Annotated in this window: 42 protein-coding genes and 1 riboswitch (1 of these 43 running past the window's edge); of the genes, 35 read left to right on the top strand and 7 right to left on the bottom strand. The window is 46.1% G+C overall.

The genetic code is table 11. The features are described from left to right. The 12 genes from G9U52_RS08330 to G9U52_RS08275 all read left to right on the top strand — a co-directional run. Positions 1-2,224: the 3' portion of a helix-turn-helix domain-containing protein gene (locus G9U52_RS08330; protein ID WP_166148334.1), read on the top strand. The gene continues 29 nt to the left of window position 1, outside the view; 2,224 of the gene's 2,253 nt are visible here — the last part of the coding sequence; the start codon falls outside the window, past its left edge; the stop codon is at positions 2,222-2,224. A 187-nt stretch (positions 2,225-2,411) separates the two neighbouring features. Then, positions 2,412-3,974, top strand: a complete 1,563-nt coding sequence (locus G9U52_RS08325) for an extracellular solute-binding protein (protein ID WP_166148332.1) — start codon at positions 2,412-2,414, stop codon at positions 3,972-3,974. Positions 3,975-4,172: 198 nt separating this feature from the next. Further along, positions 4,173-5,135, top strand: coding sequence for an ABC transporter permease (locus tag G9U52_RS08320; RefSeq protein ID WP_243767228.1), 963 nt, complete (start codon positions 4,173-4,175; stop codon positions 5,133-5,135). A 16-nt stretch (positions 5,136-5,151) separates the two neighbouring features. Continuing rightward, on the top strand, positions 5,152-6,021 hold the full coding sequence (locus G9U52_RS08315) for a carbohydrate ABC transporter permease (protein ID WP_207952858.1): 870 nt from the start codon (positions 5,152-5,154) through the stop codon (positions 6,019-6,021). A gap of 9 nt (positions 6,022-6,030) precedes the next feature. Further along, a complete protein-coding gene (locus G9U52_RS08310; RefSeq protein WP_166148330.1) occupies positions 6,031-8,286 on the top strand; it encodes a glycosyl hydrolase family 95 catalytic domain-containing protein in 2,256 nt (751 codons plus the stop codon). Between the two features lie 83 nt (positions 8,287-8,369). Beyond that, positions 8,370-10,484 carry a TIM-barrel domain-containing protein gene (locus G9U52_RS08305; protein WP_243767227.1) on the top strand — a complete coding sequence of 705 codons (2,115 nt, stop codon included), beginning with the start codon at positions 8,370-8,372 and terminating at the stop codon, positions 10,482-10,484. A 147-nt stretch (positions 10,485-10,631) separates the two neighbouring features. Further along, the gene (locus tag G9U52_RS08300) at positions 10,632-12,434 is read left to right on the top strand and encodes a sensor histidine kinase (protein WP_311764845.1); all 1,803 of its coding nucleotides are present in this window, start codon (positions 10,632-10,634) and stop codon (positions 12,432-12,434) included. Positions 12,435-12,436: 2 nt separating this feature from the next. Then, on the top strand, positions 12,437-13,537 hold the full coding sequence (locus G9U52_RS08295; RefSeq protein WP_166148325.1) for a response regulator: 1,101 nt from the start codon (positions 12,437-12,439) through the stop codon (positions 13,535-13,537). Positions 13,538-13,676: 139 nt separating this feature from the next. Then, a complete protein-coding gene (locus tag G9U52_RS08290) occupies positions 13,677-15,347 on the top strand; it encodes an extracellular solute-binding protein (protein WP_166148322.1) in 1,671 nt (556 codons plus the stop codon). Positions 15,348-15,472: 125 nt separating this feature from the next. Further along, positions 15,473-16,444 carry an ABC transporter permease gene (locus G9U52_RS08285; protein ID WP_243767226.1) on the top strand — a complete coding sequence of 324 codons (972 nt, stop codon included), beginning with the start codon at positions 15,473-15,475 and terminating at the stop codon, positions 16,442-16,444. Between the two features lie 18 nt (positions 16,445-16,462). Then, positions 16,463-17,359, top strand: coding sequence for a carbohydrate ABC transporter permease (locus tag G9U52_RS08280; protein ID WP_166148320.1), 897 nt, complete (start codon positions 16,463-16,465; stop codon positions 17,357-17,359). A 42-nt stretch (positions 17,360-17,401) separates the two neighbouring features. Continuing rightward, the gene (locus tag G9U52_RS08275; RefSeq protein ID WP_166148318.1) at positions 17,402-19,234 is read left to right on the top strand and encodes a glycoside hydrolase family 97 protein; all 1,833 of its coding nucleotides are present in this window, start codon (positions 17,402-17,404) and stop codon (positions 19,232-19,234) included. 179 nt (positions 19,235-19,413) lie between these two features. On the opposite strand, the gene G9U52_RS08270 is transcribed toward G9U52_RS08275, so the two are convergent. Continuing rightward, positions 19,414-20,409, bottom strand: coding sequence for a Gfo/Idh/MocA family protein (locus tag G9U52_RS08270; RefSeq protein ID WP_166148316.1), 996 nt, complete (start codon positions 20,407-20,409; stop codon positions 19,414-19,416). A gap of 253 nt (positions 20,410-20,662) precedes the next feature. Continuing rightward, positions 20,663-20,707, top strand: a riboswitch (PreQ1 riboswitch). 93 nt (positions 20,708-20,800) lie between these two features. Between G9U52_RS08270 and queC the strand changes: the two genes are divergently transcribed. From queC to G9U52_RS08180, 18 genes are all read left to right on the top strand, one after another. Then, on the top strand, positions 20,801-21,463 hold the full coding sequence (gene queC / locus G9U52_RS08265) for a 7-cyano-7-deazaguanine synthase QueC (protein WP_166148314.1): 663 nt from the start codon (positions 20,801-20,803) through the stop codon (positions 21,461-21,463). Beyond that, a complete protein-coding gene (locus G9U52_RS08260; RefSeq protein WP_166148312.1) occupies positions 21,463-21,906 on the top strand; it encodes a 6-pyruvoyl trahydropterin synthase family protein in 444 nt (147 codons plus the stop codon). Before queC ends, G9U52_RS08260 begins: the two co-directional genes overlap by 1 nt. Continuing rightward, positions 21,896-22,624, top strand: a complete 729-nt coding sequence (queE, locus tag G9U52_RS08255) for a 7-carboxy-7-deazaguanine synthase QueE (RefSeq protein WP_166148309.1) — start codon at positions 21,896-21,898, stop codon at positions 22,622-22,624. The genes G9U52_RS08260 and queE overlap by 11 nt, the downstream gene beginning before the upstream one ends. 216 nt (positions 22,625-22,840) lie before the next feature. After that, a complete protein-coding gene (locus G9U52_RS08250) occupies positions 22,841-24,211 on the top strand; it encodes an LLM class flavin-dependent oxidoreductase (protein WP_166148307.1) in 1,371 nt (456 codons plus the stop codon). A 76-nt stretch (positions 24,212-24,287) separates the two neighbouring features. Next, positions 24,288-25,634 (top strand): LLM class flavin-dependent oxidoreductase, encoded by a 1,347-nt coding sequence (locus tag G9U52_RS08245; RefSeq protein WP_166148305.1) that lies wholly within the window; start codon positions 24,288-24,290, stop codon positions 25,632-25,634. Between the two features lie 358 nt (positions 25,635-25,992). Then, positions 25,993-27,330 (top strand): LLM class flavin-dependent oxidoreductase, encoded by a 1,338-nt coding sequence (locus G9U52_RS08240; protein ID WP_166148303.1) that lies wholly within the window; start codon positions 25,993-25,995, stop codon positions 27,328-27,330. 171 nt (positions 27,331-27,501) lie between these two features. Beyond that, complete coding sequence (locus G9U52_RS08235; RefSeq protein ID WP_166148301.1) at positions 27,502-28,701, top strand: LLM class flavin-dependent oxidoreductase; 1,200 nt, start codon at positions 27,502-27,504, stop codon at positions 28,699-28,701. 26 nt (positions 28,702-28,727) lie between these two features. After that, entirely contained in the window at positions 28,728-29,765 is a 1,038-nt protein-coding gene (locus G9U52_RS08230) for an aldo/keto reductase (RefSeq protein WP_166149399.1), read from the top strand. Positions 29,766-29,816: 51 nt separating this feature from the next. Then, positions 29,817-30,923: an ABC transporter ATP-binding protein gene (locus G9U52_RS08225; RefSeq protein WP_166148299.1), complete on the top strand. Its 1,107-nt coding sequence runs from the start codon at positions 29,817-29,819 to the stop codon at positions 30,921-30,923. A gap of 33 nt (positions 30,924-30,956) precedes the next feature. Further along, positions 30,957-33,968 carry an extracellular solute-binding protein gene (locus tag G9U52_RS08220; RefSeq protein ID WP_243767225.1) on the top strand — a complete coding sequence of 1,004 codons (3,012 nt, stop codon included), beginning with the start codon at positions 30,957-30,959 and terminating at the stop codon, positions 33,966-33,968. Beyond that, positions 33,958-34,947 (top strand): carbohydrate ABC transporter permease, encoded by a 990-nt coding sequence (locus G9U52_RS08215; RefSeq protein WP_166148296.1) that lies wholly within the window; start codon positions 33,958-33,960, stop codon positions 34,945-34,947. Before G9U52_RS08220 ends, G9U52_RS08215 begins: the two co-directional genes overlap by 11 nt. A gap of 26 nt (positions 34,948-34,973) precedes the next feature. Beyond that, entirely contained in the window at positions 34,974-35,876 is a 903-nt protein-coding gene (locus tag G9U52_RS08210) for a carbohydrate ABC transporter permease (RefSeq protein WP_207952896.1), read from the top strand. 25 nt (positions 35,877-35,901) lie between these two features. After that, positions 35,902-38,043 (top strand): YIP1 family protein, encoded by a 2,142-nt coding sequence (locus G9U52_RS08205; RefSeq protein ID WP_166148292.1) that lies wholly within the window; start codon positions 35,902-35,904, stop codon positions 38,041-38,043. Then, positions 38,040-40,334 carry a DUF5696 domain-containing protein gene (locus G9U52_RS08200; RefSeq protein ID WP_166148290.1) on the top strand — a complete coding sequence of 765 codons (2,295 nt, stop codon included), beginning with the start codon at positions 38,040-38,042 and terminating at the stop codon, positions 40,332-40,334. The genes G9U52_RS08205 and G9U52_RS08200 overlap by 4 nt, the downstream gene beginning before the upstream one ends. Further along, positions 40,331-41,197, top strand: coding sequence for a carbohydrate ABC transporter permease (locus G9U52_RS08195; protein ID WP_166148287.1), 867 nt, complete (start codon positions 40,331-40,333; stop codon positions 41,195-41,197). Before G9U52_RS08200 ends, G9U52_RS08195 begins: the two co-directional genes overlap by 4 nt. A 22-nt stretch (positions 41,198-41,219) precedes the next feature. Further along, positions 41,220-42,188 carry a carbohydrate ABC transporter permease gene (locus G9U52_RS08190; RefSeq protein WP_166148285.1) on the top strand — a complete coding sequence of 323 codons (969 nt, stop codon included), beginning with the start codon at positions 41,220-41,222 and terminating at the stop codon, positions 42,186-42,188. Positions 42,189-42,304: 116 nt separating this feature from the next. Continuing rightward, positions 42,305-43,651 (top strand): ABC transporter substrate-binding protein, encoded by a 1,347-nt coding sequence (locus G9U52_RS08185; RefSeq protein ID WP_166148282.1) that lies wholly within the window; start codon positions 42,305-42,307, stop codon positions 43,649-43,651. 71 nt (positions 43,652-43,722) lie between these two features. Further along, entirely contained in the window at positions 43,723-45,042 is a 1,320-nt protein-coding gene (locus tag G9U52_RS08180) for an LLM class flavin-dependent oxidoreductase (protein WP_166148280.1), read from the top strand. 70 nt (positions 45,043-45,112) lie between these two features. On the opposite strand, the gene G9U52_RS08175 is transcribed toward G9U52_RS08180, so the two are convergent. Both G9U52_RS08175 and nfsA read right to left on the bottom strand, forming a co-directional pair. Then, positions 45,113-46,264, bottom strand: coding sequence for an NAD(P)-binding domain-containing protein (locus G9U52_RS08175; RefSeq protein WP_166148278.1), 1,152 nt, complete (start codon positions 46,262-46,264; stop codon positions 45,113-45,115). A 43-nt stretch (positions 46,265-46,307) separates the two neighbouring features. Then, on the bottom strand, positions 46,308-47,045 hold the full coding sequence (nfsA, locus tag G9U52_RS08170; protein ID WP_166148276.1) for an oxygen-insensitive NADPH nitroreductase: 738 nt from the start codon (positions 47,043-47,045) through the stop codon (positions 46,308-46,310). Between the two features lie 225 nt (positions 47,046-47,270). On the opposite strand from nfsA, the gene G9U52_RS41335 reads away from it, so the two are divergent. Together G9U52_RS41335 and G9U52_RS08160 are read left to right on the top strand one after the other, a co-directional pair. After that, positions 47,271-47,798, top strand: coding sequence for an LLM class flavin-dependent oxidoreductase (locus tag G9U52_RS41335; protein ID WP_311764826.1), 528 nt, complete (start codon positions 47,271-47,273; stop codon positions 47,796-47,798). A gap of 228 nt (positions 47,799-48,026) precedes the next feature. Continuing rightward, the gene (locus G9U52_RS08160) at positions 48,027-48,326 is read left to right on the top strand and encodes a DUF2325 domain-containing protein (RefSeq protein WP_243767224.1); all 300 of its coding nucleotides are present in this window, start codon (positions 48,027-48,029) and stop codon (positions 48,324-48,326) included. A gap of 103 nt (positions 48,327-48,429) precedes the next feature. On the opposite strand, the gene G9U52_RS08155 is transcribed toward G9U52_RS08160, so the two are convergent. Further along, entirely contained in the window at positions 48,430-48,780 is a 351-nt protein-coding gene (locus G9U52_RS08155) for an ArsR/SmtB family transcription factor (RefSeq protein ID WP_166148272.1), read from the bottom strand. A gap of 434 nt (positions 48,781-49,214) precedes the next feature. Next, a complete protein-coding gene (locus G9U52_RS08150) occupies positions 49,215-50,744 on the bottom strand; it encodes a glycosyltransferase (RefSeq protein WP_166148269.1) in 1,530 nt (509 codons plus the stop codon). Between the two features lie 208 nt (positions 50,745-50,952). On the opposite strand from G9U52_RS08150, the gene G9U52_RS08145 reads away from it, so the two are divergent. From G9U52_RS08145 to G9U52_RS08135, 3 genes are read left to right on the top strand one after another with little or no spacing between them, the layout of a single operon-like run. Next, positions 50,953-52,071 carry a DegT/DnrJ/EryC1/StrS family aminotransferase gene (locus G9U52_RS08145; RefSeq protein ID WP_166149395.1) on the top strand — a complete coding sequence of 373 codons (1,119 nt, stop codon included), beginning with the start codon at positions 50,953-50,955 and terminating at the stop codon, positions 52,069-52,071. Further along, on the top strand, positions 52,011-52,703 hold the full coding sequence (locus G9U52_RS08140; RefSeq protein WP_207952857.1) for an acetyltransferase: 693 nt from the start codon (positions 52,011-52,013) through the stop codon (positions 52,701-52,703). Before G9U52_RS08145 ends, G9U52_RS08140 begins: the two co-directional genes overlap by 61 nt. A 55-nt stretch (positions 52,704-52,758) precedes the next feature. Then, on the top strand, positions 52,759-53,640 hold the full coding sequence (locus G9U52_RS08135) for a glycosyltransferase family 2 protein (protein WP_166148267.1): 882 nt from the start codon (positions 52,759-52,761) through the stop codon (positions 53,638-53,640). Between the two features lie 96 nt (positions 53,641-53,736). Here the strand turns inward: G9U52_RS08135 and G9U52_RS39830 are convergent, their stop codons facing one another. Further along, complete coding sequence (locus G9U52_RS39830; protein ID WP_243767222.1) at positions 53,737-54,309, bottom strand: hypothetical protein; 573 nt, start codon at positions 54,307-54,309, stop codon at positions 53,737-53,739. Positions 54,310-54,460: 151 nt separating this feature from the next. Beyond that, the coding region (locus G9U52_RS08125) for a collagen-like domain-containing protein (protein ID WP_166148265.1) at positions 54,461-57,671 on the bottom strand (3,211 nt) is incomplete at its 5' end.

Here is a 57,671-nt window from a genome sequence, read left to right as displayed (position 1 = left end):
TACGATGAAAAATTCTCAATCACGATTGCTTGTCATCCTGACCTTGGTCATATCGATTTTGATTCTTTCACTAGGCCTGGCGTCATACGTAATATCTAAAAGCATCCTGCAGAAGGAAGTCGCACTTCCAGAGCTGACTAAATTAACCATAGACCGTGACTTGACGGACCAGTTTGTAAAAAATATAGACATGACAGCCGTGCAGATCATTCTTCATTCAGCAACTCTTGAATTTTTGCAAAGCAACAACGATGATTATAATAAAATAACGAATATGACCGACTTTCTTAATGCGGCAAGCATTTCACACAATATTGAATCCATTTATATTTATGATATAGAGAAGGAAAGAATTGCTGCAAGTAATCCGGTTGGTTATATTTCGAACATGAATCTCTTGGCAGATCGCGAATGGCTTAAGGATATTCCATCGATCACGGGTATGATTGTGAAAGAAAGGCTAAATAAAAACCGGAATGAGATGAATATTTCCTTATTCAGGCCGATCATTTTGAATGCTCAGAAAAAAGGTATTCTGATCATAAATATACCTATCCCCAAAATTTTTTCTAATCAAATTTATATTGAAAATGATTTAGGGCGGAGCCATTTTGTATTTGATGCTGCTTTAGCACCTATTCTGATTAAGAATGCCACGGATCTTCAAGAAACAGAGCTGGGTGATGTTGTGAAAGCAGTAGAGGCAACCAATCATACCTCATTTTATAGTAACGGAAATAAATATTTGCTTTATATGTTGAAATCGGACTACACCAACTGGAGCTTTGTTTCAGTTTTACCTGAGGATACCCTGTTTAAGGGTATATATTGGCTTCGTAACATTGTTCTGTTAGTTTCTATTCTGTTTGCCATCTTGAGTGTAGCGCTCATCCTGATAACGAATAACAAGATGCTAGGTCCTATCAGAAGGATGAGGAAGCTTTTAATTCCGATTGAAAAAACGTACAATGAGCCCGAATTGCTTGATTTAGAAAAATTAACAACCAAAATTTTAAACGATCACTCTTTTATGTTTAAACAAATCAAAACCAGCATGCCAGAAATTCGCAAGAGATTTCTTGAGGATGCCTGCTTCGAACAAGCGGATTCCGTGGAGCTATATCAAAAATGGAAGGATCATTTTGCAGAGTGGCAGCAAGGGCCCCTGTATATAGCTGTTGTGTCTATCGATCATTATCGGGAGTGGTCGAATCGTTATACCCCGGAGGATTCCGAATTAATGTTATATGCTTTGGGGAATATTACCCAGGAATGCTTCAATGAAAGCTGCCTGAGCATTATGGTTCAGCAAGGGAAAGAAGGCTTTTACTTACTTTTACAGCCTAAAGATGAAGACACGAAAGAATTGCAACTAATAGGCGACAGGGTGATCGCTGAAGCACAAAAATATTTGAAAATGTCCGTATCGATCGGACTCAGTGAGGCGACCCGCGATGTTTTACATTTATCGCAGTCTTACCGGCAATCCAATGCCGCTTTATCTGAACGGCTAAATAGGGGATACGGACAGATTCACATCGCTTTAACACAGGACGAAAGCCAAATGGCAGAGATTGATGAAGCTTTCATTCAAGCTATCAACCAGCCCCTCCAAACTGGCAACGACTCACAGGTGTGGGTCGGGGTCGACTGTCTATTCAACGCTATCTCGGATATTGCTTATTCGCCGGCGACGGCGATAGCTGCCCTCGAAAGGCTACAGATTTCATTGGAGAAAACAGCCGAGGGATTCGGTAGACCGATTATGGCGGCTATGAAGCCTTATTTTTATCCCAAAATTAACTCTATGGATATCCATGATTTGAGAAACTATTTTAATGAAATAATCAGTCAAATTTTATCCAGATTCCACGAAAAACAGGTAAGTAAAACGAATATGGCGATTCAAGGGTTAATTGACTATATGCAGGAGCATCTTAGTGAAAATATCGGAGTCAAGGATATAGCGGATTCATCGCAGATTAGTGTTTATCAGGCTAACCAGTTGTTTAAGCAGGAAACCGGACAAACGGTTTATGATTATCTCACGAAGCTGAGGATTGAGCATTCCGAAATGCTTCTTAGGGATACCGATTACAAAATTTTTGAAATCGCTGAAATGGTCGGTTATCAGAATGAGAATAGCTTTATTCGAGTCTTTAGAAATATGAAGAACAAGACACCAGGTAAGTACAGGGATTGGTTGAAAGAACAGTCAGAATAGCGTTTAAAAGGGTCTTCTCAAGGGAATATGCTTAAATTAAACCGGTATGCTTATATTAAAAAGCTCCGGTTTTTTGCTATTTGCATATGGCTGGGAATATGAACCGTTGCCTGCATATCCACATTCGATTAGGATTTGAGTGACAGAAGCTTTACAACAATTATTAGATACGAGGGGCAGGTTTATCATGAAAAAAAATCAAAAGCAAAAAAGTATTCTATTAATGGCTGCTTGTTTGGTACTAACAGGAGCACTTGCGGCTTGCAGTAACACTGAGACTGAGAAGAGTTCGGCGCCGGGCGGCCCTAACGCATCAGACGGTCCGGGTGCGATTCGTATTATTAAGGGACCGATTGATCCAGACTCTACACCTTCTGATGCTGATGTCAAATATGTATCCGACAAGATCGGCGTTAATTTGAAAATCGAAACCTTCCCGTGGAATGACTACACTCAAAAGGTTCAGACATTAATCGCCTCCGGGGATCTTCCTGATCTTATAAGACCGAATGGACAAGGCGGTAATATCGACCAAATCATGATTAAGCAAGGAGCGGCACTGGCGCTTGACGAGTTGCTTCCTAAATATGCTCCTAACCTATGGAAGACGATGCCTAATGAAGCTTGGGGTAAAGTGCGTGCGGCATCTCCGGACGGTAAAATTTACTACATTCCTAAATACGATCTCTTTCCAAGATTAGGCATTATGATGCGTAAGGATTGGCTTGATGCAGTTGGTATGAAACCACCGACAACGCAAGCAGAGCTCGTAGAGGTACTGAAAGCGTTCCGTGACAAGGATCCTAACGGTAACGGACAAAAGGATGAGCTGCCAACTAGCGGACGCGAAGGCGGACGATGGATGGATGAATTGTTTTCCATGTATGGAATTGGGATGTATGAAGGTTTTCCGGATTGGAATTTAGTCGATGGGAAGCTCGTATACTCAGGTGTAACTCCCAATATGAAAGCAGCTTTGCAGTTTATAAACACCCTTTATAAAGAGAAGCTTCTGGATAATGAAACATTTTTGAATAAAAGCGATACATGGTCTGCCAAAATTAAAAATGACCAAGTGGGCATGTGGTACCATATCCCTAGCGAAGGAACATTGAACTTTAATGCGATGAAGCAGAAAAACCCGAAAGCCGAAGTCATTGTCATCCCTGTTCCTAAGGTGGAAGGCTACGAAGGCTTTATCTCGCAAAAAGCAATGGGCTTCGTTGATTATATGATTCCGAAGAGTGCGGAGAAAAACGCGGCTAACGTGTTGAAATATTTGGATTGGTGGTATACCGAAGAAGGACAGAACTTCCAATTATACGGTCAAGAGAACCAAACATGGGTCAAAGAAAACGGACAAGTGAAGTATATGCCTGAAAAAGACACACCGGCTCAAATTAAATCCAGAGAATTCGCTTTAAGCGGCTTATCTTTTTGGGATCTGAGCTTCCGCAAAAAAATTGTTGCTATTAACCAATCAGAATATGGCAAAAAAATTCCAGCTATGTGGGAAGTATCCCAACCTGCGCAAAAGCTACTTCCTGCGGACGGCATGCCTAACAGCGTCTACGAGGGCTTCGGGGATATCGGTACTCACAAGATTTTCCAAGAATATGCCATCAAGATCATTATGGGTGACTATCCAATCGAAAAGTTTGACGAGTTTGTAGAAAAATGGGAAAAATCCGGTGGTGATGAAGTTACCAAGAAGGCAAATGAATGGTACTCGGTAGTAAATAAAAAATAAAAAGACAAGGTCATATTTCTAAAAGTACGGTGAACAACTTAGTGGAGGCTGCCATGTGGTTTGGAGATAGTGTTGCGGTGCCTTTGTCCGAAGGACAACAGCAATCGGAAAACCACATGGCAAGCTGCAACGGCAAGTTGTTCAACAGACTTCTTGTGGAATATGGCCTTAACCTTGCCTACGATAGGAGGACGGACCTTGGAAACCGCAATTTCACAGCCGCAGCACACCCGTTCCGGAAAAAAGAAGGAGACCTTAAGTCGGAATCTTTTTGAAAATATAAAAAAGCATTGGGCGCTTTATTTATTGGCTTTGCCAGGCGTTTTATGGTTTTTGGTTTTTCGTTATGTTCCTGTACTCGGTTCCTTAATCGCTTTTCAGGATTACCAAATCTTTAACGGCTTTTGGAAAAGTCCATGGGTGGGCTTTAAACACTTCGAGTTTATGTTTAACTACCCCGAGTTCATAAGTATTTTACGTAATACGCTGCTTATTGCTTTATATCAATTAGTGTTCGGTTTTCCGGCTCCCTTGGTGCTGGCGTTGCTGCTTAACGAAGCCAAACAGAAGTTTTTTAAGCGGACGGTACAAACTTTTTTCTATCTTCCGCATTTTCTTTCCTGGGTTATTATAGGGGGTATCATGTTCGAGGTATTGTCAACCCATGGGGTGATGAATAAGCTCGTAGCCTTATTTGGTGGCGATCCGATCCTGTTTATGCAAAAGGAACAGTATTACCGTACCATAGTTACCATTTCTTCGATATGGAAAGAAGTAGGTTGGAACGCCATTATTTATATGGCCGCTTTAACCGGAATTAACCCTAATCTTTATGAAGCAGCAACTGTGGATGGAGCAGGAAAGTGGAGACAGTTGTTTTCTATAACCTTACCTTCTTTGGCTCCTACCATCATGATTTTGTTTTTGATCAAAATCGGTAATTTTATGGAGCTTGGCTTCGAGCAATCGTATGTTTTATTGACACCGATGACTTTTTCTGTAGGCGATATATTGGATACTTATGTATTCCGTTCGGGCGTGCAGGAAGGAAACTATAGCGTGACTACAGCGATAGGATTGTTCAAATCGTTGATTGGATTTATCCTTTTATATGGCGCAAATCATTTATCCAAGCGAACAACGGGGCAAGGTCTTTTCTAGGGAGGGACGAAAGTTTATGATAAAAAGATCGTTTGGCGAGAGTTTATTTCAGTATTCCAACTATTTCATATTGTTGGTCGTTTCTTTAACCATGTTTCTGCCGTTGGTTCATGTGGCGGCGATTTCTTTAAGCTCTCCGATTCAGGTAGAGGGAAGACATGTTGCCTTCTGGCCTATTGAGTTTACGCTAGCGTCGTATCAATTTATATTGGCCAAAAATGATTTGTGGATGGCACTCGGCGTTAATCTTTTCGTTACGGTAGTGGGTACTTTGTTTAGTATGCTGATTACAGTCATGCTTGCTTATGCACTATCCAAATCCGAATTTAAAATGACTAAAATGATCATGGTAGGCATTGTATTTACAATGATTTTTCAACCCCCGATGATCCCTTACTTTTTGACGATAAAAGGCCTTGGCATGCTTGACAGCATATGGGCTTTAATCATTCCAAGCGGTATATCTGCATTTAACCTGATTATTGTGAGAACCTTTTTTCAACAAATACCGGGCGAAATTGGAGAGGCTGCCAAGATGGACGGCTGTGGCGATTTCCGCACTTTGTTCAGCATTGTTCTGCCCTTGTCTAAGCCGGTCATGGCGACTGTGGGCCTATTTTATGCCGTTTCCTATTGGAACATTTTTTATCATGCCATATTGTTCATCCGAAATACGAAGCTGTATCCGCTACAGCTAAAAGTAAGAGAATATATCGTCAACCAAGAAACGATCATGGGATCTTTAAGCAATGTAATGCTTCCGTATAATCCCGAAACCTTGCAGACGGCAGTTATTATTTTCTCAACGCTGCCTATCGTTCTCGTGTATCCCTATTTGCAAAAATATTTCATACAAGGTGCAACCTTGGGATCCGTGAAGGAGTAGGAGGAAATCATGGTGTCTAAAAATGTTGAGATCAATGTGGATTGGCCGCAATTTCTTGCCAAGCATGATATGATTTGGGATAATTGCCCAGAGAAGTGGGAAGATAGCCCTTTTATGGGCAACGGCTTGATGGGAGCAATGCTGTTCAAGGAGCCGGGGATGGCTGCTTGGCATCTGGAGGTTTATCGTAGTGATGTGCAGGATCACCGTGATGATTCCCACGGAAGTCCGGGATTTAGCAGAGCCAGACTTCCTATTGGACACTTTCTACTGCATTTCGAGGGTAATGTTACCGGCTGTCAGTTGAGGCTTGACCTATGGAATGCAGAGCTTCATGGAAGTATTTTCACAGATACAGGCCGGGTCGATATGAAGGCAATCGTCCATTCGGATGAAATGGCTGTTTTTGTGGAAATAATCCCGGATCAAGGGGAAATGGATTGCTCTTGGCAATGGGTTGCCGCCGAAGCGATAAGTCCCCGCCAATCCTATGGCCTGCGGCATGGAGACCCTACGAGAACGTTAAACTCTTATATGCCTAATCCGCAAAGCTTGTCCCGAAGAGAGGGGGATATATCGTTATCGGTCCAGCCCTTATTAGCAGGTGGACTAACGGCTGCGGCCTGGATAGAACAACCGACGGATACCGGACGAATGCTGATTGTAGCTGTGACCCACAGCTATCCGGATGAAAGCGCCGATAAAGATGCGGTGGCAACGGTCAAGCAACTTGCAGCGATTGCACCGGAAGAACTATGGGGGTCACACCGCCGTTCTTGGCACCAGTATTATCCTCTAAGCTTTGTATCCTTTTCGGACACGCAGCTGGAGAGCTTTTATTGGATTCAAATGTACAAATTATTTTCGGCAACACGGGCGGATCGGGCCCTTATCGATAACCAAGGACCATGGCTGGACGAAACACCATGGCCTTATGCTACTTGGAATTTGAATGTTCAATTAAGCTATTGGCCGCTGTTCGCGTCCAACCGTTTACCATTGGCACAATCGTTATGGAGAACCTTACATAGCGGATTAGATAGCTTAATAAGCAACGTAGCGGAACCATACCGCCACGATTCGGCAGGTATTCCAACATCGACAGCGTTGGATTTGATGGCTCCTGTAGTGGTTCCGGGAACTGTGCAATCCGGCTTCGCAGAGGCGGGGAACTTGACTTGGGCAATGCATAATTGCTGGCTTTATTACCGAATGACCCTGGATGACAGCTATCTCGAAGAGGTGCTTTATCCGTTATTGCGGCGTTCTATTAACTATTATCTGCACTTTTTATATGAGGATGAAGAGCAAAAGCTGCACTTATTGGCGACATCCTCACCCGAATACGGCGTAGTGATGGAAGATTGTAATTATGATCTGTCTCTGTTGAGGTGGGGCTGCGAAGCTCTCATTTACAGCTGCAAGCGACTCGGTATCAACGACGACCTATTAGGAAGATGGCACGAGGTACTGGATACGCTTACTGAATACCCCGAGGACGAAAGTGAGGGCTTTCTGATCGGCAGAGATCAATCCTATGAGAAATCCCATCGCCATTACTCTCATTTACTGATGATTTATCCGTTATACTTAATACACGCTGAACAACCGGGCAGTAGAGAACGGATAGAGAAATCACTTCGACATTGGCAGAGCAAGCCGGAATATTTGGAAGGCTATTCGTGTACGGGATCTGCTTCCATATCGGCCGCGCTTGGCGACGGCAATCAGGCTCTAGCTTATTTAAAACGGCTTTGGGGAGGCTTTTTGTCACCGACAACGATGTACCGAGAGCTCGGGCCCGTTATTGAAACCCCACTCTCTGCTGCGCAGTCGATCCATGATATGCTTCTCCAAAGCTGGGGTAACACGATTCGTGTGTTTCCTGCAGCACCCGAAGCTTGGAAGGACATAACCATTCATAATATGCGTGCGGAAGGAGGCTTCCTTGTAAGCGCTGTTAGAAGGGAAGGCGTTACTCAGTTTGTTCGGATTCAAAGTCTAGCTGGAGAGCCTTGCCTTGTAAAAACGGGCATTTCAGAGCCCTTTACAATTTTCACTGGTACTGAGATGCCGCTAGAGCATCTAGAGGATGGCCTGATCCGGCTTCAGCTGCTAAAGGGTGAGGAAATCGTATTTTCTCTGGAGCAAGACAATGAATGGATCATTGGCCCGTGCATTTCTGATGCAGAAGCGATTAATAGCTACGGGTTAAATGCTAGAACAAGGATTGAAAGAAACCACGGGCGTAACCCGGAATTGTAAAGGAACATTCGTGATACTGCGCCTCAGAAGGAATGGTTCCGAAAGACAGTCAAATGGGGAAAGGAATGGTTATGATGGCAAATATGAATTGGGAGCTACACGCCGAAGGTATTTGGAAAACAGTTATTGGAGAGCCGTCGGCGATGACGCCCCTGTCTAGTATGGGTTGTAATCCACTCAAAGAAGAATTGGCAAGCATGGGGGAAGGAAGCCTGCCTTTTTCAAATGAAAGCGTGCAGGTCGATCGTACCTCCTCGTCCTTTATCGTACGGTTGCCTTTGGAGAAGCAGGAACGGATTTACGGCTTGGGGCTTCATTTTATGAAAATGAATCACAGAGGCAGAACCCGTTACTTAAGGGTAAACAGTGATCCAAAGCAGGATACGGGTGAAACCCACGCGCCCGTTCCGTTTTATGTAACAGACCGCGGCTACGGACTGCTTATCGATACATCGCGTATCGTCACTGTACACTGCGGCTCCACGATGCGCCTGAATGAAACAGCGGCCGAGCAGGTCAAGGATCGCAATACAGACCGCGGTTGGAAGGCTACTTTAGAATCTGAGTATGTAGAGGTATGCTTGCCACTGGAAGGGGCTGAGGTTTATCTGATAGCCGGGCCTGCAATCATAGATGTCGTGAGACGGTATAATCTGCTGTGCGGTGGAGGGACGCTGCCACCCAAATGGGGTCTAGGATTTTGGCATCGCGTACCTACACTATATAATGCTGACCAGGTGATGGAGGAAGCACAGCAATTTAGGGAAAAAGATTTTCCTTGTGACGTGATTGGTTTAGAGCCTGGCTGGCACAGTAAAAGCTATCCGGTTACCGGCGAATGGTCGCGTGAACGTTTCCCTGACCCGGCCAAGATGGTGAACACATTAAAGCAGAACGGCTTTCAAGTTAACTTATGGGAGCATCCGTTTGTATCCCCGGATTCCAGCTTGTACGATAAGCTGCTTCCATTATCCGGCAACTACTCGGTGTGGGGAGGAATTGCACCGGATTACACGTTGCCAGAGGCAAGGGAAGTCTATCAACAGCAGCATCTTGAAGAACACCTGAATATCGGTGTATCCGGCTATAAGCTGGATGAATGCGACGGAAGCGAGCTTACCCGGAATTCCTGGATGTTTCCGGCGCATGCCCAGTTTCCCTCCGGTTATGACGGGGAGCAGTTGCGCCAGGTGTATGGATTGCTGTTCCAGAAGATGACGGATGATCTATATCGGAAGCAAAACCGGCGTACTTACGGATTAGTACGGGCTTCCAATGCTGGCACATCGTCCATGCCCTATGTACTGTATTCCGATTTATACGATCACAAGCAATTTATTCGTGCTCTGTGTAATGCTTCGTTCAGCGGTTTGCTATGGACACCGGAGGTCCGCAAGGCAACCAGCGCAGAGGATTGGGTGCGCCGCATGCAGGTGGTATGCTTGTCACCACTCGCGATGTTAAACGCTTGGGGAGACGGGACCAAGCCTTGGAGCTATCCTGAGGTGGAACCCATTATCCGTCATTATATCAAGCTGAGGATGAGGCTGTTGCCCTATCTTTACAACGCGTTTGCCCAATACCGCTACAAGGGTATACCTCCGTTCCGCGCTATGCCTCTTGTCATGGACACATCAGATATGCAAAGCGTGAGTGAAACCGGAGCCGCTCTGAATACGACGGACGGAGCTTACGGGAAAAAGGTTGAAAGAGAATGGGACGATCAATTCATGGTTGGCGACAGCTTGCTTGTTGCCCCGTTAATAGCAGGCGAACATGCAAGGGACGTACTGCTGCCGCAGGGTATCTGGTACGGCTTTGAAACCGGCGAGCGTTTTGAGGGAAATCAAATTGTACGAGTCGAGCCAGGGCTTGAGACCATGCCGATTTTTGTCAAGGATGGAGCTATCATTCCAACCATCGCTGCCCGTGCCCATGCTCCCCGCCCAGGCGAAAAGGTTCCACTTCACCTGATTCATTTTGGTGAGGCGCCTGGCAGCATCGAGCTTTATGATGACGATGGAGAAACGTTTGCTTATGAACAAGGTGAGCACCAATGGGTCAATTTTACGGTCACCCGGTCAGATCAAGGTATCTTTTCCGGCGCAGCTTCCAAAGAGTCTGTCGATCTTCAAAGCTACAGCGAGATAAAGTGGACGTATCAGGCCAAGCGTTTGCCGGAAGATCACACAAATTGAATGCCCAAACCTAAATGAGGACCCACCACAGCCAAAGCCACAGCGACAACGACAGCTGCGGATTTATACAGATATTAGAATTGTAAGTGTTTGGAGCCACAGGAGTGGCTCCATTTCTGCTATCCAGAGGAGGTTAAGCCATTGTTAGTGCTCCGCTGGTGGATAGCCCGTTGGAGATCGACCTTAAAGTGGAAGCTGGTTTCCGTGTTCGCCGCCATCATTCTGTGCAACTCGGTTGTTATCAGCTTCTTTGTCAACCGGGAAGTAACGACAGCTATTGAGAGAGAGGAAATTCGACTGAGCGGTCTTGTATTGAAGCAAGCCAACTTGAACTTAGGCCGCTATTTGCAAGATTACGACCATTTCCTCCTGACGCTCGGAACGAGCCAAGAGATGACGACTTGGACGAATTTGAGCATCGATAAAAAAATAGAATCGATTGTTCCTTATTCAATTATTCAAAGGGATCAAATTAAACCATTTGTAAATGATCACCCTGAAGTTGTATCGATCAGTTTTTATAACACGTACGAGAACCAGACGTTCTTTTCTCCGGACTGGGCGCTTCGAAACGGCTATTCGATGAAAGACGAACCGTGGTTTGATGAAATACCAGTGGTCGGCAACATCAGCTACCATGTAGCGGTAAGCCAAATCTATATGGATTCTCGGCTCAATCCGGTTTCCATTCCTGTCGTTTCCATGATCAAGCGGTTCGGGTATAAAGGAACCACATACGTAAAGATCGATATCCGTCCCAATTTGCTGTACAGCATTTTGAATGAGATGCATCTGGGCGATACTGGTACCGGACTCATTGTCGATTCGCACGGCACCATTATCGCTCACCCCCAAAAGGACTTATTTCTATCACCGCTGAAGCAGGGTATAGCTGAACGGATGAAGGCTTCCTCTGAAGGCGCTTTCGTTTTGAAGGATACCAAAGAAATTATCATTTATGACCCGGTAGCTAACACGGATTGGAAATCGGTTATTATATTGCACTATGATGAGATCGCTCAAAGCATTTTTAAAATTCGTAACGTCATGCTGTTTACAACGGTTATTTGTCTTCTATTATCGGTCATGCTGATCGTTATCGCTTCATTCTCAATCACCCGCCGGCTGACCAAAATCAAGCAGACGATGAAGCAGACGGGACAAGGCTTATTTCATGTTCCCGTACCGGTCGAGGGACAGGACGAGATCGCGCATTTGGCGCAATCCTATAATATCATGCTGGAGGATCTGCAATCTAACATTAAACGTCTTGCAGAAGCTAAGCTCGCGGAGCAGCAATCCGTCCTCTTCTCCCTACAGTCACAGATAGACGCGCATTTTTTATATAACACGCTCGAAATTATTAATTCCATGGCGTCGCAAATTCCGCATCGGGATATTGAAGAAATCACGATTTCGCTTGCCCATATGTTCCGCTACATTGCTAATAACAAACAGGCGGGGATCAGAATTAGGGGCGAGCTCGGCCATTTGCAGCGCTACCTCCAAATTATAAGCATTCGTTACCGGGGCCAGCTTACTTATGAGCTGAAGGTGGACGAATCGTGCCAGGATGCGGAATGCCTCAAGGTTATCCTTCAGCCATTGGCCGAAAATGCCGTTAAGCATGGTTTTGAAACGACAGGTCAGCCGATCAAGCTGTCCATTTCGATTCGAAATCTGGAGAACCGGTATGTTGAAGTACTAATTTCTGACAATGGGAAAGGCTTTGATGCGTCACAATTGGAGCTGTTGACCAGGGAACTGCAAAGACAAGATTTTCAATTAAGCGATTTTCAAAGAATTGGTCTGCTGAATATTCAATACCGGTTAACGATGATGTACGACCACTCGCAATCGGGGCTTACAATCGGCAATCATAGTTCCGGTGGAGCGTTTGTCCGTATCGTTTTTCCTTATATTAGAGGCAACAATAGAAGTGGGGGATAACTATGAAGCGTATCTTAATTATCGATGATGAGCAGCAGATTCGTGCAGGAGTCACAGCTAAAGTAGAACAATGCGGAGATGAAGCTTTGGTCGTCTGTGGCGAAGCTTCCCACGGGGCAGAGGCGCTTGAGTGGCTGGAAACCAATTTTGCCGATATTTGCCTCACAGATATCCGAATGCCCGTTATGGACGGCTTGACGATGATACCGCTGCTTACACAAAAATATCCGTGGATGCAGTGCATTATTATTTCGAGCTATGACGATTTTCAATATGCTCAACGCGCCATACAATTGGGAGTCACAGATTATATATTGAAACCGATTGAGCGGGATGCATTGAGGCAATCACTGGATAACGCGTCTCTGCAGATCGATCAACGCAGGAAAGACCGAGCCTATCATTTAATGACCAAACGCATTCAGCAGTCCCAGGCTCTTGTCAGTCGCTGGAAGGATTTGATTGTTACGCGTCAATTCAATAAATATCCGCTGCTTGTGACGGATACGCTAAGCACGATGGAGGAGTGGTGCGAGGGCGAGTTGTATTTGCTGGATGCGCTGTCTTGCACATGGATTCAAATGGTCGCTGCGGAGGTTAAACTGGACCAGCCGGGATTAAGGACCATTCGAGACAGCGAGCTTGGCTTCGATTCGGTAGTGCTGCCTCATGATCGTACCCGGTTTTATTACCGGCTATGCGCCGTCCTGCGATTGGAAAGAGGGATATTGGATTTGTTGGATACAGCCCAAAACGGCTCTGTCCCCGAGAATACCAAAGTTGTCAGCTCAGTCAAGCAATACATCGATGAGCATTATGCGGAAAAGATTAATCTTGAAGAGCTGGCCGATCTAATTCCCATGAGCAAATCGTATTTGACCGTCTTGTTCAAGCAAAGCACAGGATTAACAATATGGAATTATTTGGTGGAGGTAAGAATGAGCCATGCGAAGCTAATGCTGCTAGACCAGCAGCTGAAAATTTACCAAATCGCCAACCGGGTCGGTTATGAAAACAGTGAGCATTTCTCTAAGCTGTTCAAAGAATATTTCGGAGTGACGCCCAAAGGCTACAGGCGCATGGTGGAGTTGAATGTGGAATAAGAGAGGTTGTTCAAAAGGAATTGTCTAAAAATTGCTATGGATTTAAACATATTGCCTTGTTGTTAGGAAGCCGCTATTTCCTGATAATAATACATAGTAACGAAAAGATAACGTTTTCAAAATGAGGAGGTTTATCACAATGACAAAGAAAAGAACGCTTCTATCGTCACTTTGTATTGTAATTAGCGGCACGTTGGTTTTAAGCGCATGCAGCGAGGCGAATAAAGAAACGGTGAGCACTGCGGAAAATACGAGTGAGGCAAAAATTAATCCAGCAGGGCAATACCCTATCAGTAATGACAAAATCAACCTTAAGGTACTCACACAGCAGGACGTGAACGTTGAGAACCTCGAAACGAATGATTTTACGAAATGGTATGAAAGCAAAACGAATGTTCATGTGGAGTGGGAGGTTGTACCGAAATCAGCTGCGGCAGAGAAGCTTCAAGTCAAGCTTGCCGGCGGGGATCTGCCTGAAGTATTTATGTCTGCAGGCATTACGGACAGCCAGTTGGTTGCATACGGAAGCCAAGGATTATTTATGCCGCTTAACGATTTGATCGATAAGTATGCGCCTAATGTGAAAAAGATGATGAAAAACTCACCATGGCTAGACCAGTATATGTACACACCAGATGGAAAAATATACTCAATCCCGAACGTCGGCGAAACATTCCACGCCACGATGCCTAAAAAGATGTTTATTTATAAGCCGTGGCTAGACAAGCTTGGACTAAAGATGCCGACTACTACAGAAGAGCTTTACAATGTGCTGATGGCGTTTAAAACGAAGGATCCTAACGGTAATGGTAAAGCCGATGAAATTCCTCTCTCTGGTGCGAACGGGACGACCAATTCGAACAATGAACCGGAAAGCTTCATCATGCAGTCGTTTGTTTATTACGATAAAACGACTTACTTGATGGTCGACAAAGGGCTAATCGAATTTGCTGCTGATAAGCCCGGATACAAGGAAGGGCTGAAATACATGCATAAGCTTGTACAAGGCGGTTTGCTGCAGCCAGATGCGTTCATTCAAGACCGCAAAGCGCTGACTGCGCTTGCAGAGGACCCTGCCGGTTCGCGTTTGGGTGCGGGAACCGCGCTGTATTGGGGCAATATGGCTATCGACAATGGGCCTAGCGGCAGGTACAAGGATTATGCCGCCGTTCCTATTCTAAAGGGACCGGATGGTCAAGTATTCGGATTTGACAGAGGGCATGTTCCGAGTGCGGGTGCTTTCGTTATTACAAGAAACAATAAAAATCCAGAAGCGAGCATGCGTTGGATCGACTGGTTCTTCGATGAGCATGCCAAGCTGAATGAAGGCTGGAGCGACTACCTCGGTCAAGAAGGCGTCGGTTGGAAAAAACCGGATGCAGGATTGAAAGGAATCGACGGACGACCTGCCACCTATCAAATGATCATGCCGTTTGGAACGAAAAATAATAATCGCTGGACGCAAACAGCCCCGCGTTACCAGGACGAGGCTTTCCGTATGTCGCTCGCTGCTACACCGGAGGCAGAAACGGAAGTCAGACTACAAGCGATTACGAAGGAGCTGTACAAACCGTATTCGAAGGCTGAAATGCAGGTTCCCCACATGTTCTTCAAGGAAGAGGATTTGATGCAATTCGGCGATATCCAGAAGAACATCTCGACGGTTGTACAGGATTTCATGCTGAAATTTGTAACAGGCTCGCTCGATATTGATAAGGACTGGAACAAATATACCCAAGAATTGGACAATGCGGGATTGCAGCAATATTTGAAAATTGTACGTGATTCTTATTCCAAAATAAAGAAGTAATGAAGTACGCTTATATGAATTGAGCAAGGCATTACGGCTCCTGATGACTGTACGGTAAACAACTGCACGGTAAAGCATTTACCATACAGTCATCAGGAGATATTACGTGAAGGAGAGGACTTCGAATGTTGAACCAAGCTAAAGCCCAGATGCATCCTTCTGCCCAAACACCTGTCCGTGCAACCGACAAGCTGAAAACCTTGAAAAAAATGAGGGAAAACTGGGAGCTTTACACGCTTCTGCTGATCCCATTTGCATATGTGCTTATTTTTCACTACATTCCAATGACGGGTCTGATCATTGCCTTCAAAAACTACAACGTAGTCCAAGGCATTTTTCACAGCAAGTGGGTCGGGCTCGCTCATTTTGAACGATTTTTCAACTCGTATGATTTTTGGAATGTTCTCAAAAATACACTGACCTTGAGCGTTTATAATCTTGTTGTCGGATTTCCAGCACCTATCATCTTAGCACTATGTATTAATTATTTGCCTGGAGAGCGGTTCAAGAAGCTGCTGCAAATGACAACCTACGCACCTCATTTTATTTCTGTCGTCGTGATTGCGGGGATACTCGTCCAACTGCTGTCCCGGGAAGGCCTGGTCAATAATTTGATTGTGTTGCTCGGGGGACAACGGGTTAACTTAATGGGAATTCCGGAGTATTTCCAATCGATATACGTATTTTCCGGTGTGTGGCAGCAGGCGGGATGGGGCTCGATCATTTATTTGGCAGCATTGTCAGGAATTGATCCACAATTGCATGAAGCCGCCAGAATGGACGGAGCCAGCAAGCTAAGACGGATTTGGCATATCGATATTCCCGGAATTTTACCGACTATTGTCATTCTCCTCATTATGGATATCGGCCGTATTATGAACGTAGGATTTCAAAAGGTGCTGCTCCTGCAAAATCCTTTGAATGTATCAGCGTCGGAAGTTATAGACACCTATGTGTATAAAGTAGGTTTAATCTCCGGTATGCCGAACTTTTCTTACGCCGCCGCCATCGGTCTTTTTAAATCGTTGATCGGTGTGATACTGATCGTTGCCGTGAACCGTATTGCCCGGAAAGTTAATAATACCAGTTTATGGTAGTCTTGGAGGGGAAAGAGGATGAAGGAACAGAGTATTAGGCAAGAAACAGGTGGAGACAAGCTGTTTTCCTTCGGTATCATTATATTGTCATGCCTTATATTGGTTGCGGTTTTATATCCGCTCATCTATGTGGTTAGCGCTTCCTTAAGCTCTCCGAGTGCCTTGATGTCTGGTAGGGTATGGCTTCTCCCTGTCGAGCCCGGACTGCAGGGATATAAAGCGGTTATAGAGCACAAGGATGTGTGGACCGGATATGCCAATAGTATTTTCTATACGGCAGTAGGTACATGTATAAACGTTATCCTTACTTTGGCAGCGGCCTACCCGCTTTCAAGGAAAGACTTATCCGGTCGTAAATTTATACTTCTTATGTTTACGTTTACGATGATTTTTTCCGGCGGTATGATTCCTACTTATTTGCTGGTTAAGGATCTGGGTCTTCTGAATACCCGCTGGGCGCTACTGATACCGAACGCTCTTAGTGTATTCAATGTTATCGTGGCGATGAGTTTTTTTCGCAGCAACATTCCGGACGAATTACTCGAATCGGCCAAGATCGATGGATGCGGCAATTTCCGGTTTATGTGGAGTGTCGTGCTGCCGGTATCTGGAGCCATTGTTGCGGTTATTACTTTATTTTATGCCGTGGATCACTGGAACAGCTTTTTTGATGCTTTGCTGTATTTATCGGATAAAAACAAATATCCGCTGCAAATCTTTTTGCGGGAAATATTGCTCTTAAATACATCGGATAACTTAACACTGAATGTGGCGGACCAGAATCAAAGGCTGTATTTGAATGAGCTGTTGAAGTATTCATTAATTATTTTTGCCAGCCTGCCACTTATCATCATGTATCCGTTTGTACAAAAGCATTTTGTTAAAGGCGTGATGATTGGTTCTTTGAAAGGATAAGACATTAACTAACTATCTTCTAAATATGGGAGGATTTATACTATGAAACAAACGATCGGACTATTAACCAAACAAAGCTGGTCTCTCCAATCACCCAATGGCAATATTCAATTCCACGTAGTATTGGACGGAGCGGGTAAGCTGGAATATACCGTTCATAAGGAGGGGAAAACCGTTCTTGCGCCATCACCCTTAGGCATCGTGACGGATCGTGAAAGCTTTACAGAGGGGCTGTCGTTCACCCATGCTGATACCCAAACTATTGATGAAGCTTACACGCTTCCGCACGGTAAAGCTTCTCACTACGTAAACCATGCCCATGAGTTAACGCTTTTCTTTGATAAAAACGGACACGGGCTTCAACTCGTGTGCCGTGCTTACAACGACGGCGTCGCCTTCCGCTATCAAATACCCGGTGAGGGCAAGCTGCTGATTACATCTGAGCCAACTGGATTTGTCTTGCCCCAGGAAACACTTGTGAATGTGTGGGCGCAGAAGTTTATGGAATGTTATGAGCGTACTTACGATCTGAACATGCCGGAGCAAATGGATGAAAAAGATTATGCTTTTCCGATGCTGTTTCAAGTAGGAAATGATGCTTGGATGCTATTGACGGAAGCAGCTGTATTTGGGGACTATTGCGGCTCTCATTTAAAAGTAAACAAAGAGCGTGCTCGCGCATTCGACCTAGCTTTTGCGCCTGATCAACCGGGACCTAACATCACGCAAGGTTATTTGGCTACGCCTTGGAGGGCGGCAATCATCGGAGAAAGCCTTGCTGCGATTGTGGAATCGGTCTTGGTGTTTCATCTGAATCCGCCTTCTGAGGTCGAAGATCTTTCGTGGATTAAACCGGGCCGCAGCGCATGGTCTTGGCATCCTGACAGCCTCTCCCCTAGAGACCATGAGAAACAAAAGCGGTTCGTAGATTTTGCTTCAGAAATGAGTTGGGAGTATTCGCTTGTTGATGGCGGTTGGGACCGGGAAGAAAGTACGACGGACGTTCCCGAATTGATCCGTTATGCAGAGCCCAAAGGCGTTGGTATTTGGCTCTGGTCCCATTACAAAAATTTGAAAGAGGAAGAAGAGTGCCGGAGCAAGCTCAGCTTATGGGCGGGCTGGGGAGTGAAGGGTGTCAAGATTGATTTCTTTGACAGTGATGCTCAGGAGCGCATACAAGTGTACGATATGATTGCCCGTGTAGCCTTGGAATATAAGCTAATGATCAATTACCACGGCTCCACCAAACCGTCCGGAGAGGAACGCCGTTGGCCGCATGTGATGACTAGAGAAGGCATTCTTGGAGCGGAATATTGGAAAAATGACTTGAATGAGGGACCCAATGCAGCTCACAATTGCACCGTTCCTTTCACCCGCAATGTCGTAGGTGCGATGGATTATACGCCGGTTACCTTCTCCAGGCTGACTCGCACCGGACATTGCCATCAGCTGGCGTTGTCGGTTATCTTCGAATCCGCCGTACAAAATTTTGCGGATTCGATAGAAGCTTACACGGAAAGCGCAGGGAAGCCATTCTTGCAGCAGGTTCCGGCTGCATGGGATCAGACGCTTCTGCTCGAAGGCTACCCTGGGCGTTTTGTTACGATGGCTAGAAGAAACGGTGAAGATTGGTTCGTAGGCACCATATGTGCGGCTGGAGGAAGAACGGCGCATGTATCACTCGATTTTCTTGAGAGCGGTGTTGCCTTTGAGGCTGAAATTTATGAAGAGGTTTTTGGTCCGTTGGATCATTACCGGTTTAAGCATTCAACTGATATTACTGTGCGTAAAGAGTCTGTTACGAAACAGGATACGCTGCATCTTCCTTTAAAAGTAAACGGCGGTGCTGTTATTCGGCTTACAAGGGCGATATAAACCGAGATTGTGGGATTTGTTTTCTAGAGGTTGGGTCATTTTGAGGTAGAGAAGCAGGCTTGTTAGTGTTCATCGTGGCAGCCTGCCTTCTCGACCAGCCATACAAGAAATGAAAAGTCTTACCAAAAGAAACCTCGATCAGACAGCCAAGTATCACGGCATGTCCTTATTTTCATATCCTATTCAAATCTGATTACTCTTTTCTCATCAGCGGCAATAACTGCCCTTAAACAAGCTTCCGTAACATAAAACGCATCCTCAGGGCTTACCAAACATACACTGCCTTCGGTGATTTGCCGTACAAAGTCCGCGAAGATTTCTATTTTAGGCAGTAACGGCAGCATTTGGACGCCGCTTTCATTCCCGTTAATAAGCAGTACTTGCTGATCACGAATCTCAAGTATGCCTTCTGCTCCAGTAATCCGAATCCTATCATCACCGTGAGTTGGCGCTGCAGTTGGTCGTAAATAATCAATACTAACCGTTGCTGAAACCTCGTTAGACATGGTAAAAAGACACATCGCCGTAGTTTCCAATTCGCCATGCCCTCCATTGTCTTGCGTGGAGTGAGAGGCGTAAACGGTCTCAAAGCGTTCACCGCTATACCAATGAACCCAATCAATAGCATGGCTTCCAACCCAAGGAATCGTTCCCCCATAAGTCTGCCTGCTCGTAAAATGCTCTCCCCGTTTACCAAGACGATACGATTTCTGTGCATGTAATAGTCGTATTCGACCGACTGCTCCATTCTTTACCGCATGCCACGCCGTATAAAATGCAGGATCATAACGGATTCCGAACATAGCAGCAAGCTGGGCTTGTCCTGAACTTTGGTAAGCTTCCTTTAGCATGTCTAAGTCTTCTAAGGAAGTTGCCACAGGTTTTTCTACAAAAACATGAATGCCTCTTCGTAAAGCCTCCGCCGCTATTTTCGCGTGATCGTGAAAGTAACAAGCCACAGCAACGATATCAGGCTTAGCTTGATCAAGCAACTCGATAAAATTTGAATAAAGAGTAGGTGAATGCCCTTCTTGATGTACGATGCGGATAAGGTTATCAATGGATTCTCCTAAGGAACCTGCTGATACGCCTACAAGGTGGACATGGGGCAGTTCTCGTAGTCCGTTCATTACATAATTGATATGGCCTGTTGATCCGATAATACCCAATCTCATGGTTTGTACTCCTCCTTTGTATGGTGCGTTAATCATTTTACAATACTTGGGTAATTATACCAGACGGGAGAATGATTTTGTAGACTAGGCGAGTCCAGCCGTGGAGCCGTTTGGTTAGTTGGCCTGCCTGCCTTATGGCGGGCTATTCTCTATGGATTCACAATAAACGGAATTGTGTGGTATAGTTACGAATGAAAACGGATGAAAATTCGTTATTCTTTCATGTACATGTACATGTACTTGTCTAACAGAGACAAGAGAGGTTCGAAAAACTCCCTCTATAAAAAACTAAAGAAATGATATCTGCAGATATCGTATTTGATCTTTGTTTGTATAGTTAATTTTGAATCTCTCTTTTTATCTCAATTCTGTAGAAAAGAGAGGAACACCTATGAAAAACGAAAAAGCTGTAGTTGTTTTTAGTGGCGGACAAGATAGTACGACCTGCCTATTCTGGGCTAAGGCCCGATATAGCGAGGTAGAGGCAATCACGTTTAATTATGGCCAGCGCCACAAGCTGGAGTTGGAATGTGCGGCTAGTATAGCTCAGGATTTGGGTGTCAAGCACCATGTTCTGGATATGTCATTATTGAACCAACTGGCTCCGAGTGCTTTAACACGGGACGATATCGACATCAAAGAGGAAGAGGGGAAACTCCCCAATACGTTTGTTGACGGCAGAAACCATTTGTTCCTGTCATTTGCAGCAGTTTTAGCCAAGCAATTGGGCGCACGGCATATCATTACCGGTGTATGTGAGACGGATTTCAGTGGATATCCGGATTGCCGCGACATATTTATTAAATCTCTTAATGTAACTTTGAATTTGTCAATGGACTACTCCTTTGTTATTGAGACGCCATTAATGTGGTTAAATAAAGCTGAAACATGGGCGTTATCCGACCATTTGGGAGCATTTGATTATGTCCGTAATCGAACACTTACTTGTTACAATGGGATCATCGCTGAAGGCTGTGGAGAATGTCCAGCATGCCGTCTTCGCAAACGGGGTCTCGATGATTACGTCGCTTCAAGAAATGGCAGGGGATTGTGATGCTCCAACAAATGTATCCTTCAGTCACCCATCCTTTCCAATTTGAACTAAATAAAGACTTCCACTTTGCAGCGGCTCATTATATACCCGCCGAAGCTGCTGGACAATGTTCACAAATGCATGGGCACACTTATTTTGCCAATATTACTATTGCAGGTAATGAACTGGACGAAGTAGGCTTCCTTGTCAATTTTTCATTGATTAAGAAGCTTATTCACGACCGTTTCGATCATACGCTATTGAACAACGATAGTAAATTTGATCAGGATGATTCCGCACGATTTCCAACAAGTGAAATTATAGCAAAAACCATATGTAATCTTGTACAAGAGCATTTGGACACAACCCTGAATCGACCTGTCTGCATCCAAGTGTTTTTAAGGGAGACACCTACAAGCTATGTCATATACCGTCCAAAGGCGGGTGAAAGCTATGGAAGCTAAAGGTATACCTGTTCTTGAACTATTTGGTCCTACCATACAAGGTGAGGGAATGGTTATTGGTCAAAAAACGATGTTTGTTCGTACAGCGGGTTGCGACTACTCCTGCTCGTGGTGTGACTCTTCATTTACTTGGGATGGCTCTGCCAAGCAGGACATTAGATGGATGTCAGCCCGTGAGATTGAACATGAGCTAGATCAATTAGGTACAGCTACCTGTAGCCACGTTACCATCTCTGGCGGTAATCCTGCCTTAATTAAACAACTAAGTGAATTAATCGAGGTTCTGCATGCGCGTGGAATAGAGATTGCCTTGGAGACACAGGGAAGTCGTTGGCAGGATTGGTTTATGGATATTGACGAATTAACGTTGTCACCAAAGCCTCCGAGCTCAAATATGATTACGGACTGGGCACTATTGGATCCTATTGTAGAAAAATTAACCACAGGTCGAAGAAATTTTAGCTTGAAAGTGGTCATCTTCGACGAGGTCGATTTGGATTACGCAAGGATCGTCCATCTCCGCTATCCCCATGCTGATTTATATTTACAGGCAGGAAACCACGATGTTATAGAAGCCAATCGAGATGTGTTACTACAGCAATTAATTGAACGATATATGTGGTTGATACAGGCGGTGATGACCTCAAGTGATTTTAAAAAGGTGAGGGTTTTACCGCAGCTTCATACTTGGATGTGGGGAAATAAGCGTGGTGTTTAATTATATATATTGACAAAAATGTAACTATAAGAGTATTATTAATGCATAGTATTCTTATAGGAATAAATATATTTTAGGAAGACCGGAAAACCGGAAACCAGCCTCGGCTTGTTTTCGGTTTTTTTTGCATGATTATAACCATGCACGGAATTAAGCAATCATTAAACGAATTGCTATGAGAAAAAACTAAATCTACAGAAGCGGAGTGAATGAGGTATGAATGAAAGCGAACGCAAGGTCCACCTTAATGTGTTTGTCCGAGTTGCAGGCCATCACGCAGGGGCATGGAAGCATCCTGACGCAGAGCCTGAACGCGATTTGGACATTGAGAAGTATGTGGAGCTGGCCCAATTGGCAGAAAAGGGATTAATTGATTCTTTATTTACTGCAGACAATTATTCGGGCACGGGTAGAAGGCTAGAGCCGTTCACGCTGCTTTCGGCTTTGGCAGCAGTAACGACAAATATCGGCTTGATAGGGACTGTTAGCACTACCTATAATGACCCCTTTCATGTGGCAAGGAAATTGGCTTCATTAGATTATCTTAGCAATGGGCGGGCGGCTTGGAATATAGTAACAGGGCATTCTCCCGAGGATGGCAATAACATAACAAAGTGGGGCGGGTATCCAGAGCCGAGCAAACGTTATGAAATTGGCGATGAATTTGTTGAAGTGACCAAGCAGCTATGGGATAGTTGGGATGAAGAAAATGTTGCCAGTAATGATGAAAGACATCTGCGTATCAATCATAGTAATGTTCACGAAATTGACTTTGAAGGTGAGTTTTTTAATGTAAAAGGGCCTCTGAATATTCCGCGTCCGCCGCAAGGCTACCCCGTACTGGTTCAAGCTGGCTCTTCAGAAAACGGCAAGGAGTTGGCAGCCAAGCATGCTGAGGTCATTTTTACTGCGCAGCAGACGCTTGGGGCGGCTCAAGAATTCTACAGCGACGTCAAATCTAGATTATCAAAATATGGTAAAAATCATGATCAATTGCTTATTATGCCTGGATTGGGGTCGATTGTTGGTGAAACAGCAGCAGAGGCCAAAGATTTAGAGGACGATTTATTTTCGTTACTGAATCTTGAAAACTCATTGAAACAAGCATCACGTTTTTTTTCTGTGGATTTCTCGGAGTATGACTTGGATGATCGGGTACCGCTCGACAAGATTAAGCCTGAGGATGGTAGCCGCAATGGGGGGATTACAAGTCGGCGTGAGGTTGTACTTGATGCTGTGCGCAGAGACAAATTGACGATACGGCAATTTTTGAACCGCAACGCTGGTGGGCATGGACATGTCACGTACAGGGGGTCTTACATACAGGTGGCTGATTTCATTGAAACATGGTTGCGGGAGCGTGGTGCTGACGGCTTCAATTTATTGCCCCAGGTGGTGCCGCATAGTCTGGAAACCTTCATTAATAAGGTGATTCCGGAGCTGCAAAATCGCGGGATTTTTCGGACTGCTTATGAAGGAACCACATTACGTGAAAATCTTGGGCTTGTCCGTCCTGTAAACACTAATCGGCAAATATGGACGGCCAGGTTTCAAGCTGCCAAGAGTATCCCTTCCGAAGTCAAATAATAATTAACCCGGAGTTGGACAAAAACTAGTGAATAGTAATATTCGCTTTAATATGATGGTATGAGGTGGACAATATATGGCTCAAGAATCAAGAAAAGCCCATTTTAATGTATTTATTAGCGCTACCGGACATCATGCAGCTTCCTCGAAGCATACGTCAGTCAATCCGAACGGCGGTCTTGATCTGGCGCATTTCGCTAAACAAGCGCAAATCGCCGAAAGGGGCCTACTGGATTCGCTGTTCGTGGCGGATGGTTATGCAGGACTGTCCCGGCGCTTCGAGCCGTTTACGTTGTTCTCTGCGCTTGCAGCGCTTACGAAGCATGTGGGCTTTATCGCTACCGTAGGAACCACCTATAACGATCCTTACCACGTAGCCCGCCAATTTGCTTCCTTGGATCATATCAGCAAAGGGCGTGCCGCCTGGAATATCGTGACAGGAGCCCAATCCGCGGCCCACAATTTCGGTCGGGAGGAGCACCCGGATGTTGAGGAGCGCTACAGGGTTGGCGAAGAGTTTGTTGATGTTGTCAAGCAGCTATGGGATAGCTGGGAGGAAAATGCACTCGTTTACAACAAGGAAAAGGATCTTCGCCTTGACTCAAGCAAGGTATACCATATTAATTTTCAGGGCCAATATTATAAAGTGAAGGGCCCTTTGAATATTCCGCGTCCACCGCAAGGCTATCCTGTGCTGGTGCAGGCAGGATCATCCGAAGGTGGCAAAGAGCTGGCTGCGAGGACGGCAGAAGTGATCTTCACCGCACAGCAGACGCTCGGGGCAGCGCAGGAATTTTATGCGGATGTAAAGGCAAGGCTGGCCAAATTCGGAAGAACGCAGGACCAACTGCTTGTTATGCCCGGACTCTGCCCAATAATTGGCGATACCGAAGCGGAGGCTAGGGATCTTGAGGAGGAGTTGTTTACCTTACTAGATACCAAGAGTTCACTGCAAAATCTTTCCCGCTTCTTTACAGTGGATCTTTCCGAATATCGCCTGGATGCACCAGTACCACTTGATAAGCTGAAGCCAGCGGAAGGTTTCAAGATTGGGATTACCTCTCGGCTCGATGTGATCATCGAGGCAGCGATCAAGGACAAATTTACGATCAAGCAATTCCTGAGCCGTAGTGCAGGTGGCCATGGCCATATTACGTATACAGGCTCCGTTCTTCAGATGGCCGACTTTATTGAGAAGTGGTTCCGTGAAGGTGGAGCAGACGGCTTCAATATTTTGCCGCCCATTTCCCCGGTAGGCTTGGAGTCATTCGTCGATAAAGTCATACCGGAGCTGCAGAATCGCGGGATTTTCCGCACGGCCTATGAAGGCAAGACACTGCGGGACAATCTGGGCTTTGCAAGGCCGGATAACCAGCACAACAAATTATGGGCAGCCAACGGGCAAACGATCGATGTGCAATAACGAAGGAAGGGCTTGGTAGCTTATGGTTTGTTTTTGAGGGCCTGCCATGATGTAGCTGCGCAATATCCCGAAGTGAGGGTTGATACACGATTGCTACGGAGTTCGTACTCGAGATTTAGGAGGAGTTGCCTTAACTATAGAATTTACATAAGCTATAATCGCAAAAATAGTTCAGTAGAAGTAATTGACAGGAAAGATAAGGGATGCTATATTTCAAATTAAAGTAAATTAATAGGAATAATGTAAATTATAGTATTAATAACCGGACAACCGGAGATTAGGCTTTTATAGGCCATAGTCTTCGGTTTTTTCATGGATTCCATTTTCATGGATTGCACAAAAGAAAGAGGTGGGAAGGATGAGTACGCCCCAACGTAAAGTTCACTTGAATGTTTTTTTGAGGGGAGCTGGCCATCATGCTGCTGCATGGAGGCACCCAGACACAACCCCGGAGCTAGGGTTTGATTTCCGGTATTATTTAAAGCTGGCACAAATTGCCGAACGTGGCAAGCTGGATTCTTTGTTTATGGCAGATGGCTATGTGGGGACGGGCAGAAGGTTGGAGCCCTTCACCCTGCTTTCGGCTTTGGCTGCTGCTACGGAGCATATCGGATTAATCGGCACCGTAGGAACTACGTACAATGAGCCTTACCATGTGGCGCGAAAATTTGCCTCGCTTGACCATATCAGTGGTGGCAGGGCGGGTTGGAATATTGTTACGGGACATACCGATGCTACTGCATATAATTTCGGTAGGGAAGAGCATCTGGAGCATTCTAAGCGTTACGAGGCTGCGGAGGAGTTCGTGGAAATAACGAAGCAGCTATGGGACAGCTGGGAGGAAGAGGCACTGGTCTTTGACAAGAAGTCCGGTGTGCAATTTGATGAAGCATGGCTGCATGAAATTAATTTTAAGGGAAATGTCTACAAGGTCAAGGGGCCGCTCAATATTCCGCGTCCTCCCCAGGGCTATCCCGTACTGGTGCAGGCAGGCTCCTCGGAGAGTGGCAAGGAGTTAGCCGCAAAGACGGCAGAAGCCATATTCACGGCACAGCCTACATTTGGAGAAGGCAAAGCCTTTTATACGGATGTCAAAGCAAGATTAGCCCGATACGGACGTACCCCTGATCAACTGGTTATTTTGCCTGGATTGAGTCCTATTGTGGGGGATACCATAGCCGAAGCCCAGGATTTAGAGGATGAATTGAATGCTTTTAATGATGTAGAGGCTGCTGCTGAAAAGTTGTCAGAACGATTTGGTGTCGATTTGGCGGGTTATCCGCTGGATGGGCCATTCCCGGTATCAGCATTTGACGATGCCTTGGGGATTGACACGGTGAATGGCAGTAAAAGCCGCCATCAGCTGATCTTGGACTTGATCCGCAAAGAAAATTTGACCATCCGTCAGCTTGTTAATCGTCTTGCCAGCGGTCGAGGGCACTTAACCTTCACAGGTACGCCCATCCAGCTCGCTGATGTGATTGAACAGTGGTTCAAAAATGGTGCATCCGATGGCTTTAATTTAATGCCGCCCTTATACCCAAACGGACTGGAAATTTTCGTCGACAAGGTGATTCCGGAGCTTCAAAATCGTGGACTGTTCCGTACGGAATATGAGGGGAAAACATTACGGGAAAATTTGGGGCTGGCGCGTCCTGCCAACAATTTACGCCAAATCTTGGGAGCAAAAACATAAAAAAATAAAAATAGCATTGCCAAAATGGTATTTGCTATGGTAGAGTGATCAAAATCACACTAAACACATAGGATTAATCAGATGCAATGACCAGACCACTGGAAGGCACAACATACGTTGTGCTCTTTTTTTGTAAAAATTTCAGGACTGCGTAGAAAGGAGTGGTAATAAATGGTTCAACATAAAGCAATTGAACCGGAATTTGGTTGGTATATGCCAACAAGAGGGGATGGTCCCTTCATTGGCGTTAAGCCTGACCGTGTGGTAGACACCACCTATATGATTCGTGTTGCACAAGCTGTGGAGGAAGCGGGCTACACCTTCGCACTGATCCCCACTGGAGGGCATTGCACCGATGCATGGATTATGGGAGCAACACTGGCCGCCCATACGAAGGTGTTCAAGCCCTTGGTGGCCATGCGCCCGGGCTTGATCGCCCCTGCGCTTGCTGCACGGATGGGAGCTGCTTTGGATGAAGTTACCGGAGGCAGGGCGTTAATTAATATTGTAACAGGCAGCTCCCCTGATGATATGAAAGCAATGGGTGATTCGCTGGCATTCGATAAGGATGCAAGATATGCACGTACGCTGGAATATATCAAAATTGTCCGCCAGCTATGGATTAACTCCCAAGAGGTAGAAGGGAATACAGTACTCGCATCCCGTGGCAAAGGTAAGGTGGCGGAGCCCTTGGATTTTAATGGAAATTATTTTCAGATTGAAGGTGGGGTCAGCTACCCATCACCGGTGCAGAAGCCGCATCCTCCATTTTATTTTGGGGGCAGCTCGCCAGCAGCGAAAAAGACCGCAGCGGAAATCGCCGATGTTTATCTGATGTGGGCCGAGCCGCTTGATTGGATCAAGGAGCAAATGGACGAGGTCGAATACCATCGGGATGTGCTTAATAAAACGCAGGGGATTGATCGTTATATCCGCTACGGCATCAGGGCACAGGTTGTTATTCGTGAAACGGAGGAAGAGGCATGGGCAGCAGCCAAGTTGATCGTCAGCAAGGTTGATCCCTCTACTTTGCAGGAAACAGAGGCACGCTTTTCAAAAGCCGAATCTACCGGACAGCAAAGGCAAAATCAGGTGAGGCTGCAATCAGCCCGAAACGATTATGTGATTGCACCCAATTTTTGGGCAGGGCTTTCCGTTGTTCGTGGAGGGGGCGCGATGGCTTTTGTTGGCACTGCGGACCAAGTAGCCGATCGGCTGATTGAATATATCGATATCGGAGTTTCCTCCTTCATTCTATCGGGCTATCCCAATCTTGAAGAAGCGTCCATTTCCGGCAAAGCGCTGATTCCTGCGGTAAAGAAAAAGCTGCTAGAACGGGCTACAGTACATAAAGACATTTTCGTATCCTAAAAAATCCAATAGAGGAGTGTGTAATGATGAGTATTCAATTCAGGAAATTTGGCAGAACAGGTTTAAAGGTATCTGAGGTCAGTTTAGGTACAATGGCTTTTGGACGGTGGATCAGTGAGCAGCAATCCGCCGAGGTCTTGGATACTGCGCTTGATGCGGGTATTAACCTGATTGATACCGCAGATGTATATGGCACCGGCTCGGATCGAAATAATCCTTTGGAAGGTGGGCAATCGGAAACGATTCTTGGCAACCTGCTCGGAGAGCGTAGACATCGCATTATTTTGGCTACCAAGCTTCATGGCCGTGTGGGATTGGAGCCCAATGATGCAGGCCAAAGCCGTTATCACATTTTTCGTGCGGTAGAAAACAGCCTCAAACGACTAAAAACGGATTACATTGATTTGTATCAAGTGCATCGATTTGACGAAAATACGCCGCTTGAAGAATCTTTGAGAGCTTTGGATGACCTAGTTCGCCAAGGTAAGGTCAGATATATTGGCGCATCCAACTATGCCGCTTGGCAAATTGCCAAGGCGCATGGCATCTCTGCCCGTTTGAACCTTCATCGTTACGAAAGTATTCAGCCGGAATATAGCATTATAGCTCGCGATATTGAGAAGGAACTGCTGCCGTTTATTGCTTCTGAAGAAGTTGGTGTGATTGTATACAGCCCTCTTGGACGTGGTTTGCTAACAGGCAAATATAAATTTGAGCAAGCACCACCGGAAGGGACTCGCGGAGCTGCTGGCGAGAAGCGTCTGCAGGTTCTGCTGGATGAGGAACGTAATTTCCGGATTGTTGAGCAGCTCAAAGGCATTGCCGAGCGTAAGGGCTGGTCGTTGGCCCAGTTGGCACTCACATGGGTCGTTAGCAGGCCCCATATTACCTCAGCTATTCTTGGCGCTTCTAATGCCCAACAAGTGACAGAATCGGTGGAGCATATTGGAGACAAGCTTTCAGCTGATGAGCTTGCCGAGATTGATGTGATTACGAATGAAGCTGTTGGCTCTAGCAAAAGAACTTCTGCTCTACAAGAACCAGCAGGTGCAGCAAGAAGCTAATTGAATCCATGTTTGTTTAGGAGTGGCAGGTTCGATAGGAGGGGCGTTGATATGGCGGAAATCGTGATCAATCATTTATATAAACGCTATGGCAAAGACAAACATCCGGTCGTAAACGATTTCCATCTGGACATCAAAGACAAGGAATTCCTTGTCTTTGTAGGTCCATCCGGCTGCGGGAAATCGACGACACTGCGAATGATCGCCGGGTTGGAGGATGTCACAGAAGGGGAGATTTTTATTGGGGACACGCTAGTGAACAACCTGCCTCCCAAGGATCGCGATATTGCCATGGTTTTTCAGAACTATGCCTTATATCCGAATTTGAGTGTCTATGAGAATATCGCCTTCGGGCTTCGGCTGCGTAAGCAGCCCAAGCACGAAATCGATTTGGCAGTAAAAAGGGCGGCCCGCGTGCTGGAGATTGAGCAGTACCTTGACCGCAAGCCCAAAAATTTATCAGGCGGCCAGCGTCAGCGGGTTGCGCTGGGACGTGCGATTGTCCGCAATCCCAAGGTATTCCTCATGGATGAACCGCTCTCCAATCTGGATGCGAAGCTACGTGTGCAGATGCGTACCGAGATTATTAAGCTTCACAAAGCGCTGGGTGTTACCTTCATTTATGTAACACATGACCAGATTGAAGCGATGACAATGGGAGACCGGATTGTGGTTATGAAGGATGGGGTGATTCAACAGGTGGATACTCCCGAAACTATTTACAGATACCCAAGCAATACTTTTGTAGCTAGCTTTATTGGTTCGCCACAAATGAATTTTCTCGATGGTCGTATCATAGAGAAGCTTCCGGGAAACCTTGAGTTCTCCACATCCCGCTTTTCATTGGAAATTCCTAATGATTTGGCATTGATCCTGATCAAGCATAGCCTGGTTAACCGAACGGTGACACTGGGGATCCGGCCGGAGAACATTAATTTGGAAGGTCTATACTCCGATGCTATCCTGACGGGAGTATATAAGCTCAGTGAATTGATGGGCGCGGATCGATTTCTTCATATGGACATCGGCCAGGATAAGCTATTGGTCGTTAGGGTCAATCCGAGCTTTCAGGCTAAGGAGGATGAGAACGTCCGGCTTTCTCCAGACATGACCAAAGCCTTGTTTTTTCATAAAGATACCGGAACAAGGCTTACTTAAATCACGCTTGTCATCGGGAAGGGAGTGTACGCATTGTTTTTCAATCAGTTTACAAAACAATCTTGGAAGCGGATCATCCCCTTCTTGTTAGCGACGGCGTTGGTAGCGGTTAGCAGCTTGCCGGCAGAAGGGACTGTCCCTGTTGCCAATGCGGCAGCTACTAAACAGGAGCCGCAGCAGGCTGCGTCCATGGTATCACCAGCAACCCAAGCATCGGATGTGAAAACGACCAGCAGCAGCATAGAACCCGAGCCTTATTATGCAGATGCTTTACAAGCGTGGAAGCGGCAGAGTGCACAGGATGCCACAGCTTCCGTGACCATTAAGGCTTCGACACCTACCGCGCGTTCATCACAGGATTCCACCTTCTCAGTAGGTAATTTAGAGGGGAAATCGGATGTTCTGCTATGGAGAGGAGCTAAGGTGAGCTGGGTGGAATACCAGTTCAACGTATCCGCTAAAGGCTTGTACGAATTTCAAGCCTCCTATCGTCCGCTTCCGGGTAACGGTGTTGGCAATCCAATCACATGGGACGTAACGCTTGACGGGAAGCACCCCTTTCGAGAGGCCTCTTCCATAACATTTTACCGGGATTGGAAGGATTCACGACCAATTCTGAAAAATAGCGATGGGGACGAAGTAAGGCCCCGTTCCGTTGAAGCGCCGGCTTGGCGAATTAAACCGTTTATTGACTCGGAAGGCGCTTATGCGAATCCGTTAAAGTGGTATCTCACCGAGGGTGTTCACACGATCAGGCTGAGTGGTATCGAACCAGTGGCCATCGAGGAGCTGCGAATCGTTCCTCCCGAAGCTATTAAAGCTTACGCCGGGGTAGCCGAGGCTTATCCGCAAACCAAGCCTGTTCAGGCTAAAGCCTTGACCCTGCAGGCAGAAAATATGGATTTGAAAAATGATACCTCAATCAAATTGTTTTCCGATACAGACCCGCGTTCAGTTCCTGTTGCCAAAGGAAGAATTACGTATAATACGGTCGGAGCGAAACGATGGATGTATCAGAACCAAGAGATTAGCTGGAACTTTGAGGCTCCCGAGACGGGTAAGTATAAGATAGGGCTACGCTCCTTGCAAAATCAAATTTCCCAAAAGTCTTCTTTTCGCAGGATTAAGCTTGATGGCAAGGTGCCATTTCAAGAGTTTCTTACTTATCGCTTTCCCTATGATTCCGGCTGGAAGGGAACGGTCTTGGAGCAGCCTAACGGAAAGCCCTACGGGCTGTATTTGGAAAAAGGCAAACATACGCTGTCGATTGCCGTAACAGGTGCTCCGGTTAAGCCAGCTCTGATCAAAATCGATGAGTTGTCGCAGCAGCTTCGTTCTATCGACCAGGATCTAAGGTCGCTTACCGGTGGACTGATTGACAGAAATCGAACCTGGAAGGTAAATCAGGAGCTGCCTGATCTGGCAGGTCGGTTGGACTCGGCAGCGAAGCTTATGGATAGCCTATCCGGGGAGCTGCTGCAGGTGAATGGTGTTAAGGATAGCATCATCCAAGGCTTTGGTACATCTGCCCAGGATATTCGTGCGCTGCTGAAGAAGCTGGATGATGTACCTTATTATGCGGATCAAATTACAAGCATTAATGAGAAGATCAGCAGCTTCATTGAACAATTATTGCAGCAGCCGCTGCAAGTAGATGAGATATACATCGCTCCACTGGAAGAGCCGTTTCCTAAGATGGAAGCCTCCTTGATTTCTGGAGTTGCAGGGTCGCTAACGAATTTCTTCTATTCCTTCCAATCGCGGGATAGCTTAAGTGATTTGGATGAGCGTGTACTGAATGTATGGGTGCAGCGTGGCCGAGACTATGTCGATCAATTACAGCAATTGACCGATGAGGAGTTTACGGCGGAAACAGGTATTAAAGTCAAGGTCAACCTGCTACCGACTCCACAGCTGCTTGTTATGTCCAATGCAGCAGGTATTCAACCGGATGTAGCGCTTGGGTTAACGCAGGATTTGCCTGTTGATTATGCCATTCGTGGAAGTGTCACGGATTTATCGAAGCTGCCTAATTTCAAGGAAATTTATAATCGTTTTAGCCCTGGCTCTTGGTTGCCGCTTCATTATAATAAAGGCTACTATGCGATTCCCGAAACGCAATCCTTTCAGGTGCTCTTTTATAGAAAGGATATTTTGAAGCAGCTGGACCTAGAAATCCCGCAGACTTGGGAAGATGTGTATGCGTTACTGCCGGTTTTACAGCAAAATTCATTGAATTTCTATATGAATCCAAAGGATTATACGCCGTTCTTTTATCAAAACGATTCGGAATTTTATAACCCTCAAGGCTTGCGAACAGCGCTGGATACCCCGCAAGGCTTTAAGGCCTTCAAGCAGTGGACCGATCTGTATAATACGTATGCAGTGGAGAAAGAGGTGCCGAGCTTTTACCAGCATTTCCGTAGAGGCACGATGCCGATAGGCATTTCCGACTACAATATGTATGTACAGCTTATGGCAGCTGCACCTGAATTGAATAACCGCTGGGGGATAGCAGAGATTCCTGGTGTGAAGAAGCCGGATGGAACCATCAGACGATGGGCCGGAGGCGGGCAAAGAACAGGTGTAATTTTTGAAAAGTCGAAAAAGAAGGACCAAGCTTGGAAATTTATGCAATGGTGGATTTCTCCTGAGACACAGGCACGTTATGGCAATGATATCGAAGCGGTCAATGGGGTAGCTTTTCGGTGGAATACTTCCAATGTCGAAGCCTTTGTTAAGCTGCCATGGAAGCAGGAGGATGCCAATATTATTCTCAAGCAGTGGAGTTGGTACAAGGATATTCCGAATTTGCCGGGCGGGTATTTTCTGGAGAGAGAAATTACGAATGCTTGGCTGCGTGCGGTTGTAGATGGGACGAATTATAGAAGCTCACTGGAAACGGCTGTCATGGACATCGATAGGGAGCTCAGGCGCAAGCAGCAAGAATTTGGTTATGTGGATCAAAACGGACATATACTCAAAACCTTAGATTTACCGGTGGTTGATAAACCATGGGAAGGGGTTAACGCCTATGTTAAATAAAATCTCAAATGTTGCAGTCAGCACGTCCATCAAGACCTCTGTAAAGCCGCAAGTGGAGCCGCAAGTCAGTAGGCTTAGCCAAGTGCTTTCGGAGATATGGGCATATCGTCTATCCTATCTCTTTATCGCACCGTTCATGCTGTGCTTTATCGCATTTATATTAATCCCTGTGCTTGCAGCAGTCGGTCTGAGCTTTACCTACTTTAACGCGATTGAGCAGCCCCGATTTATCGGATGGCAAAACTTTCAGTACCTGATCTCCCAGGATTTGTTGTTCTTGAAATATGCGCTGCCCAATACGTTCAAATTTGCACTTATCGTTGGACCGGGCGGATATATGGCGGCTTTTACACTCGCATGGCTGATTACCCAGCTGCCTGATTCCTTACGCAGATGGTTTGCTTTAGCGATGTATACACCGTCCCTGACGATCGGGATCGCCATGTCGATCGTATGGCTACCGATGCTGACAGGGGATAGAATCGGATATTTGAATAGTATCCTGCTCCAGCTTGGGATCATTGATGTGCCTAAGCTGTGGGTAACTAGTAAAGATTATTTAATGAATTCCATGATTGTCGTTACGCTCTGGTCCAGTATGGGCGTTGGTTTTCTGGCTATGCTGGCGGGTATTCTCAATGTTAACAAGGAGCTGTATGAAGCAGGTCGCCTGGATGGCATATCGAGCCGTATCCAGGAAATTTGGTTCATTACGATTCCATCGATGAAGCCGCAAATGCTGTTCGGGGCGGTGATGGCTATTGTCGCTACGTTCAAAGCAGGAGCGATTGGCGTCGAGCTGTCAGGTGTGAATCCAACCCCCGAATATGCGGGACATTTAATTATTAATCATATTGATGATTATGGATTTATTCGTTTCGAAATGGGCTATGCTGCAGCGATTTCGGTATTTCTGTTAATACTCATGTATGTGTCCAATAAATTGAGCTGGTCCTTGTTCGGCTCAGCGGACGATTGACTGGGCTTCTCTAGGAGGGATGAATGATGACAACGTTGCGCTTGCCTTGGAGGCTGGCACATGTATTCCGCAGAAGACCACGGCTGCATAGAATGGACGGCTTTCAGAAAATATTGACCGTCCTGATGGTTTTATTGTCCATCTTCATGCTGCTGCCTATCGTATATATTCTTAATCATGCTTTGAAGCCTTACCACGAGCTGTTTGTGTATCCGCCCAATATTTTCGTGAGGGAGCCTACCCTGCAAAATTTCACGGAGCTGTTTCTGGTAGCTGCCAATTCAACTGTACCGATTACCCGCTATTTGTTTAATAGTGTGTTTATCTCTGTTGTTGCTGTGGCAGGTGTTACGCTGGTGAGTGCGATGTGTGCTTATCCCATTTCCAAGCATAAATTTCCGGGACATAAGCTTGTATTCAGCCTTATCTTGTTAACGCTTATGTTCGCGCCTGAGGTGATGCAAATCCCTAGATATTTGGTAGTTAGCCATCTTGGTATCATGAATACGTACTGGGGACATATCTTGCCGCTGCTTGCGATGCCTGTGGGCGTTTTTTTGCTTAAGCAATTTATTGACCAATTGCCTAATGAACTGCTGGAGGCTGCGAGAATGGACGGAGCAGGTGAAATCCGTGTATTCCTGCGAATCGTGATTCCGGTATGTATGCCAGCTGTGGCGACCGTGGCTATTTTGACGTTCCAAACCTCATGGGGCAATTTGGAAACCTCCCAGCTTTTTATGCAAAATGACGAAATGAAAAATTTTCCTTTCTTCCTTAGCACATTAACCAACAATGCGGCTAATATCGTGGCCCGCCAAGGTGCAGCTGCAGCTGCGGCTTTAATTATGTTCGTGCCGAACCTGCTAATCTTTCTGTTCTTCCAAGGCAAGGTGATCTCAACAATGGCGCATTCAGGCATTAAATAGCAACCAAGGAAAGGAGGGCGGGTTCTTGCGCTCGTATCTAATGAAACAAATTCTTGTGGTCTTGCTTGTTGCTGTCATTTCGACAGTGGCCGTTCAACCAGAAGCGACCTATGCCTATACCCCATATAGTACCAATTACAAAGACGGCTACGATCAATTGGTGTGGACACAATCTGCTTACAATCCGGTTGCTGCACTTGGTCGTGATATTTATATTCCAGATCCGAGAAAGCCTGACCAGCTCATCTTTTCGCCGCTTAAGCAAGCCCAAGATCTGTTTATAGATGATAAGGACCATATCTATATCGCAGACACAGGGAACAACCGGATCGTCCATCTGGATGAACAGGGCAAGCTGGTCCGTATTTTGGAGGTCAAAGAAAGCCCGCTGAATAAGCCACAAGGTTTGTTTATCGACCCCAAAGGAACGATATACATTGCGGATACGGGCAATAAACGTGTAGTTAGCCTGGATAAGGATGGGAGGTTCATTCGTGAATTTAAGCGTCCTGAATCGAAGTTTTTACCGGCTTCATTCAAATTTGATCCAGTGAAGCTGGTCGTGGACAAACGTGGCTTTCTCTATATTGCAGCGCTTGGTGGTTACCAGGGTCTTGTACAACTGGATCCCGCAGGCAATTTCCAAGGTTTTTTCGGTGCTAATACGACCAGCTTTTCTTTAATTGATATGTTCAAAAGGCTTGTCTATACAAGGGAGATGTACGTCCGAGAAATTAGCAAGCTGCCCGGTTCGATAGCGAGCGTAACAACCGACCAGGACGGTATGGTCTACACGGTTTCCAAGGATATCGAATATGGGCAAATCAAGAAGCTGAACATCGCAGGCTTAGACCAGCTCGAAAGCAAAGGAGATTTTGCAAAAGGTGACAAGAAAACCTCTTATGGTGAAACGGCTTTTTTTGATTACCAGCATCGTGTACCGCTATTGGCGGATTTAACAGTGGACTCGGATGGGAACATTACCGTGATCGATTCGAAGCTGAAGGTAGTCAACCAATATGACAGCTCTGGTAATTTGCTGTTCTTCTGGTGGGGCGATGACAATGCGGTAACGACCAAGCTGGGTTTGGTCAAGACACCTACAGCGATTACGACCAATTCCAAAAATGAATTGTTTATTCTGGATGGTGAGAATAATTTTGTCCAGTCGTTCCGTCTTTCAGAATTCGGCGCCTTGGTGCATAAGGCCAATCATTTAACCCAGGAAGGCAAATATGAGGAGAGCGAAGCGCCTTGGGCGGAGGTAAATCGGCTTAACGCCTATTATACACCTGCGATTTTGGGGCTGGCGAAGGCTGCTTATAAAAAAGGAGACTATACGCAAGCGCAGCAACTATTTTACGAGGCAGGTCAGGCACAGGGTTACTCGGATGCTTTTTGGCAAAATCGGCTAGTCTGGTTTCAAAAGAATTTTGGCGTGCTGATGAATGTGGCCATAGCGCTGTTCATCTTCCTGTTTGTTTTAGAAAAATGGAGTAAAAAAAGCGGCTGGCGGCAAAAATGGCGTCAGCGTAAGCACAGTGAGCGCTTGCTGGTACAGCAGCTAAAGCAAGCCTTCTATATATTAAAGCATCCGATTGACGGGTTTGGAGCGCTTCGTCACGAGAACAAGGCAGGTGCATGGAGCAGCCTTATCATTTGGGTATTGGCGCTTGCTTCCTTTTGCCTGATGCAGGCGGGTATCAGCTTTATTTTTAACCCAGCTGTTATTCTAGAGGTCAATTTGCTAACGGTAGCCATTCAGTTCCTAGCGATTTGGCTCGCATGGGTCATCTCCAACTATTTGATTTCCTCGATTCTACGGGGGGAAGGCCGATTTCGTGATGTTGTGTACGGGAGTACTTATGCATTGTTTCCCTTAGTGCTGGTCGGCTTGCCACTAACCCTAATTTCAAACGTGATGACATTAAATGAAAGCTCGATTTATAACTTTCTGTATATCGGGTTGTTTACCTGGATTGGCCTGCTATTATTCTGGAAGGTGCAGAGCATGCAAAATTACAGTATAGGCGAGACGTCTGTTAGTGTCGTATTGTCGATGGTTACGATGACAGTGCTCGGAGTATTGATTTTTATTACGGTTGGATTAACCAAAGAACTAACGGATTTCGGTTACTCGGTCTTCCAGGAGGTGACGATTCGATGAGGCTTAAACAGGTTTGGTACCGGTCAGCAGCTGCGCTAACAGTAGCTTTGATAGCGGGAATCGTGCTGCTTCAACAGCAAGGAGCCGCTTGGCTGTATGCTGCCGACCAGAAGGAAACTGGAAAGCCGGTTACAACCTTGGCGGTACCGCCATCCACCTCAGTGGCCCAGCAGCCGGCTGTTGCGGCGAAGTCCGGTCTTCCCGATGAAACGGCTTTTCGCGTCGTAGCAGAATCGCCGGCATTGAAGCTGTGGGTCGATGACAAGACAGCCCACTTCAAGGTAGAACAGAAGCAAAATGGGCAGGTATGGCGTTCCTATCCGAACCCGGAGCAGTGGCCCAAGGAAACCATCACAGGTACGTGGAGAAATAATTTGTTATCTCCCATTATGCTGGAGTACATTGATGCCTCCAATTCCAAGTCCCAAGCGAAAACGATCAGTTGGACAGAGGATAAAGGAGCGCTGGAGGGATTTCAAACGACTCCGAATGGGTTTAAGGTTGTTTTCAATTTTACCGGCACACAGTTTAAAATTCCGGTTGAAGTGAGACTGCAGGATGACTATGTGGAAACAGTCATTTTTGATCCAGAGATCAAGGAAGGCAAGCTTAGCCTGCTGAATCTGAAGCTGTACCCGTTATTGGGGGCTGAGGCTTACAATGAAAAGCAGGAAGGTTACCTCCTAGTGCCGGACGGCTCAGGTGCACTGATTCGCTTCAAGCCGAATCAAGCCAATGATAAATCGTTTTACCGTGCAAGTGTATATGGACCAGACACAGCTTTCTTCAATGAAACAACAGCGCGCAATCCGCTTAGAATTCCTGTATTCGGTTTGAAATCGGGGGCGCAGGGACTGGTTGGAGTGATGGTTTCTGGAGAGGAATACAGCAAGGTATTTGCGGCTCCGAACGGTGCATATGGCCAATATAACTGGGTGACGGCAGAATGGCAGTATCGGATTAAATTTTTCCAAAATACGAGCAAAAAAGCCGAAACCGGTTTTTTTACGTACAGTAAGGATCGTTTCACGGTTCCCGAGCGCAAGACTCGCTATTACCTGCTGGATTCGGTCAAAAGCGATTACGTAGGAATGGCTGAGAAGTTCAGAAGCTATCTGGTTAAAGAGAAAAACCTGAAGCCTGTGCAGCCCAAAAGCAACGAAGTTCCGCTCTACATTGACATTATCGGTGCAGATATTAAAAAAGGGCTCCTGTGGGACAAATATTTGAAGGGGACGACGACTGCCGAGGCTATTGAGATGGTCAAGAGCATTACCGCACGAGGCATCAAAAATTTGACAGTTCAATACGCAGGATGGCAGCAGGATGGCTATAGCTCATACGGAGGCCTGTTTCCGGTGGATTCACGAATAGGGGGTAATGCCGGTATGCAGCAATTTATCCAATACGCCCACTCCGAGCAAATTCCGGTATTCCTGACAGCCAATTATACATTGAATAATACGGGTAAGGATGGATTCTGGCCAACGTTCGATGGCCTTCGTGACTTTGTTGGCAAGGTGCTGGAATTTGAAAATTATGCCAATCACGAAATGACAACCCAAGTGAGCCCGCTCTTTACCAGCAGCCTTGCCCAGGAGGACCTTAAGAATTACAAAGCGCTTGGAGCGGATGGTATTTATTACAACGAAGGTATTGGCCAGTACTTGAACAGCGATTACAACAATAGTTATCGCGCCAACCGCAGCGATGTACTGAAGAGCCAGCAGGCCGTGCTCAAGCAGACCAAGGACACACTGGGTGCGGTCCATGTGGAGAACGCTAATTTCTATGCTTTAAATGAGGTTAACCATATTCATCGCTTAGCCGATACGTATTCGTATGATATTTTTGTGGATGAATCGGTGCCTTTCACACAAATAGTGCTGCATGGCTTGATCACTTACACATCGGAATGGTCCAATTTACGTGAACAATACCGTAGCGATTTTCTACGAAGCATCGAATTGGGCGCTTATCCAGCCTACGTATTTACGAGTGCCCCATCCAGTACCATGAAGGGCGCCTATTCCATCTGGTATTATAGTATGGATTACCGTCAATGGGAGGCATCGGCCGTTAAAGAATATAAGCGGTTCAATGAAGCACTTGGCGATGTTCAGGATAAGCTGATTATTGGGCATCGAACCTTGGCTCCCAATGTCAAAGAAACAACTTACGAGGGCGGCAAAACTGTGATTGTTAATTACAATGAGCAGGAATTTTCGGATGGGCAAATTCGTGTTCCAGCCCAGGACTTTATAGTCGGGAAGAAGGGGACTCAGCAATGAGCAGAATAAGGCTTCAAGGGTCTACTCTCCGAAAATTAGAAGGAACCTTGTTTATTACACCATGGATCATCGGTTTTCTGGCTTTTGTTGCCTTTCCGTTGGTATTCTCCTTGTATATGAGCTTTCATCGTGTAAAAGTGACAGTCAATGGCATTGAGACGATTCCAAATGGTGTGGAATATTACCGTGAAATTTTATTTGCTGATGGTGGGCTGCTATATGATGATTTAATCCCCTTTCTGCGTGAAGCAGCGGTGATGATTCCGATTATCTTGATTTTTTCGCTATTGATCGCTATTTTGTTGAACCAGAAATTTTGGGGAAGAACCTTCTTTCGAATCATTTTCTTCTTGCCAGTGATTTTTTCTTCTGGGCAAATTATTCTTGAATTTATTAAACAGGGGGAAGGTACACTCTCCTTTGTAGAATCCTTGCGCATTGATTCGTATATTATTGAATATGTTCCCAAGGCTTGGGTGGAGCCGATCAATCATATCATTAGCTCGTTTGTGCTGGTGCTTTGGTACTCAGGGGTGCAAATTTTAATATTTTTGGCAGGCAGGCAGACGATTTCATCCTCCGTATATGAGGCTGCTCGTATTGATGGGGCAGACCCTTGGAACACATTTTGGAAAATTACACTGCCGGGACTTATCCCTTTTATTTTTTTGAATTTGATTTTTACGGTCGTTGATTTATTTACATTCCCAACCAATCCGATTATTAGCAAAGTGACGACAGCCAATTACGGCTTATCTAGCGCACTTGCTTGGATTTATTTTATGATCGTGCTGGTGTTTATCTCTATAGTGATGCTGCTTTATAGTAAAGTTGATAAAGCCTTTAGTGGTAAACGCAGCTAACAAATGCTTAGGAGGAACCAACATGGAACGTGTGCTCCACATATTCAGGAAACGTCAATTGGCTAATGGCTCCTTCAGGAATAGGTTGGTCGTTACGAAATATTTTCTTATTGGCAAGGAGGCAGATAAAGGATTCTTGTTCCGCTTGTTCCTGTATTTAATCCTGATCGATACCGCTTTTATTTATTTGAAGCCAATTTTGTATATGGTGATCACGATGCTCAAGGATGCCGATAATATGCTGGATTCGTCTGTGATTTGGGTACCCAGATCGATTTACACCGGACATCTGGAGTCGGCATTCGAGATGCTCAAATTTAAAACAGCCTTTTTCTACAGTCTGACGATCTCATTGTCCGTGTCCATCCTGCAAATTCTTTCTTGCTCAATCGCAGGCTATGCTTTTGCGAGACTGGAATTTCCATTAAAAAAGCTGTTATTTATTGCACTGATTTTTACCTTCATCCTGCCACCGCAGCTAACCATTTTGCCTTCCATTCTAATGTTTAAAGAAATCGGCTGGGCCAATACGTATTTGCCGATGATTGTACCTGCTATTTTCGGGCATGGACTGAAGGGTGCGCTGTTCGTGATTATTTTCCGGCAGTTTTTCTCAACGCTGCCCAAGGAGCTGGAAGAAGCAGCTAGAATTGATGGAGCTAATGCTTTTAGATTTTTCTTTAAAGTCATGCTGCCAATTTCTAAGTCTGCGATCATCGTCGTTTTTTTATTTTCATTTGTGTGGAATTGGAATGATTTTTACTTGCCTTCTATGTATATGTCCGGTTCCAAGGAGGTACCGTTGTCCATCAGCTTGGCCAAACTAGCTGCTTCATTGACGGCCGATGAAGCACAGGGAGGGATCAGTATTTTCTCAGAGCCTATTAAAATGGCTGCTTCATTTCTCATCATTGTTCCAGTATTGATTGTGTATGGGATTGCCCAACGATGGTTTGTCGAAGGTATTGAGCGCACGGGGTTGGTGGAGTGAAAGCTACTGGCATGCTAAGACAACACACTCGTTGTGGCGTCTCCGGTGTTTTGTATGAGGATTGGCAAGAGGCTGTTCAAACAAATACGACTAAACCAAATAAGGGGTGCAGACCAATGAAGATTAAAAATTCACTACTACTAGCTTTTATCTCTATTATCCTTATCCTATCCGCTTGCTCGAAAGAGGCTCCAACAGCAGCAACTGCGGATTCGGCGAAGCCGGCGGCGGCTACGTCAAACGAAGCAGCGCCTAGCACTGAACCTATCACGTTAAAGTTTTATAACAGCAGCGGTACATTTACGAATACAGAATTTAAAACCTTTATAGCTGATCCGGTTAATAAAAAATTTCCCCATATTAAGGTTGAGCGGATCGAACCACCAACTGGAACAACACCGGAGGATTTCTTTTCGTCTGGACAAATTCCCGATATTATTTATTCCAGCTCCAGCTCACACCGGAAAGTAATCAGCTTGGGTGTACTTTTGGATTTGAACGAATATGTGAAAAAATACAATTTTGATCTCAGCCGGATTAAGCCGGAAATGTTAAGCTATGCCAAAGAATTATCCAATAAAGGAGAATTGCTGGAGCTTCCGTTTAACTCCAATCAACATATTCTTTACTACAACAAAGATATTTTTGACAAATTCGGTGTACCTTACCCATCCGATACACAGATGACTTGGGAGCAAGCGCTTGAGCTTGGGCGTCAGCTAACTCGAAGTGAAAATGGCGTGAATTATATAGGAATTGATGCAGAGGGCCCTATCGGTATTGCCAAGAATCTGGCATTGCCGGTCATTGATCCGAAAAGTGGAAAATCGTTACTCAACACCCCAGATTGGGTACGTGTATTTAACCTTGCAAAGCAAAATTATGAAATTCCTGGCTATATCGGAAAAGATGATAAATATGTCTACGGGCGCGATGAATTTATGAAGGATCGCAATTTGGCGATGAGGCCTACATGGCTCGCTAATATGGTTGGTCCTTTGGAGGAGCTTCGCCAGCAGGGGCTTGAAGTGAACTGGGATATTGCACCAGTTCCTACGTTTAGTGACCAACTGGGCAAATCACGGGAAGCCCAGAATCACACGCTGTCTGTATTTACCAAAAGCACACATAAGGATGAAGCATTCCAAGCAATAGCACATATTTTATCCGATGATACTCAACGGATTTTAGCTCGTAACGGAAGGGTACCATCCATTATAAATCCGGAATTGGAAAAAGAATATGGTGCCGATTTGCCGGTGCTAAAAGGTAAAAAAGTACAAAATGTATTTGCCGTCAAGCCAATCCAGGAGCATACCTCGCATCAGTTTGAGCTTGATATTAATAAATTTGTCACGGAAGCTGCAGCGAATATTGCCAAAGGAACAGATGTGAATACAGCGATTCGTAAAGCCTCCGAGAGTATAGATAAAGAAGTGGAACGACTGCAAAAGAATCAATAATTTAGCCGGGAAGTCCAAGACCGTGTTGATCTAAACAGGCTTCACGAATTTATGAAATGAGGTGCTTAATTATGAATCAGACTGAACGTAAACTACATATTAACTTATTTCTTTTTATGGCTGGACACCACGAGGCAGGATGGCGCCATCCGCTTGCCCAGCCTGAGCGCACGTTGGATGTCAACTTTTATAAGCATTTAGCCCAAACGGCAGAGCGAGGATTGCTAGATTCCCTGTTTATTTCTGACAATTACTCGGGAACATGGCGACGCTTCGAGCCATTCACCTTATTATCAGGTTTAGCAACGGTTACCGAACATATCGGTTTAATCGCAACGGTTAACACAACTTATAATGAGCCGTTCCATGTAGCGCGTAAATTCGTATCCTTGGATCATCTCAGCGGTGGCAGGGCCGCTTGGAATATTGTAACTGGTGGTGGTTCCGATGCCCATAACTTTGGTTTGGAGGAGCATCCAGAGCATGCCAAGCGCTATGAAAACGCGGAGGAGTTCGTCGAGGTTGTCAAACAGTTGTGGGATAGCTGGGAGGATGATGCCCTTATTTACGATAAGCAGGCGGGTGTCCAAATCGATAGCAGTAAAGTGCATGAGATTAACTTTAAAGGCAGCAGCTATTCGGTAAAAGGACCTTTGAATATTCCACGTGGTCCACAGGGCCATCCCGTGCTGGTGCAGGCGGGTTCCTCGGAGAGCGGAAAAGAACTGGCCGCTAAAACAGCCGAAGTGATTTTCACAGCACAGCAATCGTTGACAGGCGCCCAAGATTTTTATCGTGATGTCAAATCAAGATTAGCTAAATATGGGCGTACACCCGAGCAACTACAAATATTGCCGGGACTTAGCCCGATTCTTGCCGATACAGTCGCAGAGGCCAAGGAAATCGAGAATGAGCTATTTGCATTGACAGATTGGCAGGGTTCGATCAATCGGCTTTCCGAACGTTTGGGCATCGACTTCAGCGGGTATACACCGGATAGCCTTATTCCTTCTATAGAAGGTGCACGAGGAGTAGAATTAATTGAAGGGATGAAGAGCCGGCATCAGCTGCTGATTGATCAAATCAATACGGAAAAACCTACGTTTCGCGAGCTAATCACGCACTTGGCCGGTGCGAGGGGGCATCTTACCTTTACAGGTACACCGCTTCAACTGGCTGATGTGATTGAAAGATGGTTTAAAGAGCGGGGTGCTGATGGCTTTAACCTGATGCCACCCATTTTTCCAAGCGGTCTTGAGATTTTTGTTGATAAGGTAATTCCAGAGCTGCAAAATCGCGGATTATTCCGAACCGCTTATGAAGGGAAAACCCTTCGTGACAATTTAGGCTTGGCCCGTCCTGTTAATAATATCCATGCGGTGACGAATTAGTATCATTCATGCATAAAAATATAATGTAAAAAAGCCGGCTTTCCTTTTGGGAGAGCCGGCCTTTCTTAGTTTAAACCAAAGCTTTAACTCGCTTAATCTGGGGAATAATTGAAGCACATGCCTTAGATAATCCAGCTATAAATCGGAATGCTGGGCCATGCGTGTGGGAGGAGAGAGGTCCAGCAAAATAAAGCCCTGGAAGGCTGCATTGGAAGTGGGCATCTAATAGAGGGAATTGGTTGTACCCATGTTCTTCCCGGCGAATGCGCTCTAGTAAAAGCGGGTCGAGAAAAGGGACCCGATCCAATTCGATCCTAAACCCGGTTGCAGCGATCACATGGTCGACAATCCGGTGCTCACCATTCGTGAGCTTAAGGTAAAGCTTGCCATCATTCGTTGTTTCCGCATACTCAACCGATACATTAGCAGATTCCCGTATTTTCCCCTCAACAAAAGGACGCAGGAAGTACGCGATACTCCCTGCCGGCCTTGACCAGCGTTCTTGTTTTTTCTCAAGGGGCCAATCGAAATAAGTATGGGCAAGCTCAATTAATTCGGTCCCAGTTGCACCAATCTTGCTGTAATTGGGTGTTTCGCGCCGGTAAATCAATTCACAGTCGCTGTCTGCCAGATGAAGCAAAGCTGCTGCTTCCCAAGCACTTTGCCCGCTTCCAACCACGGCCACCTTTTTATTCGTAAACGAATTGAAGCTATTATAGCCAAATGTATGGGACACGAGATTAGGAGAAATGCCAGTGAACACCTTCGGTGTGTAAGCGTAGTGCTGCAATCCCGTAGCAATAATAACGTTATGAGCCGTATAAACCTGTCCCGCTTCCGTTGTAACCGAATATCCCTCATATTCTTCATCCCCATCAGTATTCGAGTATAAAGGCTGTAGTCTAGTGGCCAGCTCTTCGGTAAAATCTACATTCGTTTTTGCGGCAAACCAGAAAGCATAATCTATGAAAACGGGTCGAGGCAGAGGGGTCATGATTTCCACTCCAGTCTCCTTGGAAAAGCGCTCCAGTGTAAACTCCGACTGTGGGTCGGAAAGTCCTATGGATATCGGATGGGTACGGATGAACATCTCCTGAGGCATTTGATTTTTCCAGAAATGCATGGGATATCCGAGTAATTTGTAACTCAAATGCTGAGCGGAAGCATGTGCTGCCAAAGAAATTCCATAAGGACCCGCACCAATAATAATCAAATCCAGCATAAAATGCCTCCTAAGAATGATAACACCGGTATAGGAATAATTATTAATTCAATTCAAAGCCCTGGTCGTGCAGAAATTCCGTGACATCATCGCGTTTGCGTGTATTCAGGCGTTTAGCCATTTCCTTGGACCAGTTCGTATCTCTGTTACCACCTGTCCGGGTTGCCATAAAAGCTTGTAAGGACTGATTATATTCTGCAATGCCGTGGTCATAATGGTCGGTAGAATAATGCTCACGATGCAGAATCGTTTCTATAGGTAATCGAGGACGGTAGCTCGGTTCTTGATCTGGATATCCCAAGCACATACCAAAAACAGGATAGACTAGCTTAGGCAACCCAAGAACATGGGATACTTCACGAATATTGTCGCGGATCCCTCCGATATACACGGCGCCTAAGCCAAGTGACTCTGCTGCAAGTGTAGCATTTTGTGCTGCCAGCGCGGCATCAACCGTAGCGATGATAAAAATTTCGGTGGAGGTGGGTATTTGAACCTCTTCAACCGATGCGGTCGCATACTGGAGGCGATGAAGATCGGCACACCATACCAGAAATACGGGGCATTCTTCAATATATGCCTGATTTGCTGCCAGCTTGGCAAGCTTATGCTTGGTTTCTGGTTTAGTAACAGCTATTACACTGTAAGCTTGCATATTACTGGAGGTTGGCGCACTTTGTGCAGATTGAATAATCGCCTTTAGCTGCTCGTCGGTTAAAGGATCCGGTTTATACTTGCGGATGGATCGATGTTGCTGTAATTGGTTTATTGTGGCATTCATAAAGAAATCCCCTTTCTAATTGGGTAAAATGATAACAAAAAACCGGAGACTTGAGCCCAAAGGCAGTCTCCGGTTGTCCGGTTACCGTAATTTATAACTAATCCTATAATAATACTGTGTTTAAATATACCATCATTTTTTGGGGATGTCAATATGGCCAGTGCTTAGGGTATGGGAATTTCATACAGATTTTTTGATATTGATTTCAAGTAAAATTTAATAAAGATGGCAAGCTGTGAAATGGTTGTTCCCCATGATGAGCGCTACGACATGCCGACGAATATATGGAAGTCAGCTATAAGCTATGGGAGGGCAGCTGGGAGGACGACTGAGCCTTCCCCACAGCGTTCACCTGTTATTTTTCAGGCGGGTAGCTCTGGGCGTGGGCGCGCTTTTGCAGCGAGGCATGCCGAGGGTGTCTTTTTGAAGGCGCCGACGCTTGAGGTATTGCGCGACCAGGTACAGGATATCCGCAGGCAAGCTCAGGCCTTTGGCAGAGACCCCGAGGCGGTCAAGGTGTTTAACGGTTTGTCCGTCATCGTAGCCCCTACCCGTGAGGAAGCATTGCACAAGCAAGCTGAATTCAAAAGCTACCAAAGCGCGGAAGCGACCTTGCTTAGCTATTACTCCGTTACAGGGATCGACCTGACGGCGCTTGACCCTGATTCTATTTTTGAAAATATCAAAGGTGTTTCGAGGCTGCCTGCGCACCACCCAGGTGCTTCCTATCGGGTTAACGGTGCTAGCTCTTGACCTAGCCTATGAGACCATTAACTGGCAGTGGATTCGGATTCAAAAGGAAGTCATCTCAAAGCTTAAAGATGGGTTCACAGGCATCCAAAACCCGGAAATAGGTTCTGGAGCCGTTGTCTATAAATAAATCCGACTAAACCGATTGACATTATTTTATATTAAGATATGATAAGTATAAGAGATTATGGATGCGTTGAAATTGATTTGAATGTTATGGGGGAATTGAGAATGAAGACAGTTGCAATTATCGGAGGAAGCCAAACAGATACATTCAAAAAGATAGGTGAGAAGCGGGGTATACGGGTTGAGCACCATAATGGAAAAACTGGCGGAGGCTCAGTAGATAGCCATTTTCAATGGATTATTAATAAAGCGGATGTTGTTATTATTCTTAAAGGAGCCATCAAGCATAATTCTATGTGGTCTGTGCGGGAATTGGCAGAAAAAAAGGGCAAGAAAATTGATTACCATAATGGCTTCGGCGCATCTGGGGCCATCGATAAAGCGCTACAGTTGGCTTATACTTAATTACCTGTAAGGTTGGTGAAAGAAATCATATATTTTGTGAGATAGTAGACCCTTATCTGGATAACCAGGGAAGGGTCTATTCTATTGAAAGGTTTGCCCTTAATTAAATTTTTGATGAAAGACCAAAAATTTTTTGAGCTGCTCCGCCTGAAATATGATAGGAGTGCAATATCGAGGTAAGCAGTCCGGGGAAACGTGCTTCCAGATCATCTGTGCGAATCGTGAGAAAACGCTGGGTGCCCTGTATGCGAACTTGAATGATGCCTGCTTCCCTCAGTGTACGGTAATGATGGGATAAGGTCGATTTGACAACGGGAACATCGATCTCTCCGCATGTCCGTTCACCCGTTTTATATATAATATCAACAAGGTACAGCCGAATGGGATCGCTCAGGGCATATAGGATAGATGATAACTGAATATCTAACCGGTCCGGATGATACAGCACTTTCATGTCATAACTCCCTTATATTTATTTGCAGATTATGATTGCATTTTATCATACTGGATTTTATACTTCAATTGTTCGAATATAATAGAACAATTGAAAGTAATAGTTGCTCCTGAGGGCAATAGCTTCTAGGATTGTTTTGGGCGTGATTCACTCCTATTTCGTACACGATTGTTGCTAAAAATGAAAACTCAATTTCGCCATCACCAAAGTAGGCCACAGCGTGTGTTTAAGCAGACCCTGATTAAAATATAAAAGGGTTACAATTATTATGATTGCATGTACAGCCAATTTGAAAAGGAGACCCCCAAATAACGTTTGTTTTTACTGAATTTTAGCTGGAAACAATCAATACTGGAGGCAGGTGTACTCGTACGCACCAGCGGCTTGTGGTACGTATCGACAGAGCATTCATTCTGATAATCCCTCTTCAAGGCTCACGGCAACACTACTACTTTCTCCTTGCATGAAGAGCAAAACTTGGCATATTGGATACACGTTTCTAATGAATCATCCGGCTCCATGGGCCACCATCGTATGGCTCCCATAGGCGCCTTCGACGCAAAGCTCTCGATTTCTGCAGGAATGCGACCCACAACAACGACTTCGATCTCTTTAAAGTTGGTTTCCATGCCCTTTTGAAGAGTTTTAAATAATTGGGTATGCTCATTAGTAGGGAAGGAGTGGGGGATAGGAAACAGGATCGAAACTCTGGATAATTGTTCATGAATGATATGAGCAGATTTTCGTGCAGGACTATCTGTAGCTGTCTCCCATATACGGCTATAGGGCACATCATCAAGTAAACCAAGCTCCTCCACTCTCGTGTGGATTCTTTGGCTATAATAGTTGTTTAGTTCTTTAACGAGGATCTGAATCTGCTTATTTCTTTGGAAAGTAGAGTTATCTCCATGTTCATTCCGATATTGGAGATAGAGTAAATCAGGTATTGTTACATATTTCGTACAAAGAAACGTCCGAACTAGCATATCGTAATCGTCTGCAACCAAGAGTTCTTCGCGGTGGCCTCCAATCAGTTGGTAACAATCCCTCGTCCACGCACGAGGATGATTCGGTAAACCGACCAAATGGCGGATGGTATTCCCATTGATGGTAGTATGCTTTTGCACATTTTGCCATCGATTCATTTTATGTACCCAAACTCGGTAATACATACTGTATCCAAAACCACAATCCCAACCATACCAATGAGCATGGTTACTACCAACGTACACCTCAGCACAATCCCCATAAACAAAGCCACATTCGGTGTGTTGTTGAAAGGTATCGACGATCTTTTTTAGGCAGTCAGGTGTTAACTCGTCATCATGATCTACTTCTACTAAAATTTCCCCTGTACATAGACCTGCTGCATACCGTTTGATTGCCCCTATATAGCCATTACGGGAATCTTGGCGATACCTCCTAACACGGGGATCGTCTAGAGGGAGTAAATCTTGGTTGTAAGTCTGATCCTCATCACCGGAGTCATCTACAATCACCCATTCCCAATTGGAGTACGTCTGGTTCAATAAAGAGCGATAAGGTCGCTGAATTTTTTCCTTGGATTTATAGCTAGCTGTGAACACGGATACTAAGGGCGCATCTGAAGAAAAACGAGTCGAGGGTATGGGTTTGTTTTCAGGGAGAGGATCGGTCTGTTTGAGCCAGCAGTAAAATAATTTGGATGGTTGAATTTCTGTTGGAGAAATGTAATGCAACCAACGTCTTCTCTCGTGAACAGGTAAGGCATTCAGCGTTGTGAATTTTTCCCAACCCGTTCCCAATGAAACATAGACGCGAGGGTTTTTGGGGTTTATATCCAATAATGCATCATTAGGTTCATGCAGCTTCACTGTTATGCCGCTCTCAGCCAGTCTTAGTAACATTTCTTCCAGTCCATCCGATGAATCCTCGCTTGAAAAAAATAGATAAGCCGTTAATAGTGGAGTATGATTCGATGACATTTCCATCCCCCTTTCAAGATATCCAATACAAACTATAGATTCGTCAATATTTATATTTGAAAAATAGAAAATTATGTTAAAAAATACATATGCGGATTTTAAAAGCACCTAGCCAAGAATGCCTATGGACGTATTCATCGGAGCTCACGAACGTATTTTGGCGCGCTGGCATATTTTAGGAAAAGGAGAAGGAGTTGATAAAGCGGTCATGACGATAAAAATTCCATTTTTAAAACCTAACCTGGTCAAGCAAGAGACGTTGATCCCGTATTTATCCGAGATAGAATCATCAAGAATTTACAGTAATTTCGGTCCACTCAATACACGTTTTGAACAACGAGTATTGGATGAATACTTTGATCATCTTGGAGCTGTTACAACCGTAAACAATGCGACTATCGGCTTGATATTAGCTATTTCCCAAAGTAAGCGTCCAAAGGGGAAATATGTCCTGATGCCGAGTTTTACGTTTGCTGCTACCCCCTTGGCTGCGATATGGTGCGGATTAGAACCATTTTTTGTGGATATTCGTGCGGATAACTGGTGTATGGATGAGAAGATACTTAATGAATGGCTACAAATATTGGGTGATCAAGTTGCCGCTGTTATTCCTTATGCTACCTTTGGTACAAATATGAATCTCGACTTTTATCAACAAATCCACGAATCAGGGGTACCGGTGGTTGTAGATGCTGCTGCCAGCTTTGGTACGACGGAAAATCTCAATCATTTTGGAAAGGGGTTTCCTGGTTGTGTCGTGTTTAGCTTTCACGCTACTAAATCGTTTGGAGTGGGTGAAGGGGGGCTAATATACAGTGCGAATACAGAATTAATTTCCAAAATTCGTCAAGCTGAGAATTTCGGTTTTTCTACGAGAAGAGAAACTACGTTACCAGGACTAAATGGCAAGGTTTCTGAATACACAGCGGCAATCGCTTTATCCACTCTGGATGTTTTTGACCAAAAACTAAAAGCGAGAGAGCAAATTTATGGCTGGTACCTCGAACAGCTGGAACATACAGATTTATTAGGTAAAGGCTGGACAATTCAAAAAGCTGAGGGGAAAATTCCTCATCAATTTATGTCTATTTGTTGCCCGGAGGGTCAACAAAATAGTGACATCATTCATTCACTTGCAAGTCAAAACATCGAAGCACGGACCTATTTCTCTCCTCCTTGTCATCAGCATCCACTTTTTACTGCTCATCCTCATACCCCCTTACCCGTTACGGAGAAAATATCCAGTCGTATTGTAAGCTTACCTCTATGGGAAGAAATGACCAATCAAGATGTTCGTTTGGTTGTAGAAGGGATGGTTCCATCATAAAAACGATTGTGATTTGGGGATGTGGTGGCCACGGTCGTGAAGTTCTCCATCTTTGTGGGCAAATCGGAATTGAAGTGGCAGGTTTTCTGGACGAACGACCTGAATTTAAAGGTCAGATTATAGACGATATTCCTGTTTTAGGTGATCTGCCAGATATCTCTTCATTACAAGAACAGGTAAAGATTGTATGTGCAGGAGTGGGGGATCCATTCCTCAAGAAACGTCTAGTTGAAAAAACAAGGAAGTTTGGTTTTCAGTTGGCAGATACATTAGTCCATCCTTCTGTGTTCATTTCTAAACGAAATCATCTAGGGGTAGGTAACGTCATTTGTGAAGGGACGATAATAACGACAAATGTGGTCATAGATAATTTTGTTATTATAAACCGAGGAGTGAATATCAGCCACGATGACCGAATTGAAGATTATGTGACAGTTGCTCCAGGTGTTCAGATCGGAGGGAACGTTACGATTCAGGAAGGGGCTTATATCGGAATCGGATCTTCCATACGCGAAAAAACGACGATTGGATCCTGGTCCGTGATTGGTGGGGGATCTTTTGTAAAAGAGGATGTACCCAAGCAAACCCTGTACGCTGGAGTACCTGCAGCATTCAAAAAAAGCTTGCCATAAGCTTTCATGTATCCTCCGGTATAATTGAGGATATCGGAGAGAAAGGAGGGGCAAAGTGGGATTTCCATTAGTAAGTATTGTCATACCTGCTTATAATCGGCCCCATACTCTACAAATAGCCATCGACAGTGTATTGGAACAAACCTACCCGAACATCGAAATTATTATCTGTGATGATAGTACAGATGATCGAGTGCAAGAGATGCTCGTTCCTTATTTGGCTTCGTCTCCTCAGATCAAGTATCATAAAAATGAACGGAATTTATTTCTTGAAAATTGGCACAAATGCTTTGATCTAGCATCAGGGGACTATATCAATTACTTGATGGACGATGACGTTTTTCATAAAGAAAAAATTGCGAAAATGATTTATTTTTTTAATGAATTCGAAAATATAGCTCTGGTCACTTCTTATCGGCAAACCATCGATGAATCCGGTCAATTTCTTCCTCCTATCTGGGCTACTGTTAAGCTATACCAAGAAACAAGGATATTAGACGGAAAGGAATTAGCAAACTTTGTATTAACACGATGTATCAATTTCATTGGTGAACCGACAACGGTGTTATTTAGAAAAAAAGATCTTACCGAACTATTTGGAGTTTACAAAGGAAAACAGTATTCTCTAATCAATGATCTAGCAACTTGGTTGTCATTGCTATCCAAAGGAAAAGCTGTCTATATTCCAGATACATTAAGTTATTTTCGGTTACATCCAGATCAAAATAGCAATAAAATGGATCTAATAAAGAAAGGGAGTGAATGGTTAGATATTATCATTGCCTCACGAGAAGATGGATTTCTTGATACGGACGATTTATTCAAAACTGCTCTTCACTGTTATCGTAATCATGTAAAAAAAAATCATCAATATGTAGAAGATATTAAGAGGATTGATAAAATATTAATAACCTTAGACCAAAATCCCTTAATCTAAAAGACAAAAAAACGGGAAGGGTTTATTAACCCTTCCCGTTTTTATTTAAATTGTTATCAGGCGTGATAAATAAGAGTAAGATGCAAGCAACTGTTATCATCCTTGTTGAGATTCAGGCAGCTCTACTACTTTCTCCGTACACAAAGAGCAGAACTTGGCATATTGGATACACGTTTCTAATGAATCATTGGGCTCCATGGGCCACCATCGGATAGCTCCCATGGGCGCCTTTGAAGCAAAGGATTCGATTTCTGCGGGAATACGACCAACAACAACGACTTCGATCTCTTTAAAATGGGTATCTATTCCCTTTTGAAGGGTCTTAAATAATTGGGTATGCTCATTAGTAGGACAGGAGTGCGGAATATTGACGAGGATTTGAATCTGCTTATTTCTCTGGAAAGTAGAGTTATCTCCTTTTTCATTTCGATATTGGTTATAGAGTAATTTTTGACCAGTAAACCCGATGATGGATCCTCCCCCCTCCTTTCGGTCAACAGTGAAACCATTTTTTTCGTCATTAAATTCATTATTATGAGAATTAGCAGAAAATATGACACCATGGAAACGTCCTCCTATCGGGGCTACCGTTAAGCTAAACCAAGATACAAGAATAGTAGACGGAAAGAAATTTGCAAACTTTGTATGAACATGATGTGTTAATTTCATTGGAGAACCGACATCGATTTGCAGAAGCTATCAAGCGGATTGATATGGTATTAACAAGCTTGGACTAAAAATCTAGTGGGGTGACGTCTTGCGATAATAAAAAAACTACCTGACACCAATAAATCTTGGTTGTCAGGTAGTTTTTTTGATTTTAAGTGATTCTTTGAATGAGTAGGGAGGCATTAACTATAGGTGCATCATCTACCGTAACTGTTAGATCGTCATCGTTTGAACCGATATTCCGTAGAGTATAAGTTGTTCCTGCTGTTGTTACATTTAAGATGGCTAAACCTTTAAGTTCTAATCCGCCGCTAACAGTAACAGTACCGTAATTTGTACCGAGTTGTTGTACATCAGCGCCATTAAAAATTGCATAAGCAAGACCATTAGCAGCACCGTTATTTTCTCCTGTTATAGTGTAGTCAATGCGATAGAAACCTATTTGGTTTATTGTTACTGTACTTGGTGCTGTAAAGGTATAGGTTGTTGTGGCTGTATTTACTAAAGCTGAATCAAATTCGACATCATCACCTGAGCCAACTGTTTGAGCACCTTCAGCAATTAAATATATTGCCTCAGTGGATGGTGCTGGTGCTTGCGGCGCTTGGTCGCCTTGCGGCCCTTGGTCGCCTTGCGGGCCTTGGTCGCCTTGCGGACCTTGATCGCCCTGCGGACCTTGGTCGCCTTGCGGGCCTTGGTCGCCTTGCGGCCCTTGATCGCCTTGCGGCCCTTGATCGCCTTGCGGCCCTTGATCGCCCTGCGGTCCTTGGTCGCCTTGCGGCCCTTGATCGCCTTGCGGCCCTTGGTCGCCTTGCGGCCCTTGGTCGCCTTGCGGCCCTTGGTCGCCCTGCGGCCCTTGATCGCCTTGGTCGCCTTGCGGCCCTTGGTCGCCTTGCGGTCCTTGGTCGCCCTGCGGCCCTTGGTCGCCTTGCGGTCCTTGGTCGCCTTGCGGCCCTTGATCGCCCTGAGGCCCTTGATCGCCTTGGTCGCCTTGCGGTCCTTGGTCGCCTTGCGGCCCTTGGTCGCCCTGCGGCCCTTGATCGCCTTGCGGCCCTTGGTCGCCTTGCGGCCCTTGGTCGCCTTGCGGCCCTTGGTCGCCTTGCGGTCCTTGGTCGCCTTGCGGTCCTTGGTCGCCCTGAGGCCCTTGATCGCCCTGCGGCCCCTGGTCGCCTTGCGGGCCTTGATCGCCCTGCGGCCCTTGATCGCCTTGCGGTCCTTGGTCGCCCTGCGGCCCTTGGTCGCCTTGCGGTCCTTGATCGCCTTGCGGACCTTGGTCGCCTTGCGGTCCTTGGTCGCCTTGCGGCCCTTGATCGCCCTGCGGACCTTGGTCGCCCTGCGGCCCTTGGTCGCCTTGCGGCCCTTGGTCGCCTTGCGGTCCTTGGTCGCCTTGCGGACCTTGATCGCCTTGCGGCCCTTGGTCGCCTTGCGGCCCTTGATCGCCTTGCGGCCCTTGGTCGCCTTGTGGCCCTTGGTCGCCTTGGTCGCCTTGCGGCCCATGGTCGCCCTGCGGCCCTTGATCGCCCTGCGGCCCTTGATCGCCCTGCGGCCCTTGATCGCCTTGCGGACCTTGGTCGCCTTGCGGACCTTGGTCGCCTTGCGGTCCTTGGTCGCCTTGCGGTCCTTGATCGCCCTGCGGACCTTGGTCGCCTTGCGGTCCTTGGTCGCCTTGCGGTCCTTGGTCGCCCTGCGGCCCTTGATCGCCCTGCGGTCCTTGGTCGCCCTGCGGCCCTTGATCGCCCTGCGGCCCCTGGTCGCCCTGCGGTCCTTGGTCGCCTTGCGGCCCTTGGTCGCCTTGCGGCCCTTGGTCGCCTTGGTCGCCCTGAGGCCCTTGATCGCCTTGCGGCCCTTGGTCGCCTTGCGGCCCTTGATCGCCTTGCGGCCCTTGATCGCCTTGCGGCCCTTGGTCGCCTTGCGGACCTTGGTCACCTTGCGGCCCTTGGTCGCCTTGCGGACCTTGGTCGCCTTGCGGACCTTGGTCGCCTTGCGGCCCTTGGTCGCCTTGCGGCCCTTGATCGCCTTGTTCGCCTTGTTCGCCTTGCGGCCCTTGATCGCCTTGCGGCCCTTGATCGCCTTGCGGCCCTTGATCGCCTTGCGGCCCTTGATCGCCTTGCGGCCCTTGTTCGCCTTGCGGCCCTTGGTCGCCTTGATCGCCTTGCGGCCCTTGATCGCCTTGCGGCCCTTGGTCGCCTTGCGGCCCTTGATCGCCTTGCGGGCCTTGATCGCCTTGCGGGCCTTGATCGCCTTGCGGGCCTTGATCGCCTTGCGGGCCTTGATCGCCTTGCGGGCCTTGATCGCCTTGCGGACCTTGGTCGCCTTGCGGCCCTTGGTCGCCTTGGTCGCCTTGGTCGCCCTGCGGTCCTTGGTCGCCTTGCGGTCCTTGGTCGCCCTGCGGTCCTTGGTCGCCTTGGTCGCCTTGGTCGCCTTGGTCGCCTTGGTCGCCCTGCGGACCTTGGTCGCCTTGCGGACCTTGGTCGCCTTGCGGGCCTTGATCGCCTTGCGGCCCTTGTTCGCCCTGCGGACCTTGGTCGCCTTGAGGCCCTTGGTCGCCTTGCGGTCCTTGGTCGCCTTGCGGACCTTGGTCGCCCTGCGGACCTTGATCGCCCTGCGGACCTTGGTCGCCTTGCGGCCCTTGGTCACCTTGCGGTCCTTGGTCGCCTTGCGGACCTTGGTCGCCTTGCGGTCCTTGTTCGCCTTGCGGTCCTTGATCGCCCTGCGGCCCTTGGTCGCCTTGCGGCCCTTGGTCGCCCTGCGGCCCTTGATCGCCCTGCGGCCCTTGATCGCCTTGGTCGCCCTGCGGCCCCTGGTCGCCCTGCGGTCCTTGGTCGCCCTGCGGCCCTTGATCGCCTTGGTCGCCTTGCGGTCCTTGGTCGCCTTGCGGCCCTTGGTCGCCTTGGTCGCCTTGCGGACCTTGGTCGCCTTGGTCGCCTTGCGGCCCTTGGTCGCCTTGGTCGCCTTGGTCGCCTTGCGGACCTTGGTCGCCTTGGTCGCCTTGCGGCCCTTGGTCGCCTTGGTCGCCTTGGTCGCCTTGGTCGCCTTGGTCGCCTTGCGGCCCTTGGTCGCCCTGCGGCCCTTGATAGCCTTGCGCTCCTTGATCGCCTTGCGGTCCTTGATCGCCCTGAGGCCCTTGTTCGCCCTGCGGTCCTTGGTCGCCCTGCGGCCCTTGGTCGCCTTGCGGTCCTTGGTCGCCTTGTTCGCCTTGCGGACCTTGATCGCCTTGCGGCCCTTGGTCGCCCTGCGGCCCTTGATCGCCCTGAGGTCCTTGAGTACCTTGAGTACCTTGAGTACCTTGAGTACCTTGAGGTCCTTGAGTACCTTGAGGTCCTTGAGTACCTTGAGGTCCTTGAGTACCTTGAGGCCCTTGG

The organism is Paenibacillus agricola (assembly GCF_011440305.1).
In the GTDB taxonomy this organism is placed as follows: Bacteria; Bacillota; Bacilli; order Paenibacillales; family NBRC-103111; genus Paenibacillus_S; species Paenibacillus_S agricola.
This window is presented reverse-complemented; position numbering and strand designations above follow the sequence as displayed.

Bases quoted from the DNA above. Each gene is read 5' to 3' on its own strand.
- G9U52_RS08295 (WP_166148325.1), top strand. From the start codon at position 12,437: ATGAAGCGTATCTTAATTATCGATGATGAGCAGCAGATTCGTGCAGGA.
- G9U52_RS08145 (WP_166149395.1), top strand. From the start codon at position 50,953: ATGACGATAAAAATTCCATTTTTAAAACCTAACCTGGTCAAGCAAGAG.
- G9U52_RS08225 (WP_166148299.1), top strand. From the start codon at position 29,817: ATGGCGGAAATCGTGATCAATCATTTATATAAACGCTATGGCAAAGAC.
- G9U52_RS08160 (WP_243767224.1), top strand. From the start codon at position 48,027: ATGAAGACAGTTGCAATTATCGGAGGAAGCCAAACAGATACATTCAAA.
- G9U52_RS08325 (WP_166148332.1), top strand. From the start codon at position 2,412: ATGAAAAAAAATCAAAAGCAAAAAAGTATTCTATTAATGGCTGCTTGT.
- G9U52_RS08260 (WP_166148312.1), top strand. From the start codon at position 21,463: ATGCTCCAACAAATGTATCCTTCAGTCACCCATCCTTTCCAATTTGAA.
- G9U52_RS08240 (WP_166148303.1), top strand. From the start codon at position 25,993: ATGAGTACGCCCCAACGTAAAGTTCACTTGAATGTTTTTTTGAGGGGA.
- G9U52_RS39830 (WP_243767222.1), bottom strand. From the start codon at position 54,309: ATGAAATTAACACATCATGTTCATACAAAGTTTGCAAATTTCTTTCCG.
- G9U52_RS41335 (WP_311764826.1), top strand. From the start codon at position 47,271: ATGGCAAGCTGTGAAATGGTTGTTCCCCATGATGAGCGCTACGACATG.
- G9U52_RS08310 (WP_166148330.1), top strand. From the start codon at position 6,031: ATGGTGTCTAAAAATGTTGAGATCAATGTGGATTGGCCGCAATTTCTT.
- G9U52_RS08215 (WP_166148296.1), top strand. From the start codon at position 33,958: ATGTTAAATAAAATCTCAAATGTTGCAGTCAGCACGTCCATCAAGACC.
- nfsA (WP_166148276.1), bottom strand. From the start codon at position 47,045: ATGAATGCCACAATAAACCAATTACAGCAACATCGATCCATCCGCAAG.
- G9U52_RS08195 (WP_166148287.1), top strand. From the start codon at position 40,331: ATGAGCAGAATAAGGCTTCAAGGGTCTACTCTCCGAAAATTAGAAGGA.
- G9U52_RS08250 (WP_166148307.1), top strand. From the start codon at position 22,841: ATGAATGAAAGCGAACGCAAGGTCCACCTTAATGTGTTTGTCCGAGTT.
- queC (WP_166148314.1), top strand. From the start codon at position 20,801: ATGAAAAACGAAAAAGCTGTAGTTGTTTTTAGTGGCGGACAAGATAGT.
- queE (WP_166148309.1), top strand. From the start codon at position 21,896: ATGGAAGCTAAAGGTATACCTGTTCTTGAACTATTTGGTCCTACCATA.
- G9U52_RS08175 (WP_166148278.1), bottom strand. From the start codon at position 46,264: ATGCTGGATTTGATTATTATTGGTGCGGGTCCTTATGGAATTTCTTTG.
- G9U52_RS08290 (WP_166148322.1), top strand. From the start codon at position 13,677: ATGACAAAGAAAAGAACGCTTCTATCGTCACTTTGTATTGTAATTAGC.
- G9U52_RS08315 (WP_207952858.1), top strand. From the start codon at position 5,152: ATGATAAAAAGATCGTTTGGCGAGAGTTTATTTCAGTATTCCAACTAT.
- G9U52_RS08185 (WP_166148282.1), top strand. From the start codon at position 42,305: ATGAAGATTAAAAATTCACTACTACTAGCTTTTATCTCTATTATCCTT.
- G9U52_RS08140 (WP_207952857.1), top strand. From the start codon at position 52,011: ATGGGAAGAAATGACCAATCAAGATGTTCGTTTGGTTGTAGAAGGGAT.
- G9U52_RS08155 (WP_166148272.1), bottom strand. From the start codon at position 48,780: ATGAAAGTGCTGTATCATCCGGACCGGTTAGATATTCAGTTATCATCT.
- G9U52_RS08200 (WP_166148290.1), top strand. From the start codon at position 38,040: ATGAGGCTTAAACAGGTTTGGTACCGGTCAGCAGCTGCGCTAACAGTA.
- G9U52_RS08245 (WP_166148305.1), top strand. From the start codon at position 24,288: ATGGCTCAAGAATCAAGAAAAGCCCATTTTAATGTATTTATTAGCGCT.
- G9U52_RS08235 (WP_166148301.1), top strand. From the start codon at position 27,502: ATGGTTCAACATAAAGCAATTGAACCGGAATTTGGTTGGTATATGCCA.
- G9U52_RS08230 (WP_166149399.1), top strand. From the start codon at position 28,728: ATGAGTATTCAATTCAGGAAATTTGGCAGAACAGGTTTAAAGGTATCT.
- G9U52_RS08280 (WP_166148320.1), top strand. From the start codon at position 16,463: ATGAAGGAACAGAGTATTAGGCAAGAAACAGGTGGAGACAAGCTGTTT.
- G9U52_RS08210 (WP_207952896.1), top strand. From the start codon at position 34,974: ATGACAACGTTGCGCTTGCCTTGGAGGCTGGCACATGTATTCCGCAGA.
- G9U52_RS08180 (WP_166148280.1), top strand. From the start codon at position 43,723: ATGAATCAGACTGAACGTAAACTACATATTAACTTATTTCTTTTTATG.
- G9U52_RS08270 (WP_166148316.1), bottom strand. From the start codon at position 20,409: ATGAGATTGGGTATTATCGGATCAACAGGCCATATCAATTATGTAATG.
- G9U52_RS08150 (WP_166148269.1), bottom strand. From the start codon at position 50,744: ATGTCATCGAATCATACTCCACTATTAACGGCTTATCTATTTTTTTCA.
- G9U52_RS08190 (WP_166148285.1), top strand. From the start codon at position 41,220: ATGGAACGTGTGCTCCACATATTCAGGAAACGTCAATTGGCTAATGGC.
- G9U52_RS08285 (WP_243767226.1), top strand. From the start codon at position 15,473: ATGTTGAACCAAGCTAAAGCCCAGATGCATCCTTCTGCCCAAACACCT.
- G9U52_RS08275 (WP_166148318.1), top strand. From the start codon at position 17,402: ATGAAACAAACGATCGGACTATTAACCAAACAAAGCTGGTCTCTCCAA.
- G9U52_RS08305 (WP_243767227.1), top strand. From the start codon at position 8,370: ATGAATTGGGAGCTACACGCCGAAGGTATTTGGAAAACAGTTATTGGA.